The organism is Acidobacteriota bacterium (assembly GCA_016716905.1).
Classification (GTDB): Bacteria; Acidobacteriota; Vicinamibacteria; order Vicinamibacterales; family SCN-69-37; genus SYFT01.
In genome coordinates, this window is sequence record JADJUS010000003.1 from 633,054 (window position 1) to 690,724 (window position 57,671).

The window sequence follows — 57,671 nt, forward strand, 5'->3', positions numbered from 1 at the left end:
TTGTGCATGTGACCGACCTGGCTGACGCCCACGTCGCAGGGTTGCGTGCGCTTGAGGCAGGAAGGCCGTCGGCGTCCTACAATCTGGGCATGGGCGAAGGGGTGTCGGTGCGGGACGTGGTGGCCGCTGTCGGGCGTGTGACCGGCCTGCCGGTGCCTCACTCGATTGGACCGCGCCGCGAAGGTGACCCGTCCAGCCTTGTCGCCACCAGTGCGCGCGCCCGCGCGGAGCTGGGGTGGACGCCGCGCCACGGAGATCTGGACACGATTGTCGCGACGGCCTGGGCGTGGCATCGGGCGCATCCACAGGGATACGGCAGCCCAGAGTGAACGAATTCCGGCGCCTGCTCGGGTACGCGAAACCCTTCCGGGGGCGCCTGGCCCTGGCGGTGCTGGCGATGCTCGTCTACGCGGCCGGGTCCGTCGGGTTGATGCTCATCGTCAGGTTGATTTTCGATCTCCTGACTCGCCTTGAAACCCAGCAGTTGCCGGTCGTCACCGCCAACCAGGTCGCCGTAGCCCTGATTGCCGCGTTTGCCATCAAGGGACTTGGCGCGTACTTCTCGAGTTACCTGATGACGGAAGTCGGACAGCGCGTGGTGATGGACCTGCGCAACCGGTTGTTCCGCCACATGCTGAATCAGTCCGCGGCCTTCTTCTCCCGACGTACTTCCGGTCAGCTCATCTCACGAATCACCAACGATGTCAGTCAAGTCCAGACTGCCGCCGCCGAGACTGTGGCTGACCTGATTCGAGAGTCGATCACCGTCGTTGGGTATGCGGCGCTCTTGTTTTACCTTGATGCAAGCCTTGCGGTGCTGTGTGTCGCGACCGTCCCGCTCGTCGTTTATCCACTTGTGCGCCTGGGGCAGCGAGTGCGCAGCACCACGCGGCTCAGCCAGGAGCAACAGGAGCACCTGACGCACGTTGCCTCCGAAGGCCTCACCGGCCATCGGATCGTCAAGGCGTTTCGCGCGGAAGGGCGCGAGGGCGCGAGATTCGCCGCTGTCGGCGAGAAGCTGTATCGCACGAACATGCGGATCACGGCCGCGATGTCGGCATTGCCGCCGCTGATGGAGTTCATCGGTGGGCTCGGGGCGGCGGGTGCCGTGTGGTACGCCTCCGTCAAGATTGCCAATATCGACCCACTCACCGGACGTGGTGACCTGACCACGGGCGAGTTCATGTCGTTTCTTGGAACGGCGTTTTCGATGTACGGTCCCATCAAGAAACTCAGTCGTGTGAATGCGGGACTCCAGCAGGCGATCGCCGCGGCACAGCGCATCTTCGAAATGCTCGACACCCACTCCGAAGTAAAAGAGCGGCCCGGCGCAGCGCCATTGCCGCCCCTGCGCTCCTCGGTGGAGTTTCGCGACGTGGGATTCGCCTACGACGACACGCCCGACAAACACATCCTGCACCATGTGTCGTTCACGGCACGGGCTGGGCAGGTCGTGGCGCTCGTGGGGCTGAGCGGCGCGGGCAAAACCACGCTCGTGAATCTCATTCCGCGTTTTTACGATGTCACTGAGGGCGCGCTGCTCATCGATGGTGTGGATGTGCGCGACGTGACGTTGGCGTCGCTGCGGGGGCAGATTGCCCTGGTGACGCAGGAGAACGTGCTGTTCGACGACACGATCGCGACAAACATTGCGTACGGCGCCCCGCACGCGTCGCGCGACGCGATCGAAGCGGCCGCCAAAGCGGCGCACGCGCACGACTTCATTCTGGAGGTCGAGGGCGGCTACGAGGCGCGCATCGGCGAACGGGGGCAGCGGCTTTCGGGCGGACAGCGCCAGCGGCTGGCGATTGCCCGGGCGATCCTGACAAACGCACCCATCCTCGTCCTCGACGAAGCCACCTCGGCGCTCGATTCCGAGTCGGAGCAGGCCGTGCAGGCCGCGCTCGTCAACCTGATGCGCGATCGGACGACGTTTGTGATTGCACACCGGCTTTCGACCGTGCGCCACGCGGATCTCATCGTCGCGCTTGAGGATGGACAAGTGGCCGAGTTGGGCACACACGATACCTTGATCGACCGCGCAGGCGGCGTGTACGCGCGGCTGCACGCACTGCAGATGCTGGATGAGCGGGAGGAGACACATTGATTCGATCGATGACAGGCTTTGCCTCAGTCAGTCGTGAAGAGGCGGGGCAGCGGGTGAGTGTGACCGTGAAGTCGGTCAATCATCGATTCCTGGATGTGCAGGTGAAGATGCCGTCGGCGCTGGCGGCCGTGGAGGCGCGCCTCAAGGCGATGGTGCAGCAGCGGCTGACGCGCGGACGCGTGGAAATCGCCTTGTCGTGGGATCAGGTGGACGACACGCCGCGCGAGGTGGTGCTCAATGAGCGGCTGCTCGCCCAGATCAACGCGGCGGTGGATCGCGCGCGCGCCCAGGGGTTGGTGTCGGGTGCACTGTCGGCGTCGGACTTGTGCCGCATCCCGCATGTGCTTGAGGTGCGTGCGGCCGCCGAACGTGAGAGTGTCAGCGATGATACCGCCGGGCTGGTGGAACAGGCGGTGGGTGACGCACTTGATGCGTTGGTGATCATGCGCGAAACCGAAGGGACGTTCCTCGCCGCCGACCTGGATGCGCGGCTGTTGACGCTGCTCACTTTTGTCGAAACCGTGGAGCGCCAGGCCGCACAGGGACAGGCGGCGCTCGAAGCGCGACTGCGCGAGCGCCTGGCGGCGTTGCCCGTAGACATGCAGCAGGACCCGGCGGCGGTCACCCAGGAAGTGGTGAAGTTCGTGGCGCGGTCAGATATCCACGAGGAAATTTCGCGAATGCGCGGGCATGTGGAACACTGGCGACAACTGGCGGGCGGGCCCGAGCCGTGCGGCCGCAAGCTGGACTTTCTGGTGCAGGAAATGAATCGCGAGATCAACACCATCGGATCCAAGGCCGAGGGACTCAAGGCCACCGAACTGGTCGTTGGGGCCAAGGCGGAACTCGAGCGGGTGCGGGAGCAGGTGCAGAATGCCGAGTGAGGCGTCACGCGGCCTGCTCGTGGTGGTCTCGGCCCCGAGCGCCACCGGCAAGACCACCGTCGTCGAGCAGTTGGTGCAGGTGTTGCCCGGGTTGCGGATGTCGCGGTCGTACACGTCGCGTCCGGCGCGGCCAGGCGAAGAGGACGGACTCGACTACAACTTCATCAGCCGCGAGGCGTTCGAAGCGATGATCGCCGCCGAAGCGTTTCTCGAGTGGGCGGATGTGTTCGGCAATTATTACGGCACGGGGCGCGCCGAGACACTTACGCGGCTCGAGGCGGGCGAGGACCTGGTGCTGGTGATCGACGTGCAGGGCGCGCGCCAGGTGCGCGAGCGGTTGCCGGAAACCGTGGCCGTCTTCATGTTGCCGCCGTCGTTTGAGGTGCTCGAGCAGCGGCTGCGCAAGCGGAGCAAGGACCCGGAAGCCGAGATGCTGCGCCGGCTCGAGACCGCCCGGCGTGAGGTGGACGCGGTGGCCGCTTATGACTACGTGGTGGTCAACGACCTGCTTGAGCGCTGCGTTGGTGAACTGGCCGGCATTGTCGTGGCCGAACGCGCCAGACTCGCCCGCCGCAGGGCGACCGTGACGCCGATCATCGATACATTCAGAAATTCCTGACCCGCCTCCGCCAAGGCTACGGCGGGGCAGGCTCTGGACTCTGGACCCTGGACGCTGGACCCGGGACTCCTTGCCCCCGAATCGCGGTAGAATGATGGTTTGCAAGGAGCACTGATGGCCGATTCACCCAAGATCAACAACCCCGAGAGCCGCTTTGAGTTTGTGGCCATCGCGTCCGCCCGCGCGCACCAGTTGCTGCGCGGCTGCCTGCCCAAGCTGGAAGGCTCGGCTCAGCCTGCCCGTCGGGCCCAGCAGGAAGTGGCGTCGGGACTGGTTCCCCGCGTCGACCTTCCTATCGAAGGCACCGAAGAGTAATCAGCGATGGCGGCCGGCGAGCCCCTGATCGGGCTGGGCGTGTCCGGGGGCATCGGCGCCTACAAGGCCGTCGAGGTGGCCCGCCTTCTGCAGAAGCGCGGCTACGCCGTGCAGGCCATCCTCACGCGTAATGCCCGCCGGTTCATCGGCCCCCTGACGTTTGAGGCCATCACCCGGCGGCCCGTGATCACGAGCCAGTGGTCTGCGGGCATGAACTCCGACATCGAGCACATTGCGCTGGCCACCGGCATGCGCGCGCTCGTGGTGGCGCCGGCCACGGCCAACATCATCGGCAAGTTTGCCAACGGCATCGCCGACGACTTTCTCAGCGCACTCCATCTGGCCACGCGCGCACCCCTCCTTCTGGCGCCCGCCATGAACACCGTCATGTGGGAACACCCGGCCGTGCAGGACAACCTCGCGCGGCTCGTGGCCCGTGGCGCGCGCATTGTGGAGCCCGGCGAAGGTTATCTCGCGTGCGGGTGGGTGGGCCGCGGTCGTCTGGCCGAACCCGATGAAATTGCGGAGGCGGCCGACCGGCTTGTGCGGTCTGCCGACGCAGCGCCCTCCACTCTTGCCGGCCGCCGCATCCTGATTTCCGCGGGGCCGACGTGCGAGGACCTGGATCCCGTGCGATTCCTGGGGAATCGATCGAGCGGTCGAATGGGTTTTGCCGTGGCGCATGAAGCCATGCGACGTGGCGCCTCAGTACACCTGGTCGCGGGACCGACCGCGGTGCCACCGCCGGCGGTCAGCACGCTCACGCGCGTGCGCAGCGCCGCCGAGATGCACGCGGCCATGATGGCGGCATCACGCGAGGCGGACGCCGTGATCATGTCTGCGGCGGTGGCCGACTACACGCCGGCCGGCGGCGCGTCGAGTGCCAAGATCGAGAAGGGTGGTGCCGTGACGCTCACACTGGAACGCACCGCCGACATCCTTGCGGATCTCGGAAAGGCGCGCGGCGAGGCCGCCATGCCGGTGCTGGTGGGATTCGCCGCTGAAACGGGACCACCGGAGGCACGCGCGGCGGCCAAGCTGAAACAGAAACACGTGGACCTGATCGTGGCCAACGACGTGACAGCCCCAGGCGCCGGGTTCGACGTGGAGACCAATCAGGTCACGCTCGTCAGCGCGGCGGGCAACGTCGCGCTGCCCCTGATGTCGAAGGCCGACGTGGCGGCAGCCATCCTCGACCGCGTGGAGGCGCTGCTTGCCGCCGTGCCGGCGGTGCGCGCGTGAGCGACCGCGACGACATTCGCGAACACCTGAAGTACTACCGCGACCTCGGCGTGCTCGGCGTGACGACAGACCCCAAGTGGCGGGCCAGGACCACGGACTTGTCCGCCGGCTTGTCCGCCGTAGCTGAGGTACAGGTGCAACCCGAAGCGAAGGCGGAAGCCGAGGCCACAATGGAAACCGAAGCGAAGGTGGGCGTGCAGACGGACTCGGCGACCGCGCTCGGCGCGCTCCGCGCGCACATCGGCGACTGCACGCGTTGCAAACTCCACACGCTGGGCCGGACGCAGGTGGTGTTTGGGTCGGGCAATCCCAATGCCGACCTGATGTTTGTCGGCGAGGCGCCAGGCGCCGATGAAGACGAACAGGGCGTGCCGTTCATCGGCCGCGCGGGCCAGTTGCTCACGAAGATCATCGAAGCGATCGAGCTGCGCCGCGAGGACGTCTACATCGCCAACGTCATCAAGTGCCGGCCGCCAGGCAACCGCAACCCAGAGCCCGACGAAGTGGCGACGTGCGAGCCATTTCTCGCTCAACAAATCGCCGTCGTCCGGCCGCGCGTCATCGTGGCGCTGGGCACATTCGCAGCGCACCTGCTGTTGCGCACGGATGCCCCCATCTCGCGCATTCGTGGTGTGGTGCATGAGTATCAGGGCGCCAGTCTCATCCCGACATTTCATCCTGCGTACCTGCTTCGCAGTCCCGACAAAAAGCGCGACGTCTGGGAAGACATGAAAAAAGTGCGCGCCTTGCTGAACGACCGGCCGTGAGCGACCGGCTCGTCGCTGTGGGCGTGCCCGTGCCCGGGCTTGGCCGCCTGACGTACCGGGTGGCCCCCGGCCAGCCTCTTCCTCCCAAGGGCGCGCGCGTCCTCGTCCCCCTCGGCGGTCGCATCGTCACCGGATGTGTCATCGACTCGAACGCGATTGCCCCAGAGACCGGCACACTCCGTGACATCGAGGAGGTGCTGGATACAGACGCGTACCTGCCCGAGCACATCGTGGACCTTGCGCTGTGGGTGGCTGAGTACTACGCCGCAGGCCCGGGCGATGCACTGGCCGTGGCGCTGCCGCCGATGTCGGGCCGAGGCGGAAACACGGCATTTCGCACATTGAAGATGGCCGAACTCGTGGTGGCTGCCGAAGGCGCCGAAACGCCTGCCGCGCCGAAAGGCGCGAAGCAGGTAGAGGCGTTGGCGCGCCTTGCATCAGTACCCGAGGGCATTGCCGTGCCTGTGCTCACCAAGTCTGGAGTGGGCCTCGCCACATTGCGCTCGCTCGAACGCCTTGGCCTCGTGCGACTCAGAGACGAAGTGGTCGAGCGCGATCCGTTTCAGGGCGCTGCCGACGGCGCGCAATCCCTGTGGACGCTGGGCGGAGACACACCGGGCACCCGCGATCTCACCCCTGAGCAGGCGCTGGCGTACCGCCATCTCGAAGAGGCCGTTGTGGCAGGGCAGTTCAAGACGATGCTGCTGCAGGGGGTCACCGGGAGCGGAAAGACTGAGCTGTACGTGCGGCTGGCCGCATTGGTGCTGTCGCGAGGCAAACGCGTGTTGGTGCTGGTGCCCGAGATCGCCCTGACTCCCGCCGTTGCCGGGCTGTTTCGAGCCCGGTTTGGCCGTCGCGTCACCATCCAGCACTCGGGCCTGTCGGATGGTGAGCGCCATGATCAGTGGCATCGCATCCGCCGCGGTGAAGTGGACGTGGTGGTGGGAACGCGGTCCGCTGTCTTTGCACCGCTCGCCGGCATCGGCCTGGTGATCGTGGACGAAGAACACGACGGCGCCTACAAGCAGGAGGAATCGCCGCGCTATCAGGGCCGCGACGTGGCGGTGGTGCGCGGCCGGATGGAAGGCGCGGTGGTGGTGCTGGGGTCGGCCACGCCGTCGATGGAGTCGGCCGCAAATGCCACTTCAGGTCGTTACGACCGCCTGATGCTCACGCAGCGAGTGATGAACCGTCCACTGGCCGACGTGCGGGTGGTGGACATGCGGCCCGAGTTTGCGGCCCACGGCGCGGACGTGGTGATCAGTCAGGCGTTGTGGGAGGCGCTGGAGTTGCGGTTGTCGCGCGGCGAACAGTCGCTCGTGCTCCTGAACCGGCGCGGATTCGCGACCGTGGTGTTTTGCCGAAGTTGCGCCGCCACACTCGAGTGCCCGCATTGTTCGGTGACCCTCACGTATCACCGCACAGCGCGACGGGTGCGGTGTCACTACTGCAACTATGCGACGACGATCCCGAAAGCCTGCGGTACCTGTGGCGGAGAGTTCCTCGAACAGTCAGGCGTGGGCACCGAGCGGCTCGAGGCCGAGATTCGCACACGGTTTCCTGGCGCACGCGTAGTGCGTGTCGATCGCGACACCATCAGGCGGCGTGGCGCGATTGCCCGAGTGCTGGGCGACGTCGCTCGCGGCGATGTGGACATCCTCGTCGGCACCCAGATGATTGCGAAGGGACATGATTTCCCGTCGGTCACACTCGTGGGCGTGATCTCGGCCGACGTCGGATTGGGCATGGCGGACTTTCGCGCCGCCGAGCGCACGTTTCAGCTCCTGACACAGGTGGTGGGACGCGCCGGCCGCGGTGACATGGCCGGCGAGGCGCTCGTGCAAACGCTGTATCCCGATCACTACAGCGTCCGCGCCGCCGCGGCGCAGGACTACGCCGCGTTCTTCGAAAAGGAAACCGAGTTCCGCACACGCATGGACTATCCCCCCCGCGTTGGCCTCATCAACGTCATCGTCCGTGGCAAGTCACTGGGCCAGGCGATGGACGATGCGACGGCGCTTGCCGGGCTGGTGCGGCACCAGGGCCCCAAGGCGCACCTGCTGGGGCCCGCGCCCGCGCCGATGTCGAAGATCAAGGACGAATACCGCGTGCAGTTCTTCCTCAAGGGCCACCAGCGTCGCTCGATGCGCGAGGCCCTCCTGCGGGCGCTCGACCTCAGGCCGGAGCTGAAGCGCCGCACGACGATCGACGTCGATCCGAACTCCGTGCTCTAGCGGCGCGTGTCGGGGTCCTGGGGTCCTGGAGTCCCGGGGTTCGTGGTGGCGCTTTGCGCTACGTTCTTGGTTGACTAAGTCCCTGCGCCGAACGGCGCAGGCTCCGCCGACCCCCGGGACCCCGGGACTCCCGGACCCCGACAAGCGTCTCTACTCCCACTCAAACGTGATCGGCGTCGGCGTAAAGCAGACGATAAAGATGATGAGCGCGAGGGCGGCCACGACGAGGCGGCCGCGTGAGAGGGGTGTCCAGTCGTCGAGGGGCGGTGGGTGCCGGAGGCCGACCATCCACGTCATGGCCGTGAGCATGACGGCCATGGCGATCCAGCTCGTGGCGAGAAACGAAAGTCCCACCACCGTCGCGAGCGTAATGATCGAGAACTTCACCGCGCGGTGGCCAAACACCGCATAGGCGATGTGGCCGCCGTCAAGCTGCCCGAACGGCAGCAGGTTCAACGCCGTGGCCAGCATGCCGAACCACGCGGCAAACCCCATCGGGTGAATGACGATGTCGGTGCCCTCGGGGAGGGGACCGTGGACGAGGCGCGCGAGCGCCTTGAAGAGCAGCGGTTCACCAAGAAAAAGGGTGCCTGCGTCCTCTGGCAACGGCATGAGATCCGACAGCCAGATCCCGACGATGAGGAACGGCAAGAGCGTAATGAATCCGGCGAGTGGGCCGGCCACGCCGATGTCGAACAGCGCGGCTCTGGACGGAAACTGTTCGCGGATTTTGATCACGGCGCCCAGAGTGCCGGTGAGCAGGATCGGCGCCGGAATGAAATATGGCAGCGTGCAGTCCACGTTGTGCCACCGGCAGGCGAAGTAGTGGCCGAACTCGTGGGCGCCCAGGATGGTCAGGATGGCGAGGGCGTACCAGGGGCCGGCGCCGAGGAACGTGGTGGTGACCGCGGTCAGCAGGAACAACGTGACGGGCAGTACGGCCCATCCGTGGTCAAACTTGCGGCGCGGGACAAAAACTGGGGGGACGGCCGGGTCGAATTCACTCACCGGGGATGTTCTGCAGTTCCTTGCCAGGCTTGAATCGAATGGTGCGGCCGGGCGGGATCTTCACTTCCTTGCCCGTCCTGGGATTGCGGCCAATCCCGCGCTTCCTGGGTTTGACCTGGAACACTCCGAACCCGCGCAATTCGATGCGGTCGCCCTTCATCATCGAGGCCCGCATGGCGTCGAACACCGCGTCCACGGCCACTTCGGCCTTGACCTTGGTGATGGCTGCGAGACGCGACACCTCATTAACGATGTCGACTTTGATCATGACTTAGGGGCCAAGCGGTATCCGTAAGTGACTATAAAAAAGATACTTACGGAGTCAAGTATCGGGCTAACTGTGCGAGTACACTGGAAGGGAGATGGCCAAGCAAGGCGTCGGTCCCAGCGTGGTGCTGGTGGGCCGGCCGAACGTCGGAAAATCCACACTCTTCAATCGCATCGCGGGCACCCGCCGGTCCATTGTGGCCCCGGTGGCGGGCACCACCCGCGACATGGTGTCGGCGCCTGCCCAGTGGCTCAATCACCAGTTCATGCTGGCCGACACCGGAGGCCTGTTCGGCGCCACGACTGACCCGCTGCACTCGATGGTGGTGGAGCAGGGGCTGCGCGGCATGCAGTCGGCCGACATCATCGTGTTCCTCGTGGATGGGCGCGAGGGGCTGGTGCCTGGCGACCTGGACATTGCCCAGGCGGTGCGGGCGCTCAACCGGCCGGTGATCCTGGCGGTGAACAAGGCGGATGACAAGCGGGCGAAGGCGCGCGCGGCTGAGTTTCACCAGCTCGGGTTCAACCTGATGGAGGTTTCGGCCGAACACGGCGACGGTGTGGCCGACCTGCTCGATGAATTGCTCAAGCTCTTTCCCGTCAAGTCCACCGCCCCTGAACCCGAAGCCGAGCCCGAAGTGGCCATCGCCATCGTCGGCCGGCCGAACGTCGGGAAGTCGTCGCTGGTCAACCGGCTCCTGCGCGAAGAGCGGGTGATGGTGAGTGACATGCCGGGCACCACCCGCGATTCGGTGGACGTGATGCTGCAGTACCGCAAGAAGCGGCTGCGGCTCGTGGATACGGCCGGTATGCGGCGACCGGGCAAGGTGGCCACGGCGGGGCAGGTGGAATCGATCAGCGTGGTGCTGGCCAAGCGCGCGATGACCAAGGCGGACGTGGCCGTGATTCTGATCGATGCGGCCGAGGGTGCCACTGATCGCGACGCCGCCATTGCGGGTGAAGCGCAAGAGGCAGGCTGCGGTGTGGTGATCGTGGTGAACAAGTGGGACCTGATGGCGGGTTCCGATCAGCAGTTCGTGAAGGACTACGACGACAAGCTGCGTTTCCAGCTCAAGTTCCTGGAGTACGCGCCCATCCTCCACATCTCGGCGTTGACGGGCGACCGCACTGGGAAGGTGCTTGAGATGGCGGTGCGTGTGGCCGAGGCGCGCACCAAACGCGTGCCCACGTCAGCGCTCAACAAGTTCGTGGAAGAGATCACCGTCGCGAACCCGCCCACGAGCAAACACCGCCGTGCGGTGCGCATCATGTACGCCGCGCAGACCGCCAGCGCACCGCCGCGCTTCGTGTTCTTCACGAACGTGGCGACCGAGTTTCACTTCTCGTACGAGCGGTATCTCGTCAATCAGCTACGCGAGCACTTTGGTTTCATAGGAACTCCGATTCGCATCAGCGTCAGGCGTCGGGCGAAACGGACAGACGGCGCGCGCTGAGGCGTAATGGCGAAATGCCACAAATGTCCGAAATGGCGAAATGCCGGACAAACCAAATGCCCGGAATGGCCGAATGTCCAAGGCGCGCAATGATCCAATGACCCTGGAGCAGCAGATTCAACCACTGACGACCAAGGACATTCGACCATTCTTCCCTGCAATGATTTGTCCGCATTTCGCCATTTCGGACATTTGTGCCATTTGGCCATTGCGCCAGACACAGAAGATCGTGTCGCCCAGAGGCCTCTGATATACTGCCGATTCACTGTCTGTGTCTTCAGCACCGATCCCTAATCGCCCCTCGTTCCGGGCACAAGAGGTGTGTGAAATCGCCAGTGTCCAGCCGTACGTGTTGCGTGGCTGGGAGGCGGAGTTTCCAGACCTGGGTGTGGTCAAGACGCCGAACGGTCCGCGCGTATATCGCCGCGCGGATGTGGAGCGGGTATTACGGCTCAAGCACCTGATTCAGGTGGAGGGGCTGACGCTCTCGGGCGCCAGACGGCGGTTGGAAGAGGAAGCCGTCCCTGAACTGTTTGCGGGGCCCGAGCTGTTTGCGGGAGAAGTTGAGCGGGGGAGTGAGGGCAGCGCAGTCACGCAGGCGCCGGCCTCGGTCGCGCCAGTGGTGGATCAGGCCGCACGCGCACATCTGCAGGAGGTCAAGGTGGGCCTGCAGTGGATCCTGAAGACACTCGAAGGCGGCAGCGAGTTCGCGCTGGCAGCCGCGCCCCAAGCGGCGAAGAAACGAAGTCGGAAAGTGGAGAAGTAGGGAACTGAGGAACTTGGGAACTGGGGAACTTAGAAAGTAGGATAGTAGGAGAAGAAAGCGGTTTCGGCGGGATGTAGCGCAGCCTGGTAGCGCACTTGACTGGGGGTCAAGGGGTCCCGAGTTCGAATCTCGGCATCCCGACCATTTTCTTCTGAGCAATTCGATCGATTCACGGCCCGCCTCGAGCGGGCCGTTGCTGTTTTGGGCACACAGTGGGCACAAGGTAGCGGGCCTCCGTGGGTTTGAGATGAATCTGGCTACGGCGACGTCGGGGGGTGTGGCAGATCCCGCATCAAGGTCGCGTGGGCGCGTACGCAGTTCCTGCGACCGTTGATGCGCGTTGGCGTCAGGGTCAGCCCGGTGCTGCCGCCGCCGCGTCGGGCACGGTCCTTGCCGTCCACCGTGCCGTGGGCGTTCCCGTCGTCCGCGATCACTACGAGACGCTCCGCGCGCAGGCGGCGGGGCGACGTGATGGGCATGGCCTCCCGCGGTTTGTGGAGCGGGCATTCGAGGACTTTCTGTCGTGTGGATGCCTCGCGGCGGGCTTCGCCCGTTTCCTGTGTGCTGCGTGCCGGCACGAGCGGCTCGTGGCCTTTTCGTGCAAAGGGCGCGGCTTCTGTTCCAGCTGCGGTGGGCGGAGGATGACGGAGCGCGCCGCGCATCTGGTCGAGTACGTGTTTCCAAACGTGCCAGTGCGGCAGTGGGAACTCTCCCTGCCGCCGCGCGTGCGGTACGTCCTGGCGTGGGACCATGGGCTCTGTCGCCGTCGTCGCGGTCTAAATGCGTGCGGTACTCGGGTGGTTGCGACAACAGGCCCGTGCCCGAGGGGGGCGCGATAGCAGAGGCGGCGCCGTCGTCATCGTCCAGCGATTCGGATCGGCGCTCAATCTGAACGTACACCTCCACGCGATGGTCATGCACGGCGTGTTCACGCGGGATGCGCGAGGTGAGGTCCACTTTCACGCTGCGCGGTACCCGATGACTCCTGACCTGACGCCGCTGCTGGTGATGCTGGCGAGGCGCATCGAGCGCCTGTTGGCGCGCCACGGTGTGTTCGACGCTGCTGAGGGTGTCGAAGTAGCCGACCCGTGGGCCGAGGAGATGCCCACACTGGCGGGGCTGGCGGACCGCGTCCGTGCGCGGTGTGGCGGCGTTCGGGCCCCGGGCGGGGCTGTCGGTGCGGCGCTGCGGCGACCCGGCAGCGGCTCCCGACGCGCCGGGATCGCGGGATTGGCACGCACGTGTGCAGGGGTTCGATTTGCATGCGGGAATCGCAGTGCGGGCGGGAGCGCGCGATCGTCTGGAGCGCCTGTGTCGGTACGCGTTACGCCCGGCGGTAGGGCAGGAGCGCCTGCGTATGAGTCCCGATGGGCAAGTGGTGCTCGAGTTGATCCGTACGACCTGGTGTGGAAGGGCGAGGACGACGAGGTCATGCGGATCGTGACCGAACGACCAGAGACGGCGCTCGCCGGGTGCGGAGGTGTGTTCACGGCCGTCGTGACCTGCGGTCGGCGCAAGCTAATGCACCGACTACTCGATGCCGGATTCAAGGTCCATTCGCAGGCGGGCGGGTGCCACTCCTATCTGCTCGAGACGCCCGTCATGTGAACGACGAAGCACGCGCTTATGGACATTGCGGTTTTCCTGAAAGCCTGCGGCGCAACCTAGATACTCGCAGGGTGGCTGTGCCTGAGGACACCGCTTACGCCACGCGAAGTCGATCGCGATCAGAGTAAGGATCGATCTCGACGACAATCCTCTTATCGAGACCGTGGGCGGAGCCGGCCGCCTTCCGCGCGCCACGGCCTTCATTTCTGCCCGCAGCGACCCGAGACGCTGAACCTTTGTGCGCTTCATTTTGATCTCCGGTCGAGTACTGCCGGACTCAGGTGCATGTAGCGCTGCGTCGTCGCGTGGTCCGTGATGTCCCGCGAGTTCCTGAACCGCCATGGCCGGCGTTCCACGCATCGCCAGATGCGAACGGAACGCCGCAGTGATGTTGCACGCCTAGGGCTCTTACGTCGGCGCGATCATCTCATTTCCGGCGATCGGAGCGGTTCGTTATTTCTTCACTATATTTTGCACGACACACACCATAAAACTGGCCCAGATTCTCCGTTTCTTGACTGTGGCTACCGGGATCAAAGACACTAATATGGTTGATAAGGAGGCGGTAAGCTTATGTCGCAGGAAATCGACTTACTGACGGAGATTCGTGACTTGCTGCAGGTAATGGCCGAACCAGCGCTCGCGCAGCGGGATGCGAAATTGCGGTCCTCCTTGCGGGCTGTCGTTGGGAGCGGTGCTAAGAAAGCCAAAGCTGCGCAACTCATGGACGGATCGCGCACGAGATCTCAGGTCGCCAAGGAATCCGGGATGGATGACGGGAACCTCAGCAGGCTTGTCAAGGCGTTGTCGGACGCGAAGCTCATCACCGACCAAAAGAACCCGAAGATCCTCGTAAAGGTTCCCTATTCATTTTTCAGCGAGGACGGCTCAAATGAGTGACGTCGAACTGCTCAAGGAAGTGCGTCAGATGCGCAAGCTGTTGGAGCTGATAGCCGAACCAGCTATTGCACAGCGGGATGCGAAGTTACGTGAGGACTTGCGAAGCGCTGTCGGCAATGGCGCAAGAAAGCAGAAGTCGATCTTCCTGATGGATGGCACCCGCACACAGACACAAATCGCCAATCAGGTGCCCGTGGATCAAGGTGACCTCAGTAAGCTGCTCGCGAGGCTTGAGAGCAGCGATTTGCTGGTGGACGGAAGAAAGCAACCCAAACTAGCGATCAGCATTCCCGTGAGTTTTTTCGATGCCGATACAAACGCAAAACGACGATAGTCTCCTCTCTGTTCTGACCGAAATTCGAAATTGGCTTCGCGCTGCGGCACACAAGCCGGTGCAGGCAATGCTCGAAGAAGCGCTGCCCGACGCGAAGACCCGAACCGCGTATCAGATGTTCGATGGCACGAAATCAGTGGAGCAGGTCCGGATCGCCTGCAAGTTGAGTCCCAATGCGGTCGTCGCAATGACGCTTCGTTGTGTCTCTATGGGCTTGATGGAAGCAAAGGCCGACAAACGGCGAGTGCGGCTTTTCGATCTGAACGATTTCGGGCTGTTGCCCGAGGGGGGAATCAAGTCCGGAGGCAACGGTGACGAGCGATAGACGTCTCAAGAAGGATAGCGTTGAGGTCTCTTCGCAGGGGCTGACGGATGAATTGGTCGCGATCAAGGATCGCTTGAGTGCAATTGAAACGATTCAGAGCATCTCGAACGCCACCGTGGTCCAGTCGTATGTGGAAGAACATCTGACAACGAGCAAGGCGAAGGAGCTAATGCGTGAGTGCGAAGTGCCTCGCACTCGCTCGCACTTGAAGACAAAGTTCGACTTCAAGAGTGACCAAGCGCTAAATCACCACCTGAAGCCGTTACGGGACGCGATCCTTGTACGCGAAGCAGTCGAGGAGGACGGCTCTGTCGTCTTCGAGTGGAGCAATTTGTTTAGTCGTCTCCCAAAGACGAAGATCAAGAAAATTCTAAGCGCTGAGTAGTGAGCATTTCTTGCGAGTGAACCGCCGCATGGCCGAAAAAGCGACAGCGAGATCCACGAAGCCCATGCCCAGGGAGCGAGAGAGTTTATCGCTGAAGATTAAGGTCGTCGTGCTCACTGAGTCTGGCTACAGGTGCGCCGTTCCCACATGTCGAAATATTCTCGCGTTGGACATGCACCATATCTGGGAGGTTTCTGCAGACGGGAGCGACGACCCTTCGAACCTCATCGCACTATGCCCGACGTGCCATGCGCTTTATCACCGCGGGACAATCAAGCAGGATTCGATTTACGTCTACAAATCCATGCTCGTCGCAATTACGGGAGCGTTCGATCTTGAAGCGGTTGATCGGCTCCTGTTCCTCGAAATGCTCACGCAGGATTTTGTCGTCGTATCCGGCGATGGGCTCTTACATTTCGGGCGACTAGTCGCTGCGGGCCTTGCGACCGCGACGCTGAAGGCAAATAACAACTGGCAGATCGTCACTTATGCCGTGAATATCAGCGCGAAGGGCAAGATGTTGATCGAGGCCTGGAAGTCAGGTGATCGGACTCGCGTCAAAGAAGTAATGGGCGGTCCGATCACGAGTCAATCCCAGTAAGCGGTAGTGCTCAGTGAGCACTACCAGTAAGGGCGACGCCGATCTTCACGGCTCACGGTAAGTCGTGAATTCTAGGGAGGCGGCGTGATTCAGACCTTGGCTGATGAAGGCACCTATGACCTCTACGTCAGCTCAGGCCGGACTCTAAACCTAAACGCTACTCAAATGCGGGGGGACGTCGGACCTTCTGCTGATCGCCACCACGCATGGTCGCATCGTAGTACAGCCACAATCCGAGGCGATCCCCATCACCGTGGGGGTTCAGCGGCCTGCTGGCGGCAGTTGCCGCCGCGAGCGAGGCCAAGCTCGTTCAGGGTTCGGTCATCGAAAGGAAGACGGTCGAGGGCTCGGGCTGCCCAAGAAAGCGGGAGGCAACTGATTGTAGATAGGCACCAGCGTCGTCAATCGCCAATAGGTCCCCGACGCTCACATCGCCGGGGAGTTGAGCGACGCTGAGAATGTCCCCCGAGAAGCTCGATCGCCCAACCACCGACGCACGCCCGGCGGGCGACGTTCTGCGCGCGTCGGAAGACCCAATGCGACGGATGCTATGGGGCGATTCCGGATGAACCAAAGGCCGCTGAAACACGGCGATGCTGGCGTCGACACCGATAAAGCGCTCACCCCGCAATTCCTTGACGTCGGTGACCGTGGTGACGAACGTCGCGCAGTCGGCGACGAGTGCGCGGCCGGGCTCGAACACCAGGTCCACGGCGTGCCCAACTCGATCGACGAGAAACTCCGCACAGGTGGCGAGCCCCTCTGCGAACCCGCTAAGATCGAAACTCCGTCCGCATCGCTCGTAGTCGACCCCGATCCCGCCGCCTATGTTCAGATACGACAATGCCGGCAACTCGGCGGCGACCCGCGCGGCGCGATGCAGCGTGGGCAACATCTCCTCGGGACGTTGAAAGCTGGTTCCCAAATACACGTGAGCGCCGGTGAGACGGGCGCCAGTCCGCGCGGCTATCGCGATCGCGCGCTGTACGTCGTCCGCGGAAATCCCAAGTCGATCTGCGGATCTCGGCCCACCAATCGACGCGGCGTTGAGGCGAATGCCGGCCTCCGTCGCACCAAGATCCAGCCATGCCTCAAGCTGCGAGAGAGAATCCAGATTCGTTCGAACGTGTAGTTGTTGCAGCAGCCGCATGTCTTGGCGCGTGATGCCGGTCGCCGTAAACTGCGTTTCGGCAACGCAGATGCCGGCCTCAATCGCGAGCCGGAGATGTGGAACCGAATTCACGCATGCGCCTATGCCCAACTCGGCGACTGTTCGGAGAACCTCCGGCCGATCATTCGCTACGATCGCAAAGAGCAGCCGGCATCGAGCAGGCTCCAACACCCGCCTCAATTCAGACGCACGCGCCCGAACCTGCGCAAGATCGTAAACGTAGAGTGGCGTGCCGTGCTTCGAGGCTAACGCGACGAGACGTGCTTCGGCCTGTTGTGCGGTTGCCGCTTCAGACGCGGTGTTCATGTGCGATTTCCATCACAATCTCCGACGGTTGCGGTCCCGGCGCGACTCGACCCCGGGCCTACCTTGTACGCACGGCAGGTGGCCGCATGGAGCCATACGCCACGGCTCCCAAGATCTTGCGGTATTCTATTGACTCACTGTTGCCCAAAAACAGCAACATTCGTTAGGATTAAGACATGATGCCCATAGAGGCTGTTCATAAAGCCTATTTGAACCGGGACGATACGGCGCTCGTCGCGGCCCTCAAGTCGTTGGTCCACAAGCTGATCCGCGATGTTCAGACCCTCGGCCCCGCAGCCGTATCCCTTCAGCTGAGGGAGTATCGCGACCTTCGGGCCATCATCAAGAAAACGGCGAGCGAAGCGAGCCCGACGCCAGCTGGAGAGCTCGCGTATCTCGCCGGCTTCATTAGCGCATACACAGACTACATCACGCTCATTGTCGATCGCGAAGCCGTTGATGCGGCGGAGGCCAAACTGTCGGCCGACCGGGATCCGGCGGAGCCGGTCGACTTGATTCGTATGATGATTCTGAAGACAGCGTTTGCACATTCCGGATCGCGCGCAACCGAACTTGTTCGCGGAGTCGCGGCGGCTGCGGATGTGTCCGAGAGCATAGTCAAGTACCATATCTCGCAGCTCGCAAAGATGGCGATACTTGAGAAGGTGACGCTCGGCCCCAAAGCTGTAGCGTACCGCGTCTCTCCGCTGGGTGAGGCCATATTGGCGCGACGCATGAGACCGTACGAGCTCGCTTTGTTCCTCGTCGACGAGGCCGCGCGGGATGGCCGCCTGCGGGCGGCGATGCAGGACGAGATGCGGCGTACCTGGGCGACTGAGCCTCAACCGAACGCGATCGTCACACGTCCGCCACTCCTCGTCCGCAGGGCCGCCACTCGCCCGACCGCAGGTTACGTGGAGGGTCTCCGGATCGCGCACCAGGCGTATGTCCAGAGCGCTGCCAATGGCTGACGTTCCCGGCACGATTGTCAGCTTTTATTCCTATAAGGGTGGCGTAGGGAGAACCATGTCTGTGGTCAACGTCGCCATGACGCTCGCGGAGAACGGCTTTCGCGTGCTCGTGGTGGACCTCGACCTACTCGCGCCGGGCGTGCAGAATTACCCCCTGTTTCATGAAGCAGCGAAGTCCTCGATCACATATGCGGCCCCCGAGACGCGCGAACTCGGCACGGGCGGAGTCCTCGATCTCGTCGAACGCCAGCTCTGTTCATCACTCAAAGGCGCGGAGCATCCATTCCAGGAGCCATTCGTCCCGGCCGACGGCGACCCCAACATGTGGCGGAAGTGGAAACGCCGGGTGCATGAGAATAAGACATCGAACGGACTGGTCGACGTTCTGCCGGCAGGTCCTTCGTCGCATCAAGCGGTGGAATCCCTCGCGCAGGTCGGATGGTACCGATTCCTGACCGAGTTTGACGGCATGGCACTTGTTCTATCCATGCGGGATCAGTGGTGGCGCGAGGACTATGACTTTACACTGATCGACAGTCGGACGGGTCTTTCCGACTATCTGCAGTTTTGTGTAGGAATGCTGCCGGACGTGGCCGTGGTGATCGCTGGCCTCAACGAACAGAACCTCGACGGCTTGGCCGCAGCGCTGCAGGGTGTCGAGGAGGTCCTTCCTTATCGCGACGTCGATCTGAACGTTATTCCTGTCCTCTCGTTGATCCCGTCCGGAGAGCGTGGCCATGTGGGCGCTCGTTTCATACGCGCCCAACAGCTGCTGGAGGAAGTCCGAACGCGAGGGTTGGTCCGCGACCAAAGAACATTGCGAATTCTCGGCGAGCCAGTGCGACTGCCGTATGTGGCCACGCTTTCGGTCGCCGAGCGGCTCGTCGTGCCGAACGATCCCGACGCTGCGATTTTTCGACCGTACGTTCGGATCGCGGAAATGCTGGCGCGACACCGGTTCGCGGCAATCGACAACCTATTTGATGAGGCGATCTACGAAGGATCCGCCGCTGGCCTAGCCTCGTCCGGGGTGTCCCACCTTCTCGACCAAGCGCGTGCCAAGTCCACCGCTGCCGGGTACACCTATGGGAACATCTGCTGCGAGAAGCTGGATGGCCAGCGATTGGCGTACGCTGCGAAAGGGAGCCGGACTCATTTCGAAAAGGCAGTGCAGCTCATTCGCCAACGGCGTGGGCTCGAACCTAACGAGTCGTGGGACAAAGCCGATAAGTCGATCGGCCACTGGAAAATAGAGTTGGACACGCTGGTGTTTTACGCTCGAATTCTTGCTGCAGAGCAGGCGCCTGACGAGGCTATCCGGGCGTTCAGTGACGCGCTGGCGTTCGCCACCGCATTCGAAAAACGGAACCACTCCGACATGTTCAGTGACCGTGATTGGGACCGGTATTCTCACGAGATGCTGTTCACGCGAGCCTTCTGTGAGCTCGGCCGGATCGAGTTGCAAATCAGCGAGGTAATGAGCCACCGAATGTCACCGACGCAAACGCTTAAAGACAATCTCGAGAACACGCGAACACTCTTTCAACAACTTATGCCGCACGGAATCAGCGAAGCACTCGAACGCCGATTGGAAGAGAGCGATAGTGCAGTCAAACACCTTACAGCGTAGCGGCGAGCACGTGGCTGGAGTTTGTGAACTGGTTACCCCAATGCAACGCGCAACGATCCTCGCACAGCTCTTTCGTGTTGGGAATAGCGCGCTGCTCGGTGCACTCGCCGTCTTCTCGATCGATGAGCCGCGCATTGGATACGAGTGGTCGATACTCGATCAAGTCTTGCTGTTCGTCAGTTGGACGACCCTAGCCGCGACCGCCTACGCGGTCAACGACCTCGTCGACCGCGTCCGTGATCGAGTGAACCGGCCACACCGCTACCTTCAGAAGGTGGACCGAACGCCGCTGTGGCTTATCGCGTCGGTAGCGTTCGCAGGCGGCGTCGCGGTGTTGACCGGCGCGTTTGTGCCCCTCGACAATTTCCTCGCAGTCGAGATTGTCTGGGCCTCCTGCGCGATCGGGTACTCGTTCGGACTGAAGCAGCGCTCAGGCCTCTTGGCGAATCTCCTAACGGCGTTCTGCGTGGCAACGTCGGCCGCGCCAGGCTTGCTGCAGGGTGCGGCGCCGAGACTCCTGTCGCTGCTGCCCGTGCTCTTTCTAGTCATGCTTGCGCGCGAGATCTGGAAGGACATAGAAGACGAGCCCGGAGACATCATTGCCCGACTTCGCACTCTGCCGATCCTTCGGGGCAAGAAAGTCGCCGCACGCAGCGCGAGCGTCATCGACGCGGCGGCATGTGTCGCGCTGCTACTCGGCAGCCGGGTTGGCCTCGCGCCGGAGATGATCTCCGCGTGCCTTGCCGCCGTCGGCCTCGGCGCGAGTGCGTGGCTATTCGTTCAGCCAGACAGGCTCCCCGCCCACCGCGTACAGAAGCTGCACCGGTATGCAGCCATCCTTGTGTTCTTCGTATTCGTCGCCGGCAGCATGTTATGAACGAGCGTGCGACGCCGTTCGCTGGACGTGGACTCGTGCTCTTGCTCGACCCCGACCGTTCGACCGCGACGAGCGCCGAGGCGGCAATCCGCCTCGCCGCCGACAACGGTTTCAAGGCCGTGTGGGTAGGAGGAACCTTTCTTCATCGCTCGAACGGCTCGGACATCGCGCGAGTCGCGGTCGCCGTAGGACAGGACTGCGGCTTCCCAGTATTCGCCATCCTCGGATTGTCAGCGGCGGATGCGACGCTTGCGCCTGGGTTGTCCGGAGTCCTCTTGCCGCTCATCGGCACCCTCTCGGCTGCTGGGGAGCTAGTCGGACAGGCATATCGATCTACACCCGCTCTCAAGGCATTGGGCGCTCCTGTGTTCCCAATGGCCTACCTCTGTGTTGATGGCGGCCGAATCACGTCGGCGAGTCACGGACTGCAAGGTGTCCCTCTGCCTCGTGACAAGCCAGAGATCGCTGCCACATTGGCATTGTGCGGGCAGTTAACCGGCGCTGCGTGCATCTATCTCGACGCTGGCAGTGGTGCGCCGGATGCCGTTCCCGCTGACCTTATCGCCGCGACCCGAGCGGTCGTGAGCGTTCCTCTCGTCGTCGGTGGCGGCATTCGCCGCCCCCACGATGCGGAGGCCGCATTCGCAGCCGGCGCCGATGTCGTCGTCGTCGGTTCTGTATTCGAAGCAACTAGCTCACACGCGGAGTTCGAGTCATTCGGCGCCATCGTTAGGGGAGAACAGAGCCATGGGTGAGACACTGGCGGTACCGGGCGCCCAGCAGCCCAAGAGAATCCGCGTGGCTTGGAGTCTCTTCGACTTCTGCAACTCCTTCGTAATCATCAATGGGTCTCTGTACATCTCGCAGTGGGTCACCGAGCATGGTGTGCGCGAGTTCTGGTACGGATTCAGCTTTGCGATTTCCACCGTGGCTCTGCTGTTGACCGCGCCGCTCATCGGATGGATCGTGGACCGAACGGCCCATCGAGTCAGTTGGCTCCGAGGGCAGACGGTACTCATCGCGCTATGCGCCGTCCTAATTCCCGTCATGGTGCTGCGCCTCGGCGACGGGCTGACCACCGCTGTGGTTGTACTTATTCTGTTTTCCTTCTTGAACTTTTTCTATCAAACGAGTCTGATTTTCTACGACTCGATGCTGCCGCGGTTAGTTACCGGTCGCCTGACTTCAGTGATGTCGGGCATCGGTGAAGGCCTCGGACACTTCGGATCGATTGTCGGGATATTCCTCGTGCTTCCTCTCGTCAGCACAGGAATTCCACCGCTGCTGCCTCCAGGCGGCATCTATGCCCTGGCACCCGCAGGGTTGCTGTCTGGCATCTGCGTCCTCGGCATTTTGAGCTTCCTCCACGATCGCGAGGTCTCGTCACCGGTCTCCGGAATCACGGTTCGGCAACGCTATCGTGACTCCAGGGACCAACTGGTCGATTCCACGCGCGACCGAACTGTTCGCCGATTCCTGTTGGCGTTCTATCTCTACGGCGACGCGATTCTCTCGGTGCAGCTGTTTATTCCCATCTATCTTCGCGAGGTCTGGTCGCTGTCGAGTGACAAGGTCGCGCTGACAGTGCTCGTCGCGCTAGTCACCGCGGGCATCGGCGCCATGGCATCCGGCGCGCTCGCCGTCCGCTACGGCATCCGCCGACTCCTCGTCCTCGTACTCTGGGGGTGGTGCGTCGGTTTGGTAGGCATCGCCCTCTCGCCATCGTTCGGTATGTTCTTGGCTTTCTTCGCGCCGTGCGGGTTGCTATTTGGCGCGGCGTGGGCCCTTTCCCGTGCGTTCCTGGCGGTCGCAGGAAAGGACGATCGCATGGGCCTCTACTTCGGCCTGTATTCCGTCGCGCAACGTTTCTCGGCAATACTTGGCCCGCTCATCTGGGGCGCGGTCGTCTGGGCGTTAGGCGACTACGGGCACTGGGCGCATCGAAGCGCCATGCTCGCGATGGCTGTACTACTCGTTGCCGGTACTTTGGTAGCTCGAGGCCTGCCGGAGCCTGAGAGCGCTCGAGCGGGTGAGACTCTCAACTGATCATCGCCGCCAGGGACGCCGAGTGGCGGTGGGCCAACTTGATCTGCCCACTCCTGAAACGTCGCGACCGCCCCTGAGCTATTCGAGGTCAGGACCAGGCGATTCGGCCGTTTCCGGCGCTCCGCATGAGACCGCCCGGCAGCCGTCGAGATCGCTGAAGGCATTGCTGGCCTTCGGACCTTCCGTCACAACGACGATGTCGGCGGTGCCGCTCTCAATGGCGTGAACGATGCCAACCGCCAATTGGACATCCGAGGGGCCTACGATGCAGTCTTCGACGGCGAGATGGTCAGACCACTCGACCGGTGGCTTCAATTGGAAGGTTTGAGGGTAAACACACAGTACGGTTTGCGTTTGGTGGGCCGCTTCCATGCAACCTTTACGCCTTTCAGCGGCTCACGGAGACCGGCACAGACAAAAGCCGAGCCAGAAGGAGTGAATGCGTTGACAAGGAACGTCGCCGTCCGATAGTCGCTCGCGACTGCCATCGCATGCTCGAATTTGGCGCCGCTATCGGGCGACATCGATAACACGAACAGATGATCGACGCCCATCGACACGACCTCCTTAGTGAGGCCCACGTCGATGAAATCGCGGCAGATCATTGTTGCGATCCTCCCGGCATCGGTATCCAGAACGTGCGCGGACGAAGTCGAACCGTCGATGTCTTCGACGTATTGAAGCCCGTCGACGCCGGGGAATTCAAAAGCTGTTCGCTTCACCGCCGATACGGCGCCGCAAACGGGATCGATGAGCAGGTCGTTCTTGTCGATTATCCCGCCAACGCGGATCGCCGCGCGGTTGACCACTCCATCGGCGTGCTCGACGTGGTATGAGCCAGGAAACAGTATCCAGGCCGCATTCCGCCGAGTCGCGACTGCCGCGTTGATCGTATGGTGGGCCTCAGGCGCCAACACGAGTTCCGGCGCGGCCACGATGTGGACTGTGCCAATTGCGTCGCGCGCGCCATTGACATAGGCGGCGATTCGATCTGCGAGTGACCGCTGTTCGGCCTGGTGCTCTTGAGGAAGGTCCTTCCAAAGCTTGAAGCGGAACCCAATCTTACTTGAACCGAATCCGCTCATGATCAGGGCCGGGCTATTCATCGGCGGCGCGACCGTCGGCCATAGAGCAACCGTGATCATGCGCGGATTCCCACCTCCGATCGTGCTGTAGTCAACGCGGCTAAAGCTCGTGGTCAGGCCCATTAGAACCCTAAAGGTCGATGGCGGATCCTGCAGATCGACAGGAAATTTCCCAACGACTTTTGGATGTCGTCCCCAGAACTGTCGTCGGGGGCGCACGAGAACGATTGCGCCGGGCCTGTGCTTGCGGAGAGTGCGATTCGCTGCGTTCACCGCATCGGCAGTGGCTCTTTGGCAGATGCGGTCGCCTCGCTGGTCATCGTTGGACCAGAGGAGACCAAGGTCACGATCAAGCCCATACGCCAACGATGCTACCGTTGCGTCGAATGGCGCCGCCAGTCTGTCGTGAATGACGTCGGCGAACGCCGTCGCGTGGAGGGAGTCGCGGGTTCGCAGCAAGGTTCCGAGTTCTCGCGGGGCCCATGCATTCCTGCGCGCCTCCTCAATGGCTCTGGCAGATCCCGGGAAGAAGCGCTGTTCCTCCAGGCGGCAATACAAGAGACGGAAGGCGACAAGAACGAGCGCTTCGATCTCCGTCTGTAGCGCGGGCCAGGTGCGCCGCCAAATGCCAGCAAGATCGGTGACCAAGGCGCTAGTCTCGTTCACGCCGAATCATTGTTCGCGCCTCGGCCCTCATGCCGGCGCGCACACTTCGTCGATATGGAACGACTCATATGCGCCGACGGCGTCGCACTCTCGAAGAAGCGTCGCATCATATCCAGACATCACCCGCTGCGATACCACAGGGCCTTGCCGATCCGTGAATGCGGACCAGTAAGCAATTCGCGCCGTCGGCTCTGCAGCGGCCAGTACGCCACTGTACGTCGTATCGAGAGACGCTCGGTCGACGTAGTCGAAGACGTTCGAAAGGTTGAACCCACTGAATAAGCCAAGTGCACGGGCATCGGCGAGATCACTGTGATGAATGGAAATCCGCCCAATCCTCGACTGAATCGCATGGTGATGTTCAGGCCGGAGGTACCGAGGCAAGGCGCCATCGCTGAAATTTCCGGTCAAAAAGTATGTGAGATAGGGACTCTCGCGCCACGGGGCGACCGTGAGACCATGCCTGAGCCGGCGGCGCATGGCGCTAACGACATCGGCCGACGCACGTTCGAGGTACGGTCGCCGACGGTCGAACATCGATATCGTCCGTGGAGCAAAGGCGACAGCCGTCAGTGCTCTCCAGACGTGACCGTCGCACTGTTCGTCGAACATGCTGCGCCGTTCGTCCGCCCCTTTCACATCGGTGAGCTGCTCAATGGCGGCACGCGTACCCCGTGGAAGCAGGTGGCGAAACCAGCGCATGTACCGCTCGAATCGACCACAGTGAATCACTCCATCACGGATGGCATTTGGCGCACTGTCCCACAAATCGCGGCACCCTTGCGACAGACCTGTACGGAGTTCGCGGTAGACCGTCGCTCGACCGCCGCTTTCTCGCACGCCGAGGAACTCAAGCAAACCATTGTGGTCGAGCACCTCGAATGCTCGCAAGCGCAACTTCAAGCGCGTTGAGCTGCGCTTGGTCGACGTCGATCACGACCACCTCGCTAGGATCAAGAGTGAGTAGTGCGAGGGCGTTGTCGCCAGCTGAAGAAATGGACAGCAGTCTCCGCTCCTTGGCCACAGGTTCGAGAGCGGAGCAAAGCACGTCGGCATCTTCCCAGACGCAACTGTAGCGAAGTAAAGCCCGCGTTTTTCTCATTGTTCAATCCAAGGACGCCAGCGCGCTCAACACAATACCCTTGTGCGCCGTATATGTCTCCAAAAACGTCTCGCCGAGTTGCGTGGAGAATTGTTCGAGAGATCGAACGTTGCCGTCTTCGAGGTACATGGCAACTGCGTACGCCGCCATTTCGCCACTGAGAAATGCCGCTGTTATTCCCTCACCCGTCATGGGATTGACGAGTCCCGCACAGTCACCACAACTTACTATCCCAGCGGGATGGTGCCATTTGCGTCCCTGTCCGCTCCAAAGAGGCAACACACCCCCCGCGAGCTTAGTCAGACCAAACCCTCCGGCGAGCGATCTGAGGCTGGCCATACTGGAGGCTTTGGATTTGTCGAGCGGATGTCCAAGCCGACAGGCTCCGACGTTTGCGCTCGTGCCGCCAGGGAACATCCAGCGGTATTCTCCCGTTGGACTAGACGTCAACTCGACCAACAGACCGCTCCGTCGTTCTGCGCCGTGAACGTACCCGCGAAACGCCACGCCGTGCGTTGGGGTGCCATCCATGCCCAGATTCTTCGTGAGACGTGATGCCGCCCCGGTGGCGAGGATCGCGGCGCGAAAGTGTTCACCCACTCCGTTCGACCTCGACACTCTTACGTTAACACCGGCCCCGTCCGGCGACACCTCCGCTACAGACTCGCCGTAACGAACCTCGGAGGTCCTGGATACGGCGTCGCGAAGCGCTTGGTCGAAGGTCGCGCGGGAAATGACCCAGCCACCCGCACAAGGCCAGGATCGCCGAGGAGAGGCCGATTCGATGCGTCCGAACTGAATCTCGTGGAATGGCCGGCCGCCAAGGGCCTGTAGACGATCACGCACGAGGCCAAAGCGCTGAGCGTGCCAAATCGCGCTCTCAATGAGGGCGTCGCCGCACGGCTTGTCCCGATACCGTTCGCCCGACTCGAACAGAACGACAGGCACTCCCAGCTCGCCGCAGCGCAGTGCGGCACTACATCCTGCCGGCCCTGCACCAATAATTGCCACCCGAGCGCTCATCGCACCTCGATGCTCGCGTCAATGCACGAGCAATTGCGTCCGGCGCGCGGAGCGATCGGACCGCTATTGATTGACGATGCTCCGGATATTACAGTACGGGTCAAAGAGTCATGGTCCCTTGTTCGGGCCGGGGCCTCCACGTCGCCGCACCGCCGGGGTTCGGCACATCGTATGGCTTGAACGACAGGCTGTGCGCGGCACGGCGACGATAGCCTTTGGCCACGTGGGGGCCGGTCTACGGCTTGCGAAGGCCACAGGACTTGCCAACGCCTTCTACACTCGAGCCTGAAACACGCCCGGCCTGCGCATGAATTTGTGCAGCGGATTGGACTCCCTCACATCATTCAGTCGTTCGTCGGTCGCACCGCGCGCCGCTCTAATGCTCTTTAAGTCAAGGTCTGTCAAGGTGATTGTGTCTACGCCCTTTCCCATCTCCATCAAGGTCTGTCGCGCACCCGGCGTCCGAAGCGGACCGAACACACCACTTCCGCCGTAGGCTGTCACGTTGCACATCACGATGTACTGGTAGTAGCGATGGCTATCGGCAATGCAGCAGGACCGATAGAGATCGCCGAAGGGGTTGTGCGCCGCGACTACAACAAGTTCGAGCGGCTCGGCACGATCAGAAAGGTTCAATTGGTGCATCAAATCGACGTGACTGAAGTCGTAGCAAATGAGGACGCCGAAGCTGAACCCGCTACTGTCGTCGACGAAACGCAGCATCGCATCGCCCCTCGCCATCTTCATTCGGCCCCCGGAGTGGTCCGCGTGGGCGTCGTACTGGGACCGCGTGACTTTTCTGTAGGTCACCGGCTCAAGCCCAGGCCGAAGGATTAGGCATTCATTGGCGTTCTGCTCTTCAGTCTCACCCGGATAGTCAACCCCAGCGACGACGGTTGTGCCCATGCGATCGCTGAACGTCTGCAGTGTCGTAACGTAGTCACGTGGCACAAACACTTCTGGCAGGACAAGCATGTCGAGAAGATGGCCGCTTTCAGAGACACCCCGTCTCCGGCATCTCTGCTCCAACTCGTTTAGATGCGCGTCCAGCCCGTCCTGAAACTGCTGCACGGCCGGGTGTTTACGTAGCCGGTATCGGTAGTCGATGTAGGCTGCGACCGGCATGCTGGCCAGCTGGCCGACCGCCACGCGCAAGGTACCGGCGACAAACCGATGCGGGACTTCGTGAGTTCCGGTTGTGGGCGGCCGTCCTGCCGGCCTATCCAACGTATGCACGAAGTGCTCCGAAGGCACGACGGGTTCGACGACCAGTTGCGGTGTATGGGCGGCCGCGATGGATGAATGCTGAGCGGCCAGTTGCTCAACGCGTTCTTCACGCGCGGCATCGGCATTGAAGCCACGATCCGCGAACTCGCCGCGGAGGCTTCGGAGTTCGCCGATCTCGAGATCGTGCTCAACGCTGAATCGCGCTGGCCCACGGGCCCCGAACACTTGCCCGGCAGAACCAATTTGCGCGTTGTACTCGCGGCCGATTCGACGGAACGGCGCGAAAACGCCGCTGCCGCCGAGTTCGGCGATGTTGGCGATAACGACGTAGCAGAAGAGCCGGTGTATATCCGCCGTGGCGTACTCCCAGTACAAGCGTGTCGCTGCATGCGTCGTAACGACCACCAACAGTTCAATTCGATGGTCGAGTAGCGTCCGGACTAAGTCGACGTGGGTGTACTCGTGGCAGTTGAGGACGGCCCATCGGACGCTCTCCGCGTCGTCACCTTCGGGCAAGAAGACGTAAAACGTAGGCCCTCTCTGCACCCCATGGTGACGGTCGTCAGACGACAGCGAGCACTTGTCCAACTCGATGACCTGGCTGGCGCCCGCGACGAGCGTCACGTTGTGCGGCTTCTCGCTACCTTCTCTGGTGAACACGTTGAGCCCTCCAACGAATGCGGAGTCTGAATCGAGGTCAGCTAACGCGTCTCGGCAGCCATGCAGGCCACGCTCGAAAGCAACCACACCTAGACCACCGGCAGGGGTCTGTTCAACGTGCTGCCGAGCCCGCAGGCGTTCCGCTTCGTTCGGAATCCGTGGCTGGAGCGACTCGGCCACGCCCATGCGACGTCCCACAATGTCTGCGCGCACGAGCCGCTGCTGGGCATCGACCCCAATCACGTCTTGAATAAGGCGAAGCTTGAGAGTTCCCGATTGAGGCTTGAGGGTGGATCGACTCGTTCGAATTTCGATTCTATCCGTCAGCGTATTAGCCATCCTTGTCAGTGTGGCACACGGTTCGCCCGTTCGGCCGCGGGATTGGCCGCCGGGTCGTTGGGAGCCGGTCAGGTTGGACAGGCGGGGGCTCGCTCACCGAGGGTGCCGCACCACCGGCAAACCGCCGCCACCAAACGGCAAGATCATCGATTGATCACTAAGAAATCGGCCGATCGGGGGCGAAACTCCATGTCCCTGTTTTGTACCTGACCCCATGCATTTGGGTGAATTGAGTGCTTCGTGAACTTCGTGTTTCTTAGAAGATCCGAAATGCAGGCGATTTTTGGATCGGCTGTCAAGTTCGACTCCCGCCGCCTCCACCAGTCGCTGAGGACACGCTCACGTGAGTGTTCTCGTGCCGGCTTCTTGAGACGCGCGGCCGGGTTCGCGTCGATCCAGTCGTGGTTAACCGCGAAGTTCAGCATCTTACGGATCACTGCAAGGAGCCGGTTCGCCATGACGGGCGAGCCACGGTCGACAACGCCTTCTATGAGTCCTCGCACGTCGCGCCTGGTCAGGCTCCGGACCGAACGATCACGCCACGTTGGCAATACCTCCACCGTCAGGGCGCGCTCATCCTCCGCTGCAGTGCGCTTGTTGGGCACGGCGTGGCGCTTGAGGTAGTCGGCCACCAGCGCCGCCACGGTATCTGTCGGCCGGGCTTGCGCGGCCTTCCTGGCCCGTGATGGATCTCGACCGTCCCGCACGTCAAGCAAGTTTCTTGACGCCTTCACCCGCGCTTGCGCGAACCTCAACGCAGGGTAGTCACCCAGGACAAAGCGCCGCTGTTTTCCTTCGACCCGATACCGGATCGAAAACTGGACAGCACCGCTCGGCAGCACTCGTGCAATGAGCCCTCGCGTTACGGTGTCGCGGAAGTCGCGACCGACGTCGGCCGCGCTGCGGTTCTTCAGCCAGCGATCTGAAAACGCGAGGCGGGACTGCACTGGATCGAAAGGTGAAGGAGTCAGGCGTGTTCGCGCCATGGGCACAGTATGGGCACAATTGATCAGGGCTTCAATGCAAATCTTCGAAATCGGTTGAACGAAGAAATACCCCTGTAAACATTAGTAATACAGAGGGTTACATGGCTTCAGCTGGTTTCAAGCGATTGCAGCGATTTGCCCGTATTCTTGACTGGGGGTCAAGGGGTCCCGAGTTCGAATCTCGGCATCCCGACCATTTTCTTCCTCTGCCATTCGTCGTCCACGCGGCCCGCCCTCAGCGGGCCGTTTGTATTTTGGGGGCTTCGGGGCACCCGGCACAGACGATCGTGTATGGCGGCCCGGGCCGGTCCGTCCGGCGGCAGCGCAATCAGCACAGGAAATGATCGCACCCGCTCGCATCGGCGTTGTGTAACGCCGCGTAGAGCGAGCGCGCATAGACGTCGGGCTGCGAGGGCATCGGCCAGAACTCCGCACGTCTCCCTGCTGGACAGCAAACCAGTGGACGTGGCGCCGTTGGCGGACGAGGCTGCCGAGATCATGGCGCGTCAGACGCCACGGTCGTAGAGCCAACACCCCACCACCGTCGGGCCACTCGTCGCCATCACTTAAACACGTCCTCGCGGGCCGTGTTCGTGATGGCGACCACTGCGGGGTGTTTCAATCGCCGTTCCACGGAAATCGCGTAGTACCGCTCGCGCACCGCACTGGTCCGGCCGACCACACGCACGCCGTGGAAGCGGCAGATGTCGTTCTCGATCACGGCCGGTGCCGGGAAGACGGCGGGCACGGCCTGACTGAACACTTTCATGAGCGCCGTGTCCTCGAACTCCGCAATCACTCGCGGCTGAAGATCCTCCTTGGCAAACCATTCGTCGATGCCGCGCCGCAGTGCCGTATTTCTCGCGGGGAGCAACGCCGGCGCATCGCGCAACGACGCCGGGAATCGCCGGCGCAGCCGGGTGGCCAGGGCGGCCGGAGCGAAGAACGCCGTGTCGGATTCCCCCGGAGGTGATTGAACGCCTTCACGCGCGTGTTCGGGCGCAGGCGCATCGCTGATCACCACGTCGAGGGCGTGGGTCGCGAGTTCCGCCAGAAGTTGATCCGGGCTGCCTTCGCGGCACATCAACTGCACGGCTTCCGGCCCCCGAAGAGCCGGCCGAAGCAATCGGTAGACGATGAGCTTCGGCACCGCGTTCGCAATCCCCACCGTGAGCTGCAGCGGCCGTCCTGCCGGACGGCCACGCAGCGTCTCCATCAGCTCCTGGCCGATGCTGAAAATGTCGTCGGCGTACCGGAAGACGAGGCGGCCCACATCGGTCGGCACGAGCGTCCGGCCTTGACGCTGAAACAGGCGCTGGCCCAGCACGCCTTCGAGCTGATGAATCTGGGCACTGATCGTCGGCTGCGACAACCGCAACTTCTGGGCCGCCTTTGAAATGCCACCCTCGCGGACAACGGTCCAGAAGTACAGCAGATGGTGGTAATTCAGCCATTCCATGGTGGGCGCATCTCCGAAATCATAGTCACACCCTTGCAATACAGATGAAACTATCTATTTGTCTATATTGCCACTCCCCGGTAGCCTCACCCTATCAATCACGAGGGAAGCCCCTTCGCGTCATGATCGAGGTGTAGCAATGCGCATCACGGTTCGCACGACGAGTGCCTGGCTCACGAGGATCGCCAAACGAAGGTTCGAGTTCGCCCTCGGCCGATTCAGCGGCCGTGTCCACTCGGTCACGGTTCGGGTGGCCGACATCAACGGTCCACGCGGAGGCGTGGACCAGCGCTGCCGTGTGACGGTGCAGCTGCAGTCCCCCAAGCGGGCGATCGTGATCGAGGATCTGGACGCTGACGCGGCCGTGGCCATCGACCGCGTGGCGGACCGTGCCGCACGCACCGTTGCACGTCTGGTCCACACGGCCACGAACTGGCGAACGAACACCGCCGGGCGCCACGAGGTCGGCGGATGATGTGATGGGCGACATCATCGGCGCCGCGGCCCGTCAGCCCCGCTGACGTCGCCCGGCCAGCACCGAGGCCACGATGCCCGCGGCCAGGATGAGCAGAACGACGGCGAGGAGGTAGAGGTTGAAATACTCGCCCGCCAGTGCCTTGAGCCAGACGTGGGTCATCATCTTGACTCCACGACCATCAGCACAATCGCGAGCGACACCTTCAGATACCGGAACTCGTCGATCATGCCCGCCAGAGCGAAGTAGAGGCTGCGCAGCCCGAGAATTGCCAAGACATTGCTCGTAAAGACCAGGAACGGGTCACCCGTGATGGCGAAAATGGCCGGGATCGAGTCCACCGCGAAGATGAGGTCTGTGAACTCGACCATGATGAGGGCCAGGAACAACGGGGTGGCGAGCAGGGCGCCCGACGGCGCCGCGTCCACGACCCGGTCCATCTCCACGGCTGCGCCCGGCGTGGCCGCCTCGCGCGACGAGGCCGAACCCGCGCGGACGAAGAAGTGCTGCCCGTGGAAGCGCTCGGTCACCGGGAAGAGGCGGCGCGTCAGCCGGACCACCAGGTTGCGACTCGGGTCCACCTCGTCGGTCTTGAGCAGCAGCATCTTGATCCCGGTGATGATCAGGAAGGCCCCGAATACGTAGATGATCCAACTGAAGCGCTGGATGAGCTGGGCACCCACGGCGATCATGGCGCCACGCATCACGAGGGCGCCCACGATCCCCCAGAACAGCACGCGGTGCTGGTACATCGCGGGGACGGCGAAGAAGCCGAAGAGCATCGCGATGACGAAGATGTTATCCACGGCGAGCGACTTCTCGACCAGATACCCGGTCACGTACTTCACCGCCGCGCTGGCGCCATCGTTGTACACGAGACCGACGCCTTCCACCGTCGACGGGGTCAGCGTCATGAGGTCGGGGGTCAGCCCCAGGCCAAGCCAGTGGCGCTCGTAGCCGACATAAATGAAGAGTGTGAAGGCGAGACCGAGGCCAATCCAGAACGCGGACCACCCCAGGGCCTCCCGGACGGACACGACGTGGGCGGTCCGGTGAAAGACCCCAAGGTCGAGGGCCAACAGGAGCAGCACGAGGGCGAGGAAACCGAGATACATCCAGAGCATCAGACAACTCCCGAGTTAGCGCGTAACGCCTCGAGTTCCCGCCGTAGCGCGCGAACCTCGTCGAGGATCAACCGGGTGTGGGCCTCTCCATCCCCCTTGAGATCCTCGGACACCTGCGACTGCATCGCGTTGACGACCACCGCGATGAACAGGTTCAAGACCATGAACGTGGCGATCAGCAGGTAGGCCACGAAGAACAACCCAGGCAAGCGGCGACTGCGCCATGACACTGCGCGCGATGTCGGGCCAGCCCTCGACCGTCATCACCTGGAATAGCGTGAACAGCGAGGCGCCGAGGTCCCCGAAGAACTCCGGCGCGATCGCGCCGAACAGGTTCGTGGCCAGCACGGCCGACACGTAAAGCACGAGTGCCATCAGCCCGACGATCGACGCCATCCCCGGCACTGCCGTGAGCAGGGCGCTGACCACGCCGCGCATCGAGGGCACCAGCGAGACGAGCCGCAGCACACGCAGGACCCGCAAGGCGCGCAAGACGCTGAACGCGCCGCTCGCGGGCATCAGCGCAATCCCGACGACGACGAGATCGAACACACGCCACGAGTCGTGGAAGAAGCGACGCCGGTGGACGAACGCGCGCAACAGCAACTCGACCACGAACACGCCCAGCACCGTTCTGTCGATGGCCTGAAGCACGCCGCCGAGGCGTGCGACGACCGCAGGCGAGGTTTCGAGTCCGAGCGTGATGGCGTTCGCGACGATCAGCGCGGTCATGCCCTTTTCGAAGCGCACGTCCTCGATGAGCGCGCGGACGCGCTCCCGCACACCCTGTGCACCCGCGAACGGACTGGCTGTCATGGCCTCGTGGCGCCCGGGTGGTGCACAGACCGTGACGACAGGGCACGCCGCGCGGCGCTCCACCTGGTTTGTGGTGGATCCAAACAATGCCATATCGACGGGGCCACGCCCACGCACGCCCATCACAATCACGTCAATCGCGCGTTCTTCCACCATTCGGAGGATCTCAAGGTAGGGCCTGCCCAGGGTAACGGCGTTGGTAATCGCGTTCCCGCCAGCACGTGCGGCATTGCTCTCCTCAAGAAACTGAAGCTCCGTGTCGCACCGCCGCCTCTGCAACTCACTCAGAGCCCCCGACAGCTCAGGCCGAGCCTCCATCGTCTCAACCACGTGCAGGGCCGTCACGGCCGCATGGGCGCGATCCGCCAGGGAAAGCGCGAAGTCCATCGCGAATTCTGATCCGGTTGACGAATCCGTCGGACACAGGATTCGTCGCACTGATACGTCCAGTGCGGTACGGGCCGCGCCGGGAGGGGATTGTCAGAACAGGGCAGGGGCCTTCCGGAGCACCTTTTCCGCCACCGACCCCAGCGTCAGGCGATCGAACCCGCTTCGGCCATGCGTGCCCATCACGACGAGGTCGACGTCGTGTTCGACGGCGTGGCGGACGATCGCCGCCGCCGTGTTGCCCTCCGCGATCTGTGTTCGCACCGTGACGCCTGCCGACGACAGCGGCCCCAACAGCCGATGCAGGTCGTCCGCGATGGACTCCCTGGTGTCAGGCACTTGCAGCAGCCGGGCTGGATACGTCTCGGAACCCACCGGCGGGACCGGGGCCGAAAGTACGTGCAGTACGGTGATGTCGCTGCCGAACAACTGTGCGAACGCCGCGGCCCAGGCGAGCCCTGATGCCGAGAACTCTGAAAAATCGACCGGGCAGAGGATCCTCCGAATCTCTGTCACTCGTGCCGTGCCATAGTCGCCTCGCTTCCCGTGCCTCGAGCACCGGCCGGACTGCGATTGAGCCTGGGCGACGCTGCCAGCAGGAGGTCCGCCTCGCCTCTGGCACCGCAGGACGAGGGCGCGCCCCCGGGGGGGGAAACCGCGGGGGGGGGGGGGGGGGGGGGGGCGCCGGCCGGGGGGGGGCGGCCCTCCCTCCCGGGGGGGGGCGGGGGGCGGGGGGGCGGGGGGGGGGGGGGTGGGGGGGGGGGGGGGGGGGGGGGCCCTTCCCCGCCACTTCCGCGGCCACGGTGGCGCGCGTCGCCGTTGGCGCCAGTCGATGCGCCGGCGCGTGCATGATGTCGACGGCGCTGAAAACGGTCGCCCGCGCGCCATGCGCCGGATCCAGAGCCGCCAGGAACTTCAGGGCACGTGTGGCGTTTTCAGAACCATCAACGCCGATGACGACATAGCGGAGCGCGCGAATGGGTCGTCTGACAACCAGCACGGCGCATGTCGCGCCTCGGACCACCCCGCGCGACACGCTGCCGGCGAGCAACCGCCGTACGGGCCCATGGCCTCGCCAGCCCACAGCAATGACGTCCGCCCGCACTCGCCGCGCCTCGGTCAGGATGGCGTCGATTGGAGACGCATCGACGACTCGTGCGCCACCATCGGGCCACCGCTTCCTCAATGCGCGTGAGGCGCTCTGTGCGGTGAACTCCGATGTTCGGTCCAATGCGGTCAGCAGGATCGACCGCCCGTCGTCGGCCCCCACCTGCTTTGCCACGACCGCCGACCCCTGACTGCCAGCAGGCCACGGCAACCGGATGACCGTGGTCATCGCCGCTCGCGCGGAGGTCGAACCGTCTGTTGCGATGAGCACGTGGAATGGTGTGGTTGCCGGCATCGTGCCCCTCCTGTCAGGTCAACGTACCGCAATCATAGTCAATAGAGAAATAGATATTGTCACTGTGTGACTTCGTCTTTTTAGATGTATATCTCGATCGATGAATGGAGCGCGGCGACGGGGGGCCGATACCCGATCTGGACTTCACGTCCGGTCAGGCGTCCGACGACGAAGCCCCTTCGGCCGAGATTGGGTGGTGCCCTGCGCCGGGTCCGGACCGAACTCCCAGCTCGGTATGTGGATCCGCGGATCGCCGCGCTCGACCCCGACACCGGCGCCGTGGTGTGGTCGCGAAACGCCAAAGCTGCCCCGTAGAGAAGCGGCTACCTGTTTTCCGCATTAACATGCATGGCGAGGCCGGCCACTCATGATGCACACCGACACCGCGACTGCGGTCCCCACGTTCCCGCGCGCCCTGGAGAGCTATCCGGCCATGCCGGATCAGACGCTCGCGGCCGATCTCGTGATGCGTGTGCAGCTGAGCCGTTTAACGCCATCGCCACGGGCCTGTTTGTGCTGGCGATTATTCACACGTTCGCGGCCGCGCGCTTTGCGGCACTTGCGCACGGGGTACAACACCGGCACGACGAGGTGGAGCGTGCACACGGCCGGCCGGCCACGCCGAGTCTGTGGGCCGAGGTCCTGCATTTTCTTGGGGAAATCGAAGTGGTCTTCGGCCTGTGGGCATTGGTGCTCCTGTTCGCCATCACCGCGTTTGTCGGCTGGGACACGGCCACACACTATTTCAGCGATACGGTGAACTACACCGAGCCGATGTTTGTGGTGGTCATCATGGCGCTGGCAGCCACTCGCCCGGTCATCGGATTCGCGGAACAGGCACTCAAGCGTGTGGCGGCCGCGGGAGGCGCCACTCCGGCCGCGTGGTGGGTGGCGATTCTGACAATCGGTCCTGTCCTGGGCTCCTTCATCACTGAACCTGCGGCGATGACCATCTGCGCGTTGTTGCTGGCGCGACAGTTCTACGACCTCCAACCCTCAACCCGCCTCAAGTACGCCACGCTGGGCGTACTGTTTGTGAACATCTCGATCGGTGGCACGCTGACGCCGTTCGCGGCCCCGCCGGTGCTGATGGTGGCGCGGACGTGGGAGTGGGATATCCCGTTCATGCTGGCGAATTTCGGCTGGCGGGCCGTCATCGCGATCCTGCTCTCGACCGGGGCCTACTTTTTCCTTTTCCGGAAGGAGCTGCAGGCACTGGGTGCTCAGGCGCCGGTTGTCGACGTCGATCAGCCGGATGACGACACGGTTGGGTCACCGCTGCTCTCCGTGCCTCGATGGGTGGTTGTCGTGCACCTTGCGTTCATGGCCTGGACCGTCTTCAACTCTCACTACCCGGCGCTGTTTGTGGGCGGCTTTCTGTTCTTCCTTGGATTTGCCCGCGCCACCGCGCCGTACCAGAGCCGCATCGAGTTGAAGACGCCGCTGCTCGTGGGGTTCTTCCTCGCGGGACTGGTGATCCACGGCGGGTTGCAAGGCTGGTGGATCGCTCCCGTGCTCGGCAGCCTTGCCGAGGAGCCCCTGTTCCTCGGCGCGACGGCGCTGACGGCTGTCAACGACAACGCGCTCATTACCTACCTGGCCACACTCGTGCCGAATCTGGGCGATTCCCTGAAGCTCGCGGTGGTGCAAGGTGCCGTGGTTGGCGGGGGATTGACCGTGATCGCCAATGCCCCGAACCCGGCGGGACAGGCGCTGCTCGGTCGGTTCTTTGGTGGCGCCATTTCGCCGGTCGGCTTGCTGGCCGGCGCGCTGGTGCCGACCCTCATCGCCGCGGCGGTGTTTCGATTGCTCTGAGCGCGCGATGGCACCGGACCGGTCGTGCGCCGGCGACTCGACCTATCGGTCGATGAGCCGGGCGAGGCGCTGGGTCATCCAGATGACGCGTTCGAAGATGCTGGTGACCTGGAGCAGCACGGCCCGATCCGCCGGTCCCACGCTCGGAGCGTCGGCCAGGTAGTTCTGCCGGATGCGCTCCATCAGATCGCCCCGGTCTTCGGTGATTTCAATCAGCATGGCGACCTGTGCGGGGTCTCCGGACTCGAGCGCCTCGACGGCTGACATCAAAACAAAGTCCAGCCCTTCCACAAACGTGGAGACGAGCTCGCCCAGCCGCCCTTCGAGTGGCACCGATTCGGTGGTCGCCGTGAGCGCCCGCAGGCTGTCGTCGAGGTACACCGTCAGGCTGAGCCGGTTCTGAAGCCTGGTCAGACGTTCGGATTCTTCCGGTCCGAGTTGCCGGTCTACCAGGTCGTGCTGGAACTGTTCGATGCGCGCCACGACGGCCGCGAAGGGCGCCTGCAGGGCCAGTGCTCGTGTCCGTTGCGGCGACAGGGGACCACTCCGCATCGCCTCGGCGTACACGCGCAGTCGTCTGGTCAGCCGGAGTTGTTCCTTTGCGATGAGGTCCAGGGCGCTTGCCGGTTCGTTGAGCGCCTCGTCGTATAGAAATTGGGGCTTCGACAGGTCTTCCTGCTCGTCGGCCGGCAGCCACCACTCGAGCACACCACAGATCCACGGCTGCATGATCGAGAAGAGGATGGCCGTCACCGGGTTGAACAGCAGAAACACGAGCGCCATCTGCCGGTCGATCCGTTCCGCCGAGAGGCCAACGAAGGCCCGCACCAGCGGGATGCCGCCGAAGATCTCCAGATACAGGAGCGACACAAACAGCACGGCACCCGTGATCTTGAACAGGTCCTGATACGCCGCCAGTTGCCGGACAGATCCTTTGAGCGCGCTTGAGAGCAGCATGCGCGAGAACGTCGACCCGACGTTGGCGCCGTAGAGCGCCATCATGGTCGGAAACGGCCCGAGCAGTCCTGTCTGCGCCAGCCCAATCGCCAGAATCGACACGGCCGTCGACGATTGCGTGACGAAGGAAAAGCTGGCGCCTCCGGCGAAGGCAAGCAGAAGGGAGTTGTGTGTGTCGTTGAGAAGGTCCGAGAACCACGGGAGGTCTTTGAGCGGATCGGCGCCCGCCTTCATGAGTTCGATCCCGTAGAACAGAATGCCGACGCCAAACACGGCGCCGAGGGCGTGGCTGCGGTGCGACCGGTCAAAGGCGAATGCCGCGCCCGCCAGACCGATCAGGTACAGGATGGCCAACCGCAGATCGAGCACGGATGCAAAGATCAACGCGCAGCATCCGACGTTGGCCCACGTGACGATCGGCAATGCGCGCCGTACGGTGGTGAGCCCGCTGGCGACCAGGCTCACAAGGATGAACACAATCCCGGAGGTGCTCTGAACGAGTGCGCCGGTGGCCAGGCCCACGAACCCGGCGTACCAGGGATTGCGAGTCACCCTGCCCACAAGCGTACGAAGACGACGTCCGGTGGCCTGTCGCAGATTGTTGTCGATCATTCTCAGGCCGCTGAAGAACAGCCCGAGTCCGGCAATAAAATTAGCGAGGATCGAAGTCAACATCTCGTCGTCATGCCACGCGCCCTTGCGAGGAACGCATGGTATTGCAGCGAGTCGGCATCGCTGTAACGCAGGCGTAACCGTGGCGTATCGGAGCTGGCATGAACGGAGTCCGGTCCGGCTCCGGACGAGACTCCATCGGCGCTGAAACGGGGGCGGTTGCGATAGGATTGCGGACACTTCCCAGCCGATTGAGGAGGATGATGCCTGCTCCCGCGACACTGCGCATGGCCGATGGCACCGTTGCGAAACGGGACCCGTCTCGTGTGCTGGCGTGCCTCGCCGAGCCTGGACGCGCCGGGGTTCCCGTGCTCACACCGGCCTCGCGCACGAAGCTTCTGGCGATCGGCCTCGCGATCGAAGAGGGCGCCAATCACGGGCCCCGCCTCATCTGGCTCCGTGCGGTTCGCACGCCAGCCACGCTGGACGACGCGAAGGCGATTGCCACGGCGCTCGGCAGGAAACTCGCGTGGATCTCTCCGGTGTATCGATTGGCGAAGGTCACAGGGCAGGGGGCGTACTTCAGCGCCTTCCCGAATGTGTTGCTCCTTCGGGCGGGCGCGCACAACGCCGACGTTGTGGACGCCTTGACCGCGCGATTCGGACTGCGCCGCAATCTCGACAGGTGCCGGTTTCCTGGAGGGTGGCGCTACCTGGAGATTCCCCCTCACAAGCCGATCACCGCATTCGACCTTCTCGCGGAATGCCGGAAGATGCAGAATGGCCCCGACGCGGAACTGGAATATGTGCCGCTCCAGTCGCCGTGGCTGTTCACGCCTGACGACCCGTACTTCGCCGAGCAGCAGTGGTTGCCACGCATCGGCGCGCCGCAGGCCTGGGATCTCGCGCGCGGCGACCGTCGCGTGATCGTGGCCGTCATCGATTCAGGATGCGATCTGGCCCATCCAGATCTTGTGAATGCGTACGTCAGCGCTGGTCGCAACGCCTCTGACCCATCCGCTGATGGGGCGCCGATCGTGCTGTCGCCCTCGGGCGCCATGGTGTGGCACGGTACCGCGGTAGCCGGGGTCATCGCTGCCGGCCTCAACAACGGGCTTGGCGTCAGTGGCGTAGCCGGCGGCTGCGGCATCTTCCCTGTGGCTTCGCCGTCGGGGTCCACCGTTGAGTTTGCCGACGCCATCATGTACGCCGTTGAATCCGGGGCCAGAGTCGTCAACATGAGCAAGTACATTGGCGAAGTGTGGTTCAGCCTGGCTCGACCGGCGATCGACGCCGCGGTCGCGCGCGGTGTCCTGTTCTTCGGCGCCGCGGGAAACTACAGTGACCCCCAGCTCGTGTTTCCGGCGAGGTATCCGGCGGTCGTCGCCTGTGGTGGATCGGGCATCGACGACCGGCGGTGGCAGCGGCCTGACCGGGGCCTCGGCTCGGGTTACGGCGATGAGCTGTACGATGGCCGACCCACCGGACTGTCGGTGATGGCGCCCGCCGAAGACGTGGCGACCACGGACATCTCGGGCCCGCAGGGTTTTACGCCGGGCACCGGCGAGTTCAGCAACTACCTCAGGAGCACCCTGGGCATTCCGGCCGGCTTCGGTGAGACGTCCGCATCTACCCCGATGGTGGCCGGCGCGGCCGCGCTTGTGATGTCGGCGTACAGCGATCTGACAGGGCCCGATGTGCGCCGCCTCATCGAACGCACAGCCGAGAAGGTGGGCGGCTACAGCTACGCGGACGTGCCCGGGTACCCGAACGGCACTCGCCACCTGGAGATGGGCTATGGCCGGCTCAACGTCTTTCGCGCACTGGATCTGGGTGATGTGATGATCGCCGACTGGTCTGGAGACACCGGCGTGGAGCCGTCCGCTCCTCCCGATGGCAACTTCTACAGCCGCTCCGATATCTCGATCCGGCCAGTGGGAGATGACGTCTTCGATCCCGGCACTGATGCGTCAAGCGAACTCGTGCGCCGTTCGGCGCACAGCATCTCCGTGCGGGTGAAAAACGCAGGGCCGGCCGCCGCGCGAGGCGTGCGGGTGGATGTGCGCGCCACACCTTTTGTTGGCCTGGAGTTCCTCTATCCCGACGATTGGATGGGGGAGGACGCGTTGCACGTGCGTCCGGTGGCCGTCGATGCGGCGCCATTTTCTCTCGCCCGCAACGAATCGCGCGTCGTGCGTTTCGATCTGTCAGCGGCGCAGTCGAATCAAGTTGCCGGCTGGGGCGAGATGGCCTGGCATCCCTGCCTGCTGGCTGTGGCCACGGCAGAGAACGACTACGCCTTCGCCGGCGTCCCCGGTGGGCGCGCGATGGTGACGCGCCGCAATAATCTCGCCCAGCGCAACTTGTCCGTCGTGGACATCGCCGAGCGGCGCAGTATCAGTTTTCCGTTTGTGATCGGTCATCCGGCAAGCCTCGATCGTCGCCTCGAAGTGGTGATCGAGGCCGGGCCGCTTGCGCGGGACGGCCGCCTCTTTCTGGTGCCAGCCGACGACGGCAAGGCGTTTCCGGCTGCCCGGCGGGCGCAGGCGTTTGAAGCCGGGGCGCTGAAGACTGGGCTCGTGGCCGGCGGAACGGTTCGCAAGCTGGATGGCCTGCCGGCTGTGCAGATCGAATCGAACCGGGCCGTCGTCGAGATCGTCTGTCCCCGTCCGGGCCGTTACGTCATGCAGCTGGTCGCGCAGCTTCCACCCCGCGTGCAGAAACCGCGACGTTTCGCCATCAATGTTGCCCAGCGCGTGGCTGGCCGCGGCGTCACCGGTGGCGCGACCGTGGTGTTCAGGGAATGACAATTCTGTGGGCCCCGGGTCGAAGTCCGTCATCAGCCTCCTGGCCGCTGGCACCAAGCGCGCCTCTTGGCCGTAGGAAACCCAGCAAAACCTCAAAAAACTGGCCGTAAATCAGGACCGTTCCTTGCAAAGGAGGCAACCGAGATTCTCGGCTACCCCTATGCGAACCCGTTTTCAGCAGGCCATTTCACCTTCCGAGGGCTTCACGCTCCTGGAGGTGCTGGTCACCATCGGCATCATCATCGTGCTCTCGGGCATCACCGTGGCCGTGATGCCGGTGGCCCTGATCTCGGCCCGGTCTGACAGCAGCGCGGCCACCGTGGTCGCCGTCATGCGGGTGGCCAGGGAAGAGGCCATCTCCCAGCGCCGCAACATGCAGGTGGTCTTTACGGCCCCGAACAAAATCACGGTGTCGCGTATCGAAGTCCCGGGCCCGGGCACCACTCTTGTCCGCGAGGCGTTCCTCGGCACCAACTACAGCTTCATGCTGTTTGTCGGCGTTCCTGATACGCCCGATGCGTTCGGCAACGCCACGGCCACGGCCTTTCCGGGCGCCACGTCGATCCTGTTCACGAGTTCAGGTGAATTGGTGGACCAGGGCGGTGACCCAGTCAACGGCACCATCTTCATCGGACGGACCGGCGAAACACTGAGCGCCAGAGCCGTCAGCATCTTCGGACCGACCGCGTTGATCCGGCAGTGGCGATGGGCAGGTAGCGCATGGGCGCAGTAGCTCTCGCACGCGCGCGCCGACCCGGCGACGACGGCTTCACGCTGATCGAAGCGATCGTCGCGATGCTCATCATGACCGTGGGGCTTCTTGGCCTCGCCCAGGCATTCATCGTCGGCCTTCAGCACATGGCCACGTCGTCGTCGAATCTCATCGCCCGTGAGAAGGCGCGCGAGGCCGTCGAGAGCGTGCACACGGCGCGGGATACCCGCACCATCACGTGGGCAGAAATCCGGAATGTGTCCGACGGCGGCGTGTTTCTGGATGGCGCCCTGAGCCTGAACGCGGCCGGCGTGGACGGACTGATCAATACCGCCGACGACTCCGCAGCCGGCATCGAGACTCAGCGGGCTCCAGGGCCCAATGGAATCCTTGGTGATGGCGACGACGTACTGACGCCGCTTGTTGGATTTCAGCGTCGCGTGCAGATTCTCGAACTCGAGCCGGTCAACCCCGCCCTGCGCGAGGTGGTCATCACCATTACCTACTCGGTCGGGCTGCAACAGCGCACCTACACATTGCGCACGTTCATCTCTTCTTTCTCCTGAGCCACGACAATGCGCACCGAGCCCCCCTGTCGCAGCGACGCTGGTTTCAGCCTGACCGAACTTCTGGTCGCCAGTGTCATCGTGATCATCGTGCTGGTTGCCACGATGACGGCGCTCCAGAACGCGTACCGGGCTACGGAAATCGCCGAGGGCACCACGGGCCTGACCAACAACCTGCGCATTGGCGTGGACATGATCGTCCGAGATCTGATCCAGGTGGGGCAGGGTATGCCGACCGGCCGGACAGTGCAGGTGCCGAATGGCACTGGTGCGCTGAAGATTCAGCGGCCGCGGGCGCAGGGCAGCACGTGCACCGAATGGCCGACCGGCACCGAGGTCATTCCGGCGGTCACGGTGGGACCTGGATGTGGTCCCACCATCAATGGCGTGGCCACCGACATGTTGACGACGCTGGCCGTGGATTCCCAACTCGAAGCCGTGCCCGTGGAGAGCTTCAACGCGGGCGCCCACACGGCGACCATCTCAACTCCGGCGCAAGTCACCGGTGGCCTTGACATCAGCACTGGCGGCCCCGACGACGTGGAGGTGGGCGACCTGATGATGTTCACCAAAGGCAGTGCCAGCGCGCTGGTGTACATCACGGCGGTGAACGGCAATCAGACGATCACGTTCAACGGCGGCGACCCCTTCCAATTGAACCAGTTCGTCAGCAGCCTGAATGGCACGATCGACGATCTGATCGCTCTGGCACCCACCACGGCGCGATCGGCCACCGTGTCGAGGATTCGGATGATCTCCTACTACCTCGACAACACCCTTGATCCGACCACGCCAAGGCTCATCCGTCACATGAACTGGGGCAATCCGGCATTGGCCCTCAACAAACGCGGCCGTACCGTGGCGTTCGCCATGGAGAACCTGCAAATCACGTATGACATGGTCGATGGCGCAACCAATCCATCAAACGTGAAGATGGTGGCCGCCGACCTCACCACAGGGGGCGCGTGTGCGCCACAGACGTGCTCGCCAAACCAGATCCGCAAGGTCAATATCTATCTGGCCGGGCGTTCCACGGACAAGTTCTCAACCACGAAAAACTACTTTCGCAACGCACTGAATACACAGGTCAGCCTGCGCAGCATGGCGCTGGTGGATCGGTACAAATAAATGGCTCTCACCAGGGTTTCGACTAACCGACGGGGTAGTGACTCGGGGATGGCGTTGGTGTCCACGCTGCTCGTGCTGCTCTTGATGGGCGCGCTCGTGTTTGGCTTCCTCGCCGTCATCGCGGCCGATCAACAGGCGAGCGGGATCAACCGCGATCAGACGCAGGCGTACGCGGCGGCGCACGCCGGACTTGAAAAACTCACGGCCGATCTGGGCGGCCTGTTCATTGGCGGAAACTTCAGTCCTTCCGGCGCGCAGATTACCGCGCTGACGACGACGCCACCTGTGCTGCCCGGGTTCACGTTTATTGCCCCAGGGAATCTGCCGGGGTACACCATCACCCCTGGCGCGCTGAAAGTGGCGACGGTGCCGAGCGGACCGTTTCAGGGCCTGATCGGACTCATCACGCCCTATGTGATCAATGTGACGGCGCGGTCCAACGTGAGCTCGCTTGGCGCCGCCGAAGCGCGCATGCGGCGTGAGTTACAGACCGTGGCCGTGCCCGTGTTCCAGTTCGGCATCTTCTCGGACAATGACCTCAGTTTCTTCGCCGGTCCGAACTTCGACTTTGGCGGCAGGGTGCACACGAATCAGAACGCCTATGTCGCGCAGGACGGCAGTGCCACGCTCACGCTGCGTGAGGTCTTCACTGCGGTCGGGGAAGTTGTCCGAACGCATCTGGCCAACGGCGTTTCGATTTCGGCGAGCGGCCATCGCGGATATGTCAGGATCGCGACAACCGGGGGATCGAATCCGACATTCCGGAACCTCAGCTGCGGATCACAGGGCGGCAATTGCGGCGGCGGTACGCAGGAAGGCAGCGTCAACGTGGCGACGGTGCCCCCAAGTACACTGCAGACGGTGAACGGCCTGCCCACCATGGTCCTCGTGTCCGGCAACACCCGGAACGAACCCAAGTGGACGAACGTGTCGACCGGTTCCTATGCCAACCGCCTGCGCAACGGCGCCACTGGCGGCCGCCGGCTCGACCTGCCGCTGGTGGCGGATGGCGCGACATCCGTGGATCTGATCCGCCGACCGTCGCTCACCGTCCCCGACACACAGGTGGTGCTAGACCAGCGGTTCTTCGCAATGGCGAGCTTGCGGATCCTCCTTTCCGATCGCGCGTCGGATATTTCAGGCCTGCAGACGGTCACGGCCGCCCCGCCTGTCGATCTGGCGCGGCTGGCCCTGGATTCGGCGTACCGCGCGGATCCGAATGGTCTGGGTACGGCGGTCACATGGGTCAACAGCGTTCCGCTGGCGGTGGCCGGCACCTACGGCACCGGCACGGCTGGCTACCTGTATCGCGTGCCGCCAGGGACGCCGTTGCAGAGCGGATTTCTCAAGATCGAACGGCAAACGCGCGACGGTGTCTGGTCTGATGTGACGGTGGAGATCCTGAACCGTGGCTTTACCGGTCGCAACCTCGCTGGTTCGGCGACCTGGAACAGCGCCGGCACCACGTGTGCCAGCAACGCGGCAGATGACCCCAGCCCGAATGCTTTGATTCGCTTGCAGCGTGTGCGAGACAACCCGCTCAGTGGCTACGGCAACTGCGGCCGAACGAGCGGCAGTGTCTGGTCCACCGACGGCACCAACTATCTGCCCCTGGCGCTGTACGACGCGCGAGAAGGGGCTCGTCGCGACGACCCCTCGGGCCAAGGCAGTGTTCCCTTGTTCGGTGGCGTGATGCACTACGCCGAGCTTGACGTCAACAATCTCCGGTTGTGGCTGGCCACGTACCCCGACACGATGGATGTCACTGGCTTCGTGGTCTATTTTTCAGACAGACGGGGCAACAAGAACCTCGGCCCGGACCTGACCCAGGGAACGCGCGCCGGCGCGGATGGCATTCTCTTCACCGCGGACGATTTCGCCGACGACCTTGAAACCGGCGAACTGGGCTTCGAGGATCTCCTCAATCCCGCATCCGCGCAGAGCGTCTCCAACGGACTACTGGATACGGGCGAAGACATCAACGGGAATGGCGTCCTCGACCTCTACGGTGGCTCGCCCCGGCTGTACCCGGTGGCCGCTACCGCGTACCGCATGGCCACTGTCCCAGCGTGGGTGCCGGCCACTGGCGCCACCGGCGCCTGGGTCGCTGGCGCTGCGACCGGGCTCGCCACCACGGTGCCGGTGGGCGAGGCGCGTGTCAATCCGCAGATCTTCTTCCGGCGGGCCTTCAAACTGGTGAATGGCGGCTTCACCACCGGGAATCTGCGCTTGCCGGCCAATGGGACGCAGGGGCTCACGGTGGCGACGGAAAACCCCATCTATATCCAGGGCAATTACAACGCCCCGAATGCGGCCGGCAATGCGATGGGCACAACTCCGGGTACCGATCACGTGTCGGCGGCGGTCATCGCCGATGCGGTGACGTTCCTGTCCAACAACTTCAACGACATCCGGTCGTTCATGTCGCCGCATGACGCCGGCAGCAGTCGCGATGCCACGACCACGTGGTACCGCGTGGCGGTCATCTCGGGTAAGGGCCTCAACTTCCCGCGGCCCACGAGCAACACCAGCAACGATCACACCGACTTCGGGACCGACGGCGGCGCGCACAACTTCCTGCGCTACATTGAGGACTGGACCGATCAGACCCTCAACTACCGCGGCTCGATCATCAGTCTGTACCTGAATCGCCAGGCCACAGGGATCTACAAATGCTGCAACGTGGTGTATTCGCCGCCAACACGCGGCTACAACTTCGATACGGATTTCCTGACGCCGGCCCTGTTGCCGCCGCGCACACCGATGTTCCGCGACATCAACACGCTGACGTTCAGGCAGCTCCTGCGTCCGAATCAGTAGTCTGGCGGGAGCGCCGCGCCTCTTCGCGCATCTGCACGCTCATGGACGACGTGCCGGTGATCACGCCCCGGCACGCCGGGGCGCCGCAGTGGCAGGCGAACGCTTCTGTTTCCTCGTTGCAGAACTGGGCGTAGTCGAGTGTGAGTTCCTCGCCCGCGCTGATGTCGCAGAGGGCCAGCACGTTGAGGCCGTCGTAGCCGGTGTTGGGCGCGCATGAGTGGTTCTGCGGCGCCCAGTCGTGCGGATTCTCCGACCAGAGAATATAGACATCCTCTGAGAGGGGATACGCGTACTGCGCAAAGGTCCGCCGGTCGCGGGCGTCCCAGGTGTCTTCCACCCACCGGCGCGTCACGATGCGCTGCGAGCGTTCCTCGCCGACGAAGACGATCTCGCCACGGCGGATGTCGCGCACGGCCTCGATCCCCAGGCCGCCGTTCTTTGTGCGCACGGTGAAGGGCCGTTGCCGAGCGGCGTGGCGCGCCAGGCCTTCACGGATGATGTGCCGCAGGAAGTTCGCCACCCCGAAGCCGTCGTGCTGCAGGATGTAGTCGGCTGTGCCGTAGAATCCTTCCGGGTAAAACACCGAGCAGCTGAAGTTGGCGTCGAGCACACTGGGCACGCCGTCGCGGTCGAGGCGGAAGTCCATCCGGCTGTAGCCCGTGCCGCCGAAGGTCAGAAACACGCGGCGCCCGGCGTCCACCAGCGCGGCTTCGAGTGCGGCATCGCCCACCGAGATATTGGCCTCGGGATGGTACTGGGCGTTCTTCAAGTCGTACGTCTTGAATTGTTCGCCGGGCGGAAAGCGGTATTCGATCGGTCGAAACGCCAGCGGTACCTTCGGGTTGGCTGGATTTGCCGCGACCAGCACCGAAAACTCTCGTCCGTCGAGGTACTCCTCGATGAGGACGGTGTCGTACCGTTCCAGCAGCGCGGCGGCCTTGGCGTCGAGGGCGCGTGTGTCCGCGCAGAGGCTGGCGGCGTCGATGCCGAACGAGTCCCCGCCCTCGCCCGGTTTGACGAACAGGGGAAACCGCAGCGAGGCTGCCGCATGTGCCACGTCGGATGCCGAACGCGCAGCCACATGCGGTGGCGTGCGGACCGTCGCGTAGCGCGCGACGACCTTCAACATCTCCTTGCCGGTTTCGTAGCGGTCGGCGGGCGGGCCCGTGTACGGCAGGCCGAGGCTATCGAGCGAGTGGATGACATCAATCGACGGCACGTCCCAGTCGAGGTGCCCTTCGCAGAGGTTCACGAAGATGTCGTAGCCCTCTTTCTTCGCGTGGCTCAACTGCGCGTACACGGTGGCTTTGTCGAGAAACAGGTTGGTGAACGACCATTCCGGAATCAGGGGCGAGAGGTCGCGCGGGGGATCGTGTGTGGCGTACTCCTTCAGCAGTTCTGATTTGGCATACGACGGCTGGAGCACGCAGACGTTCATGAGTGAAGTGTCCTGTGGCGTTCGAGCGCGTCGGCCACAATCGTGTCCACAAACGACACCATGGACGTATCGGAATACTCCAGGATGCTGCCCACGGCTGATGTCACGTCCTCAGTCAGGCCGCAGTTGGCGTTGACCTCAAGGACATACGGCTTGCCGGGGTGGCCGTCGTAGCGGATGTCCACGCGCGCGTAGCCGGTGCCATCCACGGCCTGGACCGCGCGTCTGGCCAGACTGGTCAGTTCGTCATGCCATTCGCCGGGCGCCGGCGCATACGAATACGCGTGGTCGTCGGTGCCCTCGGCCATGACGGTGTCACTGGTCAGGAACCGTTCTTCCACCGGGATGGAGGTGTCGAACACACGTTCGACCGGCGGCAATGCGCGCAGCCCATCCGGACTCGTGTGGTCGCCCAGTACCAACACCGTAAATTCGCGCCCAGCCAGAAAAGGCTCGGCGATGAGGCGGCCATGCGCCACGGCCTCCTGAGCCGCCCGCACGCCGTCTTCGACGCTGGCCGCGCGGCTTGAGGCAGTAATGCCGGCCGACCCGGCGGCCACGTCCGGCTTCACGAAGATTGGCCATCCCAGCGTCTGCCCGGCGCGGCGAATGTCGGCTTTCAGGTTGCGGATGCGCACAAACGGCGCGGTCGGGACGCCCCTGGCGGTCAGGCGCCGCTTCATCGTGCCCTTGGACGTCGAGATGTCGTAGAACCGCGATCGCGCTCCGGTAAACGGCACCCTGGCGGCTTCCAGGGCCTTGACCACCGACAGCCCCGGGTACCCGTTCACGTCGTCTCCATCACACAGGTTCAGCACCACGACGCGGCGCCGATGCTGGTGCTCGCGGACACGGGTGACCTCGACGTCGAGTGTGGACGCCGAGATGGCCACCCACTCCCACTCGCACCCCAGTGACCGCATCCAGCCGTTGATCTCGGCGCGCACCGACGGGTCGTCGTATTCGGGACTCGTCAGCCGGCCGTCGCATTCGGCATACGCGATGAACACCGAGACAAAGGGACGAGTGTCCATCAGCGGGTCATGCCATGTCGGACGGGTCATGCCATGTTTAATGACGCGCTCGATGATCGGTGTCATGCGCTGTTCGCAGAGATGAAGGATGCTGCCCACAGTAGAAGAGTCGCTGGAGGATAAGCCGCACTGTGCGTTCACTTCAAGCACCATTAATTGATTCGAGCGTGCATCAAGGCGGATGTCCACGCGCGCGTACCCTTCACCATCAACCGCGCGAAACGCGCGTCGCGCGATGTCGGCCAGCACGGGGCGCAAATCATGCGGGGCAAGTTGATACCAATAATAGGGCTCGCCGGGTGGAATGGGGCGATCCACTTCGGGGAGTCCCCAATAACGTTCGAACGCAAGGAACCGTTCCTGTGCGGGCACGCGTGAGTCGAACACGCGCTCGCCGGGAGTCAGGACGAAGAGTCCGAGCGGCTCCTGCGGGTCTTCCACCACGAGGACGGTGAACTCCCGACCTTCAATGAAGGTTTCGATGAGCACGGCTTCGTCTTCGAACGACTGGCCATGCAGGCCCGCACGAACCGCCGCGACCTGCCGATGCGTCGCCGCGCGATCATGCACGACAGAGTCCAGTTGAATGCCGTAGCTGCCGGCCGAGACGTCGGGCTTGACGAAAAGAGGAAAGCGCAGAGTATCGGCGGCGCGATCCACATCGGCACTGGTCCGAGTCAGCACCCAGGGGGCGGTGGGGACGCCGGCCGCCAGAAATCTCGTCTTGCTTGCGGCCTTGGATGTGGTGACCTGGTAAAAATCCGCGCCTGCGCCGGTGAACGGTACCGACTGTGCGGTGAGCGCCGTGACTACCTCAAGCCCGGGGAAGCCGTCGGCAACGGTACCGTCGCACAGGTTGAGCACCATGACGTCCCCGGCCCGGGCCATCACCGCCGCGCGCGTGACCTCTGCGTCGAGCGTATCGGCGGTTATCGGCACCCAGTCCCAGGCCCGGCCCAGGCCCTGCATCCACCCTTCAACTTCCGCCCGGTACTCAGGCACGTCGTAATGCGGGCTGACCAGATGGCCGTCGTCAACCACATAGGGCACGAAGACCAGGACGCGGTTGGGGAGGGGAGTGATGGGACTCACGGCTCCGATTTGGGCCGGCGCGTGATGTCTGCCATCCAGATGTCGGCCTGGCGATCTTCGAGTGTGAAGAAGAACTTGCCACCCCCCACCGCAAAGTCCGGGCGAATAGACACTCGTGACAGGTCCTCGAATCGCACGAGTTGGCGGGGCTGGCCACCCGCCAGCGGCACGGACCAGAACGACGCCCGGCCTTCGGCATCGTGACTCTTGAAGTAGACCGTTCGTGCGTCCGCCCCCATCCCTGCGCTTTCTGGCACAGGATCACCCGGGCGCGAGGGGGCATAAATCACGCGCCGCTGCCCGCCATCAACGGGAAACAACTCGATCCTTCCGGGAAAGCGGGCGCCCACAAGTTGTTTGTGATCGAGCCACTCGCCTCTTGCGCCGCCACCGGGAATCAGGACCGGCGCGCCCCAGTTTCCCGAGGAGTCACGGCGGGTCACGTACAGCGCCGTTTCCGAGGGGTCGTTGGTTGACTGATCGATAAACGTCAGCGCACGGCCATCGGGAGACCATCTCGGGTAGCTTTCCTGCCCGGCCGTGGCGGTGACAGCGTGCGCGGGACCGCCTGAGACCGGGCTGATGAAGATATCCCGCGACCCCGATCGCCACGAATGGTACGCAACCTCGCGCCCGTCTGGTGAAAGGTCTGGCGCAAAATCGTCCGACGGATCCGTCGTCAATCGTTCAGCCGTGCCGCCCGCCAGAGGTATCCGAAACACGTCGGCGTTCAGGTGCAGCGAGGAGTCATACAGGAGCCACTGTCCATCGCGCGAGACCCGGATCGACTCGATCACCTGATTGCCATTGGTCATCGCGCGGGCGTTCGACGTATCGACAGGCCCTGCGTTCGGAATCGGCAGTGACCAGAGGTTAGCGCGTGCGGTGTAGGAGACGTACACGAGGCGATCAGCCGAGAAGGCAATCGACTGCGCCCCAAGGCCGGTGCTCATCCGCTGCGGTTCGCCCCGCACCTGGCCATCGTCCGCGATGTCCACGACGTAGATGTCGCGCGGGCCTTGTCTGGTTGAAATGAAGTACAGCTGACGCCCGTCGGGCGACCAGACCGGGCTCTGATTGAGCCCGGCCAGCTCGGTCACTTCGGTGACAGCCCCGCCGGCGGCCGGGATCAGGACCACGGAGCTTGGCGCAATATTGCCGAACGTTCCACTGGGAAGCACCGACGCGATGTTTCCGACGACGCAGGCGATCCGGTCTCCCTTCGGTGACCAGTCGCAAGAGTACGGAGCATCCGTGGCGGTACCGAGTGCACGCTCGCCACTGCCATCCAGTTGCACGACGGCCAGGGCATTGTCTCGTGCGATCAGCAGCTGCTTCCCGTCAGGTGACCACGCGGCGGCATTCAGCATGCCTTTGACGATCATTCGGGAGGTGCCCCCCATCGCCGACGCCACGAAGGCACCATCCGGCCTGAGATACAGAATCTGGGTGCCATCGGGCGACCAGCGCGGCTGAAACTCGAACGCATCCTTGTCATCAGAGAGGGGGATCGTTCGGCCCCCACCCACGGGTCTGATGAAGATCCGCATCTGCGTGGCTTTACCCGACGAGTACGCAAGCAGTTTTCCGTCCGGTGAGATGGCCGGATCGATCTCCAGCCCATCGTCGGTCGTGAGCTGCGATGCGGTGCCGATGACGATTGGAGGCGACGTGTCATCGCTGCCCGCTGACGTGAACATGCCCGACGTCCACGCGAATCCAATCGCGAGCACGATGATGACGGCCCCGATGATGATGCCCAGTGGGAAGCGCGATCGAGTGGCTGGTACCGCAGCCGATCCGGCCGAGGTCGTTTGTTGGACAGAACTGGCGCCTGAATCCGTGGACGACTCGAGGGCAAACGCGACGTCGCGTGCCGACTGAAAGCGTTCAACGGGATTCTTCTCGAGGCAATGACGGACGATGCGGTGCAGCGCAGGCGGAACGTCCGGCCGAAGGGCCGTCAGTTCCGGCGGGTCTTCTTTCACGATGGCGATCATCGTGTCCGCGGCGGTATCGCCCTTGAAAGCGCGCTGGCCGCTCAACATTTCGTAGAGCACGGTGCCGAGTGCGAAGAGGTCGGTGCGCGCGTCAACAGCCTGGCCGCGCATCTGTTCAGGCGCCATGTAGCCGACGGTGCCCATCACCGTGCCTGGGTCAGTGATGGCTGCCACGGTTTCGGTGGCGCCGCTGCTCGAGACGGTCGATCGCGCGAGGCCAAAGTCGAGAATCTTGACGTGCCCGTCTTCGCGTAAGAAGACATTCTCGGGTTTCAGATCGCGATGGACGATGCCCTTGTCGTGCGCGGCCGCGAGCCCTCGAGCGATCTGCATCGCAATGTCGGTCGCTTTGCGCACCGGCATCGGGCCCTGCTGCATTCGCGCGCGCAGCGTTTCGCCCTCAAGGAGTTCAGTGACGACGAACATGTGTCCGTCGTGGGTTCCGGTGTCGTGAATCGCGAGGATGTTTTGATGCGAGAGGGCGGCAATGGACTTGGCCTCGCGCTCGAACCGGGCGAGCCGGTCAGTGTCCTGGGCAAAAGCCCCCGGCAGGACCTTGATGGCCACGTCCCGCCCCAGCCGGGTGTCATGAGCCCGGTAGACCTCGCCCATGCCGCCCACGCCAATCAAATTGGCGATTTCATACGGCCCAAGGCGGGTTCCAGAGGTGAGTGACATGGACGCCAGCAAATCTTAGAGCATGCCCGCTGACTTTCGCCTCTTGATCGCCATTGATAAGTTCGGTATACTCGCCGCCGGAAAGCGAAAATAAAGCGAAAATTATCATGGCCTCAGTCGCGCTCTCCCGCCTCACCACACTGCTGCAAGCCAGGAAGCTTGATGGCACGCTCACCCGGCCGCTCAGCACCGGGTTGCCCACGACCAGCACTGGTGTGGAGGCGCTGGATCAGGCGTTGGCTCCTGGCGCTCAAAAAGCTGGATGGCCCAGGGGCCATGTCTCGGAAATTGTGGGCCCCGCATCGTCTGGCCGCACCAGCGTGGTGATGGCCACGCTGGCTGCAGCCACCGCGCGCGGAGGGGTGGTGGCCCTGGTGGATGTGGCCGATCGCTTCGACCCGGCGAGCGCGGCTGATGCGGGCGTCGATCTGGATCGCTTGCTGTGGGTGCGCGGGCCCAGCATGACGTGGGGCACTCCGCACAGCACGGTGGGCGATCTCGCGGTGCGACGCGGTCTGCGCGCGTTTGATCTGACCGTTCGCGCGGGTGGGTTTGCCGTGGTGGTGCTCGATCTGGCGGATGTGCCCGAACGGATGGTGCGCGCCTTGCCGGCGTCCACCTGGTTGCGACTGGCGCATGTGTTTGAAGGCCGCGACACAGTCGGACTTCTGGTGGGCACTGCGCCGATGGGCCGAAGTGCAGGCGGAGTCTCGCTGGCATTACTTGGCACCGGGCAGTGGGCCGGCACCAGCGTGCAGAGCCGCCGATTGTCTGGCGTGGCGGTGCAGGCACGAGTCAGCCGAAGCGCCATGCAGGTGAAGGTGGCGAGCCACACGTCAGGAAAGGCGGCCTCGTCATGTTTCTTTGCCTCGTCCGAGACTCGCTGAGCCCCTCCATCACCGGCGTCCTTGAATCTGTGGCCCGCGCGTGTTCGCCCCGTGTGGAACCACATGGCGACGACGTGGTGGTGTGTGATGCGAGGGGGCTGACACGCGTCATCGGTGAGCCGGCGGTGATTGCCGAGGAAATGCGGCGCATGGCCTGGGACCGCGGCGTGGGCGTGCGTGTGGCCATTGCCGGCACACATACGGCCGCGTGGTTGCTGGCGCATGTGCGCCCGGGCCTGACTGTGGTGACGCCAGGTGACGAGGCGCACACGTTGGCGCGCCTGCCGATGACGGCTCTGGCGATGCTGCCCGAATGCCGGGCCCGCATCTTCAGCGATGTGCTGGAGACGCTGGATCGCTGGGGCGTGGCCACGCTGGGTGATCTGGCGCGGCTGCCGCGTGCCGACGTGTCGTCGCGGCTGGGCCTGGCCGGAGCGCGATTGCATCAGGCGGCCTGGGGTGAAGACGTGGTGCCCCTGGTGGCGACGGCAGAGGCGACGCGGTTTATTGAACGCGTGGAACTTGAATGGCCCGTAGACGGGCTTGAGCCGTTGTCGTTTGTGCTGGCGCGTGTCTGCGAAGCGCTGTCGGGTGCGCTCGAACGCGCCGACCGGGGCGCGGTCACGATCACCACGCGGCTGACCCTGGTCAACAAAACCCTGGCGGAACGTACGTTGACGCTGCCGGCGCCGATGCGCGACGCAAAAGTACTGCGCACGTTGATCCTGCTCGATCTCGAAGCCCATCCGCCCGGCACTGATGCCGAACACTTTGCCGGCATCGATATTGTCGAGGTGGAGTTGGGGGTAACTCCGGGCCGCATCGTACAGAAATCGCTGCTGGCGCACGACGTGCCTGCCGTGGAAGACATCGCCACACTGGTCGCGCGGCTCCAGGCGCTGATGGGGGAGTCGCGTGTGGGCGCGCCGGTGGTGCTTGATACGCACGACCCCCGCAAGTCATCAATGAAACCGTTTATCGCTCCCGCCTTCGCCATAGAGCGGCTTCGGCGGGCTTCGCCGAGTTCAAAAGCCCCGCAGCATCCGAGCGCGACGATTCGCCGCTTTCGCCTGCCCATGGCCGTGCGTGTGGTCACCGACCATGGCGCGCCGGTGCGGATCGTGCTCAGCGCCCTTCGACTCGCCCCTGCGGGGCTCGCTCAGGGTAAAGAAATCACGCATCGGGCCGGGCCGTGGCGCACCTCGGGGCAGTGGTGGACGGCCGATCGCGATACCTGGGATCGCGACGAGTGGGATGTGAGCGTGGAGACCGGCGTGGTGTATCGCCTGGCGCGCGATCGCGCCACCGATCGGTGGGAAGTGGAAGGCGTAATCGATTGAAGCCGCGCGTTCGGGGCCTGAGCACATGTACATCGAGCTTCATACGGCCTCGGCCTTTTCGTTTCTCGCCGGCGCGTCATTGCCAGAGACGCTCGTCGCGCGTGCGGCGGCGCTGGGCTATCCCGCGATTGCGTTGCTCGACCGCGACGGCGTCTACGGCGCCCCGCAGTTGTATCGCGCCGCCAAAGCCGCCGGCCTTCGCGCCATCGTCGGCGCCGAACTGACGATCACTCAGACCCATCCTGGTGGTTCGTCTTTGTGGACGCTCCCCGTCCTCGTCGCGTCTGTCGAGGGGTATCGCAATCTTTGCCGGCTGATTACGCGCGCCAAATCGAAGGCGGCGAAAGGCGAGTCCTTGCTCACACTGGCAGACCTGGATGGGCATTGCGGCGGATTGATTGCCCTGGCCGGACGTCCGGCCCTGGTCGCTGAACGTCATGGCGTGGGCGGGCTGGTGGATCAGATTGTCGGCATCTTTGGCCGTGATCGCGTCTGGGTCGAGTTGCAGAGGCATTTGCGTCGCGATGAAGAAGAGGCCAACGCGTCACTGCTCGATTTGGCTGCCGCGTTCCGCGTGCCGGTGATGGCCTCCAATGGCGTGAGGTTTGCCTCGCCTGAAGACCGTCCCGTCTTTGATGTCCTCACATGCCTGCGGCATAAGACGACGCTGGCGCAGGCAGGGCGGCGGCTGTCGGTGAATGCCGAGCGTTACCTGAAACCGCCTGAGATGATGGCGCGGTTGTTCAGCGATTTGCCGCAGGCGCTTGCGGGCACCGAATCGCTGGCCGAACGGCTCGAGTTCACCCTGGTGAATCTGGGGTATCGCTTTCCGGAATATCCGGTGCCGGCGGGTGAAACACAGGCGTCGTTTCTGCGGCGTCTGACATATGTCGGCGCACGCGATCGATATCATCCGCTCGACGAGGCGTTTGGTGGCCGCGCGAAAGCCCAGATCCAGCGCGAACTCGATCTCATCGACAAACTCAACCTCGCCGGCTACTTCCTCATCGTCTGGGACCTGGTCAATTTCTGCCGGCAGCAGGGAATTCTTGTGCAGGGCCGTGGGTCGGCGGCCAATAGCGCCGTGTGTTATTCGCTGGGCATCACGGCGGTGGATCCCGTGGGGATGGAACTGCTGTTTGAGCGGTTTCTGTCGGAGGAACGCGGCGAGTGGCCCGATATCGATCTGGATCTGCCGAGCGGCGACCGGCGTGAACGGGTCATTCAGTACGTGTATCAGCGATACGGTGCGGCGGGAGCCGCGATGACGGCCAATGTCATTTCCTATCGTGGCCGCAGCGCCGCTCGTGAAGTGGGGAAGGTGCTCAGCATGGACGAGGGCGAGATCAACGTCCTGTCCAAAATGATGAGCCGATTCGAGTTTGTGGACCCGGCCGACACGGTCACGCAGCACTTGAAAGAGGCCGGTGTGGATACCGGCAAACAGATCTACACGCAGTTCGCCACGTTGTGGCAACGCATGCAGGACCTGCCGCGGCATCTCGGGCAGCACTCGGGCGGCATGGTGATGTGCCAGGGACGTCTGGACGAGGTGGTCCCGCTCGAGCCAGCCTCGATGCCCGGCCGGATGGTGGTGCAGTGGGACAAGGATGATTGCTCGGATCTCGGCATTGTGAAGGTGGATTTGCTGGGTCTGGGCATGATGGCCGTACTCGAAGAGGCGGTGCTGCTCACGGGTGTGGACCTGGCGCATCTGCCGCCGGACGACCCCGAGGTGTATCGCATGCTGCAGGCCGCTGACACGGTGGGGGTGTTCCAGGTGGAGTCGCGCGCGCAGATGGCGACGCTGCCGCGACTCAAACCCAAACACTTCTACGACATCGTCGTTGAAGTTGCGCTCATTCGTCCGGGGCCCATCGTGGGACAGATGGTGCATCCGTATTTGAAGCGCCGGCGCGGCGATGAGCCCGTGACTTACGCGCATCCCAGCCTGGAGCCGGTGTTGAAGCGCACGCTGGGTGTGCCGCTGTTTCAGGAGCAGTTGCTGCGCATCGCGATGGTGATTGCCAATTTCAGCGGGGGCGAAGCCGAGGAGTTGCGCCGCGCGATGGGCTTCAAGCGATCGGCGAAGCGCATGTTGGACATCGAAGGCCGACTGCGGGCCGGGATGGCCCGCAACGGCATTACCGGCGCGGTGGCGGATCAGATCGTGCTGTCGATCTCATCATTCGCGCTGTACGGATTTCCGGAATCTCA

General features: G+C 63.6%; 47 protein-coding genes, 1 tRNA gene and 3 pseudogenes (2 of these 51 cut by a window edge). 32 read left to right on the forward strand and 19 right to left on the reverse strand.

Going from position 1 to position 57,671, the window contains the following annotated elements; genetic code table 11:
* The 8 genes from galE to priA form a co-directional block, all read left to right on the forward strand.
* On the forward strand, positions 1–329 hold the final stretch of the coding sequence (galE, locus tag IPL75_03110; protein ID MBK9239255.1) for a UDP-glucose 4-epimerase GalE. Its footprint begins 706 nt before the window's first position; only the last 329 of its 1,035 coding nucleotides appear in the window; its start codon lies beyond the left edge, outside the window; the stop codon is at positions 327–329.
* Positions 326–2,107, forward strand: a complete 1,782-nt coding sequence (locus tag IPL75_03115; GenBank protein ID MBK9239256.1) for an ABC transporter ATP-binding protein — start codon at positions 326–328, stop codon at positions 2,105–2,107. The genes galE and IPL75_03115 overlap by 4 nt, the downstream gene beginning before the upstream one ends.
* Positions 2,108–2,115: 8 nt before the next feature.
* Positions 2,116–2,991: a YicC family protein gene (locus tag IPL75_03120; protein ID MBK9239257.1), complete on the forward strand. Its 876-nt coding sequence runs from the start codon at positions 2,116–2,118 to the stop codon at positions 2,989–2,991.
* Positions 2,981–3,610, forward strand: coding sequence for a guanylate kinase (gmk, locus tag IPL75_03125; protein MBK9239258.1), 630 nt, complete (start codon positions 2,981–2,983; stop codon positions 3,608–3,610). Before IPL75_03120 ends, gmk begins: the two co-directional genes overlap by 11 nt.
* A 114-nt stretch (positions 3,611–3,724) precedes the next feature.
* Positions 3,725–3,925, forward strand: coding sequence for a DNA-directed RNA polymerase subunit omega (locus IPL75_03130; GenBank protein ID MBK9239259.1), 201 nt, complete (start codon positions 3,725–3,727; stop codon positions 3,923–3,925).
* Between the two features lie 6 nt (positions 3,926–3,931).
* On the forward strand, positions 3,932–5,167 hold the full coding sequence (coaBC, locus tag IPL75_03135) for a bifunctional phosphopantothenoylcysteine decarboxylase/phosphopantothenate--cysteine ligase CoaBC (protein MBK9239260.1): 1,236 nt from the start codon (positions 3,932–3,934) through the stop codon (positions 5,165–5,167).
* Between the two features lie 170 nt (positions 5,168–5,337).
* Positions 5,338–5,934, forward strand: coding sequence for a uracil-DNA glycosylase (locus IPL75_03140; protein ID MBK9239261.1), 597 nt, complete (start codon positions 5,338–5,340; stop codon positions 5,932–5,934).
* Entirely contained in the window at positions 5,931–8,168 is a 2,238-nt protein-coding gene (gene priA / locus IPL75_03145; GenBank protein ID MBK9239262.1) for a primosomal protein N', read from the forward strand. Before IPL75_03140 ends, priA begins: the two co-directional genes overlap by 4 nt.
* A gap of 150 nt (positions 8,169–8,318) precedes the next feature.
* Here the strand turns inward: priA and IPL75_03150 are convergent, their stop codons facing one another.
* Positions 8,319–9,176 carry a site-2 protease family protein gene (locus IPL75_03150; GenBank protein MBK9239263.1) on the reverse strand — a complete coding sequence of 286 codons (858 nt, stop codon included), beginning with the start codon at positions 9,174–9,176 and terminating at the stop codon, positions 8,319–8,321.
* Positions 9,169–9,444, reverse strand: coding sequence for an integration host factor subunit beta (locus tag IPL75_03155; protein MBK9239264.1), 276 nt, complete (start codon positions 9,442–9,444; stop codon positions 9,169–9,171). Before IPL75_03155 ends, IPL75_03150 begins: the two co-directional genes overlap by 8 nt.
* 94 nt (positions 9,445–9,538) lie before the next feature.
* Here IPL75_03155 and der point away from each other — a divergent pair, with 94 nt between their 5' ends.
* The 9 genes from der (at position 9,539) to IPL75_03200 (ending at position 15,816) form a co-directional block, all read left to right on the forward strand.
* Positions 9,539–10,897 carry a ribosome biogenesis GTPase Der gene (gene der, locus IPL75_03160; protein ID MBK9239265.1) on the forward strand — a complete coding sequence of 453 codons (1,359 nt, stop codon included), beginning with the start codon at positions 9,539–9,541 and terminating at the stop codon, positions 10,895–10,897.
* 319 nt (positions 10,898–11,216) lie between these two features.
* Positions 11,217–11,663: a MerR family transcriptional regulator gene (locus IPL75_03165; GenBank protein MBK9239266.1), complete on the forward strand. Its 447-nt coding sequence runs from the start codon at positions 11,217–11,219 to the stop codon at positions 11,661–11,663.
* Positions 11,664–11,730: 67 nt separating this feature from the next.
* Positions 11,731–11,807: transfer RNA gene (locus IPL75_03170), tRNA-Pro, on the forward strand.
* A 158-nt stretch (positions 11,808–11,965) separates the two neighbouring features.
* Positions 11,966–12,502 (forward strand): transposase zinc-binding domain-containing protein, encoded by a 537-nt coding sequence (locus IPL75_03175; protein MBK9239267.1) that lies wholly within the window; start codon positions 11,966–11,968, stop codon positions 12,500–12,502.
* Positions 12,444–13,271, forward strand: a complete 828-nt coding sequence (locus IPL75_03180) for a transposase (GenBank protein MBK9239268.1) — start codon at positions 12,444–12,446, stop codon at positions 13,269–13,271. The genes IPL75_03175 and IPL75_03180 overlap by 59 nt, the downstream gene beginning before the upstream one ends.
* 573 nt (positions 13,272–13,844) lie before the next feature.
* Positions 13,845–14,171, forward strand: a complete 327-nt coding sequence (locus IPL75_03185; GenBank protein ID MBK9239269.1) for a hypothetical protein — start codon at positions 13,845–13,847, stop codon at positions 14,169–14,171.
* Entirely contained in the window at positions 14,164–14,505 is a 342-nt protein-coding gene (locus tag IPL75_03190; GenBank protein MBK9239270.1) for a hypothetical protein, read from the forward strand. The genes IPL75_03185 and IPL75_03190 overlap by 8 nt, the downstream gene beginning before the upstream one ends.
* A complete protein-coding gene (locus IPL75_03195) occupies positions 14,477–14,830 on the forward strand; it encodes a hypothetical protein (GenBank protein ID MBK9239271.1) in 354 nt (117 codons plus the stop codon). The genes IPL75_03190 and IPL75_03195 overlap by 29 nt, the downstream gene beginning before the upstream one ends.
* A 557-nt stretch (positions 14,831–15,387) precedes the next feature.
* The gene (locus IPL75_03200) at positions 15,388–15,816 is read left to right on the forward strand and encodes an HNH endonuclease (protein ID MBK9239272.1); all 429 of its coding nucleotides are present in this window, start codon (positions 15,388–15,390) and stop codon (positions 15,814–15,816) included.
* A gap of 310 nt (positions 15,817–16,126) precedes the next feature.
* On the opposite strand, the gene IPL75_03205 is transcribed toward IPL75_03200, so the two are convergent.
* Positions 16,127–17,293 carry an alanine racemase gene (locus IPL75_03205; protein ID MBK9239273.1) on the reverse strand — a complete coding sequence of 389 codons (1,167 nt, stop codon included), beginning with the start codon at positions 17,291–17,293 and terminating at the stop codon, positions 16,127–16,129.
* Between the two features lie 176 nt (positions 17,294–17,469).
* On the opposite strand from IPL75_03205, the gene IPL75_03210 reads away from it, so the two are divergent.
* The 5 genes from IPL75_03210 to IPL75_03230 are packed head-to-tail and all read left to right on the forward strand — an operon-like array spanning position 17,470 to position 22,817.
* Complete coding sequence (locus tag IPL75_03210) at positions 17,470–18,264, forward strand: hypothetical protein (GenBank protein ID MBK9239274.1); 795 nt, start codon at positions 17,470–17,472, stop codon at positions 18,262–18,264.
* Positions 18,257–19,894: an AAA family ATPase gene (locus IPL75_03215; protein MBK9239275.1), complete on the forward strand. Its 1,638-nt coding sequence runs from the start codon at positions 18,257–18,259 to the stop codon at positions 19,892–19,894. Before IPL75_03210 ends, IPL75_03215 begins: the two co-directional genes overlap by 8 nt.
* A 40-nt stretch (positions 19,895–19,934) precedes the next feature.
* Positions 19,935–20,771, forward strand: coding sequence for a UbiA family prenyltransferase (locus tag IPL75_03220; protein MBK9239276.1), 837 nt, complete (start codon positions 19,935–19,937; stop codon positions 20,769–20,771).
* Complete coding sequence (locus tag IPL75_03225; protein ID MBK9239277.1) at positions 20,768–21,526, forward strand: hypothetical protein; 759 nt, start codon at positions 20,768–20,770, stop codon at positions 21,524–21,526. The genes IPL75_03220 and IPL75_03225 overlap by 4 nt, the downstream gene beginning before the upstream one ends.
* On the forward strand, positions 21,519–22,817 hold the full coding sequence (locus IPL75_03230) for an MFS transporter (GenBank protein MBK9239278.1): 1,299 nt from the start codon (positions 21,519–21,521) through the stop codon (positions 22,815–22,817). Before IPL75_03225 ends, IPL75_03230 begins: the two co-directional genes overlap by 8 nt.
* A gap of 78 nt (positions 22,818–22,895) precedes the next feature.
* Here IPL75_03230 and IPL75_03235 read toward each other — a convergent pair whose 3' ends face one another.
* From IPL75_03235 to nhaR, 8 genes are all read right to left on the reverse strand, one after another.
* Positions 22,896–23,132 (reverse strand): hypothetical protein, encoded by a 237-nt coding sequence (locus IPL75_03235; protein ID MBK9239279.1) that lies wholly within the window; start codon positions 23,130–23,132, stop codon positions 22,896–22,898.
* Positions 23,129–24,550, reverse strand: a complete 1,422-nt coding sequence (locus IPL75_03240; protein ID MBK9239280.1) for a hypothetical protein — start codon at positions 24,548–24,550, stop codon at positions 23,129–23,131. The genes IPL75_03235 and IPL75_03240 overlap by 4 nt, the downstream gene beginning before the upstream one ends.
* Positions 24,551–24,595: 45 nt before the next feature.
* Positions 24,596–25,459: a DUF3419 family protein gene (locus IPL75_03245; protein MBK9239281.1), complete on the reverse strand. Its 864-nt coding sequence runs from the start codon at positions 25,457–25,459 to the stop codon at positions 24,596–24,598.
* A complete protein-coding gene (locus IPL75_03250) occupies positions 25,419–25,670 on the reverse strand; it encodes a DUF3419 family protein (GenBank protein ID MBK9239282.1) in 252 nt (83 codons plus the stop codon). The genes IPL75_03245 and IPL75_03250 overlap by 41 nt, the downstream gene beginning before the upstream one ends.
* 3 nt (positions 25,671–25,673) lie before the next feature.
* Positions 25,674–26,693 carry an NAD(P)/FAD-dependent oxidoreductase gene (locus tag IPL75_03255; protein MBK9239283.1) on the reverse strand — a complete coding sequence of 340 codons (1,020 nt, stop codon included), beginning with the start codon at positions 26,691–26,693 and terminating at the stop codon, positions 25,674–25,676.
* A 273-nt stretch (positions 26,694–26,966) separates the two neighbouring features.
* Complete coding sequence (locus IPL75_03260; GenBank protein MBK9239284.1) at positions 26,967–28,823, reverse strand: hypothetical protein; 1,857 nt, start codon at positions 28,821–28,823, stop codon at positions 26,967–26,969.
* A gap of 239 nt (positions 28,824–29,062) precedes the next feature.
* Positions 29,063–29,905, reverse strand: coding sequence for an integrase family protein (locus IPL75_03265; protein ID MBK9239285.1), 843 nt, complete (start codon positions 29,903–29,905; stop codon positions 29,063–29,065).
* A 562-nt stretch (positions 29,906–30,467) separates the two neighbouring features.
* Positions 30,468–31,364 (reverse strand): transcriptional activator NhaR, encoded by an 897-nt coding sequence (gene nhaR / locus IPL75_03270; protein MBK9239286.1) that lies wholly within the window; start codon positions 31,362–31,364, stop codon positions 30,468–30,470.
* 139 nt (positions 31,365–31,503) lie between these two features.
* Between nhaR and IPL75_03275 the strand changes: the two genes are divergently transcribed.
* Positions 31,504–31,839, forward strand: a complete 336-nt coding sequence (locus IPL75_03275; GenBank protein MBK9239287.1) for an HPF/RaiA family ribosome-associated protein — start codon at positions 31,504–31,506, stop codon at positions 31,837–31,839.
* A gap of 33 nt (positions 31,840–31,872) precedes the next feature.
* Here IPL75_03275 and IPL75_03280 read toward each other — a convergent pair.
* The 4 genes and pseudogenes from IPL75_03280 to IPL75_03295 all read right to left on the reverse strand — a co-directional run bounded on the left by IPL75_03280 (position 31,873) and on the right by IPL75_03295 (position 35,568).
* Positions 31,873–32,963: pseudogene (locus tag IPL75_03280) on the reverse strand (TerC/Alx family metal homeostasis membrane protein).
* Positions 32,963–33,779 (reverse strand): annotated as a pseudogene (locus tag IPL75_03285) (ion transporter). Before IPL75_03285 ends, IPL75_03280 begins: the two co-directional pseudogenes overlap by 1 nt.
* Before the next feature lie 27 nt (positions 33,780–33,806).
* Positions 33,807–34,229 (reverse strand): annotated as a pseudogene (locus IPL75_03290) (universal stress protein).
* A 268-nt stretch (positions 34,230–34,497) separates the two neighbouring features.
* On the reverse strand, positions 34,498–35,568 hold the full coding sequence (locus IPL75_03295; protein ID MBK9239288.1) for a universal stress protein: 1,071 nt from the start codon (positions 35,566–35,568) through the stop codon (positions 34,498–34,500).
* A gap of 348 nt (positions 35,569–35,916) precedes the next feature.
* On the opposite strand from IPL75_03295, the gene IPL75_03300 reads away from it, so the two are divergent.
* Entirely contained in the window at positions 35,917–37,383 is a 1,467-nt protein-coding gene (locus tag IPL75_03300) for a putative Na+/H+ antiporter (protein MBK9239289.1), read from the forward strand.
* A gap of 42 nt (positions 37,384–37,425) precedes the next feature.
* Here the strand turns inward: IPL75_03300 and IPL75_03305 are convergent, their stop codons facing one another.
* Complete coding sequence (locus IPL75_03305; protein MBK9239290.1) at positions 37,426–39,015, reverse strand: Na/Pi cotransporter family protein; 1,590 nt, start codon at positions 39,013–39,015, stop codon at positions 37,426–37,428.
* A 197-nt stretch (positions 39,016–39,212) separates the two neighbouring features.
* Here IPL75_03305 and IPL75_03310 point away from each other — a divergent pair, with 197 nt between their 5' ends.
* From IPL75_03310 to IPL75_03330, 5 genes are all read left to right on the forward strand, one after another.
* Positions 39,213–41,759 carry a S8 family serine peptidase gene (locus tag IPL75_03310; GenBank protein MBK9239291.1) on the forward strand — a complete coding sequence of 849 codons (2,547 nt, stop codon included), beginning with the start codon at positions 39,213–39,215 and terminating at the stop codon, positions 41,757–41,759.
* A gap of 160 nt (positions 41,760–41,919) precedes the next feature.
* Positions 41,920–42,492, forward strand: a complete 573-nt coding sequence (locus IPL75_03315; protein ID MBK9239292.1) for a prepilin-type N-terminal cleavage/methylation domain-containing protein — start codon at positions 41,920–41,922, stop codon at positions 42,490–42,492.
* Positions 42,480–43,037 (forward strand): prepilin-type N-terminal cleavage/methylation domain-containing protein, encoded by a 558-nt coding sequence (locus IPL75_03320; GenBank protein MBK9239293.1) that lies wholly within the window; start codon positions 42,480–42,482, stop codon positions 43,035–43,037. Before IPL75_03315 ends, IPL75_03320 begins: the two co-directional genes overlap by 13 nt.
* A 9-nt stretch (positions 43,038–43,046) precedes the next feature.
* Positions 43,047–44,165 carry a prepilin-type N-terminal cleavage/methylation domain-containing protein gene (locus IPL75_03325; protein ID MBK9239294.1) on the forward strand — a complete coding sequence of 373 codons (1,119 nt, stop codon included), beginning with the start codon at positions 43,047–43,049 and terminating at the stop codon, positions 44,163–44,165.
* A gap of 57 nt (positions 44,166–44,222) precedes the next feature.
* On the forward strand, positions 44,223–46,985 hold the full coding sequence (locus IPL75_03330) for a hypothetical protein (GenBank protein MBK9239295.1): 2,763 nt from the start codon (positions 44,223–44,225) through the stop codon (positions 46,983–46,985).
* Here the strand turns inward: IPL75_03330 and IPL75_03335 are convergent.
* Genes IPL75_03335 through IPL75_03345 form a run of 3 tightly spaced genes read right to left on the reverse strand, consistent with a single transcriptional unit; the run spans position 46,957 to position 53,227 of the window.
* Positions 46,957–48,423: an SET domain-containing protein-lysine N-methyltransferase gene (locus tag IPL75_03335; GenBank protein MBK9239296.1), complete on the reverse strand. Its 1,467-nt coding sequence runs from the start codon at positions 48,421–48,423 to the stop codon at positions 46,957–46,959. The genes IPL75_03330 and IPL75_03335 overlap by 29 nt on opposite strands.
* Complete coding sequence (locus IPL75_03340; GenBank protein MBK9239297.1) at positions 48,420–50,549, reverse strand: hypothetical protein; 2,130 nt, start codon at positions 50,547–50,549, stop codon at positions 48,420–48,422. Before IPL75_03340 ends, IPL75_03335 begins: the two co-directional genes overlap by 4 nt.
* A complete protein-coding gene (locus tag IPL75_03345; protein ID MBK9239298.1) occupies positions 50,546–53,227 on the reverse strand; it encodes a PD40 domain-containing protein in 2,682 nt (893 codons plus the stop codon). Before IPL75_03345 ends, IPL75_03340 begins: the two co-directional genes overlap by 4 nt.
* A gap of 107 nt (positions 53,228–53,334) precedes the next feature.
* Between IPL75_03345 and IPL75_03350 the strand changes: the two genes are divergently transcribed.
* The 3 genes in view from IPL75_03350 to IPL75_03360 are tightly spaced (at most 53 nt apart) and all read left to right on the forward strand, a layout consistent with a single transcriptional unit that may run on beyond the window.
* Entirely contained in the window at positions 53,335–54,114 is a 780-nt protein-coding gene (locus tag IPL75_03350; GenBank protein MBK9239299.1) for a hypothetical protein, read from the forward strand.
* Between the two features lie 53 nt (positions 54,115–54,167).
* A complete protein-coding gene (locus IPL75_03355; GenBank protein MBK9239300.1) occupies positions 54,168–55,454 on the forward strand; it encodes a hypothetical protein in 1,287 nt (428 codons plus the stop codon).
* Between the two features lie 25 nt (positions 55,455–55,479).
* Positions 55,480–57,671, forward strand: partial view of an error-prone DNA polymerase gene (locus IPL75_03360; GenBank protein MBK9239301.1) — the 5' portion only. 1,054 nt of this gene lie beyond the right edge of the window; 2,192 of the gene's 3,246 nt are visible here — the first part of the coding sequence; it begins with the start codon at positions 55,480–55,482; its stop codon lies off the right edge, out of view.

What these genes read in the sequence shown, in the direction of transcription:
- IPL75_03190 (MBK9239270.1), top strand. Translation starts at nt 14,164, where the DNA reads ATGAGTGACGTCGAACTGCTCAAGGAAGTGCGTCAGATGCGCAAGCTG.
- coaBC (MBK9239260.1), top strand. Translation starts at nt 3,932, where the DNA reads ATGGCGGCCGGCGAGCCCCTGATCGGGCTGGGCGTGTCCGGGGGCATC.
- IPL75_03345 (MBK9239298.1), bottom strand. Translation starts at nt 53,227, where the DNA reads ATGTCACTCACCTCTGGAACCCGCCTTGGGCCGTATGAAATCGCCAAT.
- nhaR (MBK9239286.1), bottom strand. Translation starts at nt 31,364, where the DNA reads ATGGAATGGCTGAATTACCACCATCTGCTGTACTTCTGGACCGTTGTC.
- IPL75_03120 (MBK9239257.1), top strand. Translation starts at nt 2,116, where the DNA reads ATGACAGGCTTTGCCTCAGTCAGTCGTGAAGAGGCGGGGCAGCGGGTG.
- IPL75_03205 (MBK9239273.1), bottom strand. Translation starts at nt 17,293, where the DNA reads ATGAACACCGCGTCTGAAGCGGCAACCGCACAACAGGCCGAAGCACGT.
- IPL75_03255 (MBK9239283.1), bottom strand. Translation starts at nt 26,693, where the DNA reads ATGAGCGCTCGGGTGGCAATTATTGGTGCAGGGCCGGCAGGATGTAGT.
- IPL75_03200 (MBK9239272.1), top strand. Translation starts at nt 15,388, where the DNA reads ATGCACCATATCTGGGAGGTTTCTGCAGACGGGAGCGACGACCCTTCG.
- IPL75_03220 (MBK9239276.1), top strand. Translation starts at nt 19,935, where the DNA reads ATGCAACGCGCAACGATCCTCGCACAGCTCTTTCGTGTTGGGAATAGC.
- IPL75_03335 (MBK9239296.1), bottom strand. Translation starts at nt 48,423, where the DNA reads ATGAACGTCTGCGTGCTCCAGCCGTCGTATGCCAAATCAGAACTGCTG.
- IPL75_03180 (MBK9239268.1), top strand. Translation starts at nt 12,444, where the DNA reads ATGCGTGCGGTACTCGGGTGGTTGCGACAACAGGCCCGTGCCCGAGGG.
- IPL75_03305 (MBK9239290.1), bottom strand. Translation starts at nt 39,015, where the DNA reads ATGTTGACTTCGATCCTCGCTAATTTTATTGCCGGACTCGGGCTGTTC.
- IPL75_03155 (MBK9239264.1), bottom strand. Translation starts at nt 9,444, where the DNA reads ATGATCAAAGTCGACATCGTTAATGAGGTGTCGCGTCTCGCAGCCATC.
- IPL75_03315 (MBK9239292.1), top strand. Translation starts at nt 41,920, where the DNA reads ATGCGAACCCGTTTTCAGCAGGCCATTTCACCTTCCGAGGGCTTCACG.
- IPL75_03140 (MBK9239261.1), top strand. Translation starts at nt 5,338, where the DNA reads ATGGAAACCGAAGCGAAGGTGGGCGTGCAGACGGACTCGGCGACCGCG.
- gmk (MBK9239258.1), top strand. Translation starts at nt 2,981, where the DNA reads ATGCCGAGTGAGGCGTCACGCGGCCTGCTCGTGGTGGTCTCGGCCCCG.
- IPL75_03215 (MBK9239275.1), top strand. Translation starts at nt 18,257, where the DNA reads ATGGCTGACGTTCCCGGCACGATTGTCAGCTTTTATTCCTATAAGGGT.
- IPL75_03225 (MBK9239277.1), top strand. Translation starts at nt 20,768, where the DNA reads ATGAACGAGCGTGCGACGCCGTTCGCTGGACGTGGACTCGTGCTCTTG.
- IPL75_03325 (MBK9239294.1), top strand. Translation starts at nt 43,047, where the DNA reads ATGCGCACCGAGCCCCCCTGTCGCAGCGACGCTGGTTTCAGCCTGACC.
- IPL75_03185 (MBK9239269.1), top strand. Translation starts at nt 13,845, where the DNA reads ATGTCGCAGGAAATCGACTTACTGACGGAGATTCGTGACTTGCTGCAG.
- IPL75_03350 (MBK9239299.1), top strand. Translation starts at nt 53,335, where the DNA reads ATGGCCTCAGTCGCGCTCTCCCGCCTCACCACACTGCTGCAAGCCAGG.
- IPL75_03230 (MBK9239278.1), top strand. Translation starts at nt 21,519, where the DNA reads ATGGGTGAGACACTGGCGGTACCGGGCGCCCAGCAGCCCAAGAGAATC.
- IPL75_03130 (MBK9239259.1), top strand. Translation starts at nt 3,725, where the DNA reads ATGGCCGATTCACCCAAGATCAACAACCCCGAGAGCCGCTTTGAGTTT.
- IPL75_03250 (MBK9239282.1), bottom strand. Translation starts at nt 25,670, where the DNA reads ATGAGAAAAACGCGGGCTTTACTTCGCTACAGTTGCGTCTGGGAAGAT.
- IPL75_03210 (MBK9239274.1), top strand. Translation starts at nt 17,470, where the DNA reads ATGATGCCCATAGAGGCTGTTCATAAAGCCTATTTGAACCGGGACGAT.
- IPL75_03310 (MBK9239291.1), top strand. Translation starts at nt 39,213, where the DNA reads ATGATGCCTGCTCCCGCGACACTGCGCATGGCCGATGGCACCGTTGCG.
- IPL75_03320 (MBK9239293.1), top strand. Translation starts at nt 42,480, where the DNA reads ATGGGCGCAGTAGCTCTCGCACGCGCGCGCCGACCCGGCGACGACGGC.
- IPL75_03195 (MBK9239271.1), top strand. Translation starts at nt 14,477, where the DNA reads ATGCCGATACAAACGCAAAACGACGATAGTCTCCTCTCTGTTCTGACC.
- IPL75_03275 (MBK9239287.1), top strand. Translation starts at nt 31,504, where the DNA reads ATGCGCATCACGGTTCGCACGACGAGTGCCTGGCTCACGAGGATCGCC.
- der (MBK9239265.1), top strand. Translation starts at nt 9,539, where the DNA reads ATGGCCAAGCAAGGCGTCGGTCCCAGCGTGGTGCTGGTGGGCCGGCCG.
- IPL75_03300 (MBK9239289.1), top strand. Translation starts at nt 35,917, where the DNA reads ATGGCGAGGCCGGCCACTCATGATGCACACCGACACCGCGACTGCGGT.
- IPL75_03265 (MBK9239285.1), bottom strand. Translation starts at nt 29,905, where the DNA reads ATGGCGCGAACACGCCTGACTCCTTCACCTTTCGATCCAGTGCAGTCC.
- IPL75_03295 (MBK9239288.1), bottom strand. Translation starts at nt 35,568, where the DNA reads ATGCCGGCAACCACACCATTCCACGTGCTCATCGCAACAGACGGTTCG.